This window comes from Mycobacterium heidelbergense, assembly GCF_050205645.1.
Taxonomy (GTDB): Bacteria; Actinomycetota; Actinomycetes; order Mycobacteriales; family Mycobacteriaceae; genus Mycobacterium; species Mycobacterium heidelbergense_A.
In genome coordinates this window covers 1-57,671 of record NZ_JBNMQT010000006.1, presented here as the reverse complement: position 1 = coordinate 57,671, position 57,671 = coordinate 1, and the positions used below count along the sequence as shown (strand labels likewise).

Sequence of the window (57,671 nt, the reverse complement as noted above, 5' to 3'; positions counted from 1 at the left end):
GCACCGACAGCACCGGCAGTCCCAGCGCGTCGGCCAGCTCGATGGAGACCGCGTTGGAAGCCGTGCCGCCGACCGGCGCGATGCGCGCACGCACGGCCGACGCGCCCGCGGCATGCAACGACACTCCCTGCCACGAGAAGGGCAACACCATTTCGCCGGCCCGGCCGGTGATTTGGTGGCCCATCACCAGGGCATGCATCGCCGCGTCGAGCAACGCGGGGTGCACGCCGAACCCGTTGACGCCGCCGGCGGCTTCGGGCAGCCGCACCTCGGCGAACACCTCGTCACCGCGCACCCACGTCGCGGTCAATCCCTTGAACGCCGGGCCGTAGCCGTAACCGAGGGCGGCCAATTGCTCGTAGCCGTCGGCCGGGTCGGCCATGACCGCGTTCGCCGGCGGCCACGCCGAGAGATCCGCGTCCGGCTCGATCGAGCCGGGGCTCAGTGTGCCCTCGGCGTGACAGACCCAGCCGGCGTCCGCATCGGTGCGCGAGAAAATCGAGACACTTCGCCGGCCCGATTCGTCGGCGGCGCCCACCACCACTTGCACGGCGGCCGAGCCGAGTCCAGAATCCTTGGCCGGCAACATCAACGGCGCCTGCAGCGTCAGCTCGTCGACGGTCGAGCAACCGACTTCGTCGCCCGCACGGATCGCCAACTCCACGAACCCGGCGCCGGGGAACACGACCGCGCCGGACACGGCGTGATCGGCGAGCCAGCCCTGCAAACTGGGCGACAACCTGCCCGTCAGCACCACCCCGCCGGACGCAGGCAGCTCGACGACCGCGCTCAGCAGCGGGTGCTCGCTGCTGCCCAGCCCCAGGCCGGTGGCGTCGGCCGCGACGCCCTCACCGGACAGCCAAAACCGGCGGCGGTCAAAGGCGTACGTCGGCAACTCCACGAAGCCGGCACCGTCCAGGGCACCGCGCCAATCCACGCGCACTCCCGCGACGAACGCGGTGGCCGCCGACGTCAAGAACCGCTCGAGTCCACCTTCGTCGCGGCCCAGGGTCGGAACGACAATGGCCTCGCCGTCACCGCCCAGGCAGTCGTTGACGGTGTCCTCGATCCCGGCGACCAGGGCCGGATGGGGACTGGATTCGATGAATGTCCGATACCCGTGCTCACCCGCGCTGCGCACCGCCTGGTCGAACTGCACGGTCTGGCGGATGTTGCGATACCAATAGTCGGCATCCAATCCCGCTGTGTCCAAGCGGGTTCCGGTCACGGTGGAAAAGAACGCGATACGGGAGGAGTACGGCTCGATACCGCCGAGAACCTCCGCGAGCTCACCGCGGATCGCCTCGACCTCAACCGAATGCGACGCGTAGTCCACGTCGATCCGCCGGGTTCGCAGCTCCAGGTCGGCACAGAAACCGACCAGCTCGTCGAGCGCCCCCACCTCACCCGACACCACGACGGCCGACCGGCCGTTGACGGCGGCGATGCTGACCCGATCACCGTAGGGCGCCAACAACTCCCGAGCCCGCTCGGTGCTGCAGGCGATGGACAGCATGCCCCCGGGGCCGGCTAGCGACGTCAGCAGCTTGCTGCGCAGCGTGACCACCCGCGCGGCATCGCGCAACGACAGCGCCCCGGCGACATAGGCCGCGGCGATTTCCCCCTGCGAATGGCCGATCACCGCGTCCGGATTTACCCCGACCGACTTCCACAACTCGGCCAGCGACACCATCACCGCGAAGAGCACTGGCTGCACGACGTCCACGCGATCCATTCCCGGAGCACCGGGCGCGCCGCGCAGCACGTCGATCAGCGACCAGTCGACGAATTCCGCGAAAGCCTCCGCGCACGCCTCGATCTGCCGCGCGAATACCGGTGCGGTGTCGAACAATTCGACGCCCATGCCCTGCCATTGGGAGCCTTGGCCGGGAAAGACGAACACGGTCTTGCCCGCCGGCGTCGCGGTGCCGCGAACAACAGACGCGGCGACGTCATCGTTGGCCAGCTCGTCCAACCCGGCCAGCAGGCGATCCCGGTCGCCGCCCACGACGGCGGCCCGATGGTCAAACGTCGCACGGCCCGCCAGCGTCCACCCGACATCGGCGGCATCCAGCTCGTCGCGAGCGCGCACATGCGCGGCCAACCGCGCCGCCTGCGCCCGCAGCGCCGCCGGCGACTTCGCCGAGATCACCCACGGCACCACCTGCAGCGCAGGGGCAACCTCGCGCGCCGGCTCCACCGGAGCGGCCTCGACGATCACGTGCGCGTTGGTGCCGCTGATCCCGAAGGACGACACCCCGGCCCGACGCTGATGATCCGCCGGCCACGCCCGCGCCTCGGTCAGCAGTGACACCGAGCCCGCGGACCAATCGACGTGCGGGCTCGGCGCATCCACATGCAGCGTCGCCGGCAGCACCCCATGGCGCATGGCCTGCACCATCTTGATCACGCCGGCCACACCGGCGGCGGCCTGCGTATGACCCATGTTGGACTTGATCGACCCCAGCCACAGCGGCTCGTCGCGGTCCTGGCCATAGGTGGCCAGCAAAGCCTGGGCCTCGATCGGGTCACCCAGCGTGGTGCCCGTCCCGTGGCCTTCGACCACATCGACCTCAGCCGCCGAGAGCCCCGCGTTGGCCAGCGCCGCGCGCACCACCCGCTGCTGCGACGGACCATTCGGCGCGGTCAACCCGTTCGACGCGCCATCCTGATTGACCGCCGAACCCCGCACCACGGCCAACACCGGATGACCCAATCGCTGAGCATCCGACAACCGCTCCACGACCAGGATTGCCCCGCCCTCCGACCAGCCGACGCCGTCGGCCGCCCCGGCGTAGGCCTTGCACCGCCCGTCGGGCGCCAATCCGCGGTGCCGGCTGAATTCGACGAAGACCGTCGGCGTGGCGTTCACCGTCGCGCCGCCGGCCAGTGCCAGGTCGCACTCCCCCGAGCGCAGCGACTGCACCGCCATATGTAGCGCCACCAACGACGACGAACACGCCGTGTCAACCGACACCGCCGGGCCCTCCAGGCCCAGCACATACGAGACCCGTCCCGAGGCGACGCTGGACGTCATGCCCGTCAGGCGGTAGCCCTCGATCTCCTCGGCGAGCATGCCGTAGCCCTGGACGATGAGCCCGGCGAACACCCCGGTGGCGCTGCCGCGCAGCCCGCTGGGGTCAATTCCCGCGCGCTCCAACGCTTCCCACGACAGCTCCAGCAACATCCGATGCTGGGGGTCCATCGCCAGGGCTTCGCTGGGCGCGATGCCGAAGAACGCGGGGTCGAAGTCCCCGACGTCGTCGACGAAGCCACCGGTGTGCGCGTACGTCTTGTGGCGAGCGTCGGGGTCGGGGTCGATCAGTGCCGCCAGGTCCCACCCACGGTCGGTGGGAAACTCCGAGATCACGTCGCGGCCGTCGGCAACCATCTGCCACAGGGCCTCGGGACTGTCCACGCCGCCCGGGAAGCGGCAGGACATCCCGACGATCGCGATGGGCTCGCTCGACCGCTCCAGCAGGGCACGGTTGGTGCGCTTCAGGCGTTCGACCTGGACCAGCGCTTTGCGCAGCGCTTCGGTCGCATGCTGGAGTTGGTCCACCATCACTGCCCCTCGCCTACCATTGGCCGTCGTTCACCGCCGGAGGCGGCTCTCGCCGAGTCACGGAAGTTGCGGCACGAAGCGACGTCGTCGTGCTGCGGTCCGACCCAAGAATGTCGCTGGTGAGTATGTCCAACTCCGGCTGGATTTCAAAACGTCCGATGCGGCCCGGCGACGCGCGCGGTGGCCCCGAAGTCCCCGAGATTCGGCGCACCATCCATGGCGCGACTGTACCCGGCTAGGCATCGGCAGTGGTCAGGCGCATGGCGCTGCGAAACTCGATGCGAGCCGGCCAGGCGCCGCGGGGCGTCGCGGTCAGACACCCACTCGGCGCCAGCCGTCGGCGGCGCGGGCGGCGCGGATCAGCACTTCGCACAGGGCGCGCACTTCGGTTGCCTCGGCTCCCTCGTCGAGCGCCGTGGCGACGTCCTCCGCCGCGCATCGCACCTGGTAAACACGATCCGAGAGGTCGGCCGCCTCGTCGGCCGACAGCACCACCGCATCGGCCGGCAGCGCCAGAGCTGCCCCCGCCTCGCCCCGGTGGAGCGAGGCCCGTTGCTCGTAGGCCCGCTGCCGGCACGACTGCCGGCAGTACTGGCGGCGGCGGCCCATGCCGGCATCGGCGACGTCTCGACCACACCAGCGGCAGGGCTGCGGGCGGGCACGGCGGGTCACGCCTGCCGACTTTAGTCGGCCGCGCTCGGCCATCCCGGTATCATTGATGGTCGCGCCGCATAGGCCGCGTGTCGGCCCGGGAACTACGCCGAGCACCGTAACGTTTGCCAAGCGGAGAAAATGCCACAGAACCTAGAGGAGTAGCACCCATGGCGGATCGAGTACTGAGGGGCAGTCGCCTCGGAGCCGTGAGCTACGAAACCGACCGCAACCACGACCTGGCGCCGCGTCAGATCGCGCGCTACCGCACCGAGAACGGCGAGGAATTCGAGGTCCCGTTCGCCGACGACGCCGAGATCCCCGGCACCTGGCTGTGCCGCAACGGCATGGAAGGCACCCTGATCGAGGGTGACCTGCCGGAGCCGAAGAAGGTCAAGCCGCCGCGGACCCACTGGGACATGTTGCTGGAACGCCGCACGGTCGATGAGCTCGAAGAGCTGCTCAAGGAGCGGCTCGACTTGATCAGGTCGAAGCGCCGCGGCTGACGCGGGCTGACGACGTCCCTGCGCCCTACGCCCCGGCCGACTTGGTGCGGTTGTCGGCGCGCGCCGCGCGTGCGCTAGGGGTTCGACCCTGGATGCCCCACCGAGTGACCTTCACCAGGGCCTCGCGGATGTTGGATCCGCTCATTTTCGACACGCCGAGTTCACGCTCGGTGAAGGTGATCGGCACTTCGACGATGGCGAAGCCGTTGCACACCGTCCGCCAGGTCAGATCGATCTGGAAGCAGTAGCCCTTGGAGTCAACGCCGTCGAGGTCGATCGCCTCGAGGACTTCACGACGATAGGCGCGGTAGCCGGCGGTGATGTCGTGGACGTCGATGCCGAGCGCCACCCGCGCATAGGTGTTGGCCGTCCAGGACAGGGCCCAGCGCCGCCACGGCCAGTTGCGTACCGTTCCGCCGTCGACGTAGCGCGAACCGATCGCCAGGTCGGCTCCGGCATCGACGGCGTCGAGTAGGCGGTGCAGCTGTTCGGGCGCGTGGCTGCCGTCCGCGTCCATCTCGACGAGCACCGAGTAGTCCCGGCTCAAACCCCAGGCGAAGCCCGCCAGGTAGGCGGCGCCCAGGCCGTCCTTGGCCGTGCGGTGCATGACGTGGGTGCGGCCCGGATCGGCCGCGGCCAACTCGTCGGCGAGCTCGCCGGTGCCGTCCGGGCTGCTGTCGTCCACGATCAGCAGGTGCACCTCGGGGCACGCGTCCTTCAGCCGCCGGTGGATCACCGGCAGGTTCTCCAGCTCGTTGAAGGTGGGGATGATCACCAGGACGCGCTGGCTGGGCCGATTGCCCGGAACGCGGGGCGCCTGCTGGCCGGTGGTCATGTAGCTCCTCTGTGTCGCCCGAAACTAGGTGGGCCGCCCTCGTCGAGCGGGGTCTCGTCACCGCCTTCTTCCGGCGGAGTGTGGTCGCCGTCCTCATCGGGCGCGGCGTCGTACGTCATGTCCAAGTCGCCCTCGGCCTCGGCCGGGGACTTACCGGAATCGTCCGATTCACCCGAAGGCCTGCGCCAGGAGGGCCGCAACCTCGGCCGAACCGGACGCGGGGACCACCCATTGTGCCGTATCCCGACCAGAATGGCCGCTCCAGCCGCCACGACCAGCAACCATTGCACGATCGGCCCCCAGCGGGTGGCCGGCGTCAGCTGCGTCTTGAGGCGCACCTGGATGTCCAGATAGCCGGGCTCGAAGAATCCGGTGCGGACCAATTCGGCCCCGTCCGGGGCGATCACCGAACTGATCCCGGTGGTGCCGGCGACCACGACATATCGGTCGTGCTCCACGGCTCGGACCTTGGCGAATGCGAGCTGTTGCTCGCTCATGCGCCTGTTGAAGGTGGCGTTGTTGGCGGGCACGGCCAATAACTGGGCGCCGTTGCGGACGGCTTTGCGCGGTTCGCGGTCGAAGATCACTTCCCAGCACGTGGCCACACCGACCGGGACCCCCGCGATCTGCACCACGTCGCTGCTCCTGCCGGGCACCATGTTGCCCGCCCGGTCGGCGTAGGCGGACAGGTGCTTGAAGAGCCACGGCATCGGCAGGTATTCGCCGAACGGCTGCACGATTTCCTTGTCGTGGCGGTCGGCCGCGCCACTGACCGGATTCCAGACGATCATCGTGTTGGTGTATTCGTCGGTTTCCTGGGTGCGGCCGGGCGCGGCGAGGACGGTCCCCACCAGGATCGGCGCCCCGATCGCATGGGCCGCCTGCGCGATCTGCTGCCCGGCGTCGGCATTGAGCAACGGATCGACGTCCGACGAGTCCTCCGGCCAGATGACGAATTGAGGTTGTGGTGCGAGCCCGGCGCGCACGTCCTCGGCCAGCCGCAGCGTCTCCTGGACATGGTTGTCCAGCACCGCTCGGCGTTGCGCGTTGAAGTCGAGACCGAGCCGAGGGACGTTGCCCTGCACGGCCGCGACGGTGACCGTGGGTTCGCCGCCCGCTCCGGCGCCGGCGTGCCGCACCTGCGGCCAGATGATGACGGCGGTGAACAACACCAGGCAAATGCAGATCCCCGGCAGCACCACCGCGGGCGGCTGCTGATCGGCATCCTCGGCGTCCTTCCCCACCGCCTCGGTTCGCCACCATTTCATGATTTCCAGCGCGATCGCGGTCGCGCTGAATCCCACCAACACCACGGCCGTCGACAGCAGCGCAACGCCGCCGAGCTTCACCAACGGCAGCAGCGGACCTTCGGCTTGACCGAACGCCACCGACCCCCAGGGAAAGCCGCCGAACGGAACCATCGACTTCAACCACTCCTGGCCCGCCCACACCAACGCGAACCACACCGGCCAGCCGGGCAGCCCCCGCACCACGACGGCGAACAGGCCGAACAGCGCGGGAAACAGCGCGCAGGCCGTCGCCAACGCGAACCACGGCACGTCGCCCACCAGCAGGCTGATCCACGGCAGCAGCGGCAGATAAAACGCGAGCCCGAACAGAAATCCGTAGCCCAGACCGCCCACCACCGTGGTGGCGGGGTGCTTGAGCACCCAGGCCAACAGCGCGGCGGCGACCACGGCGGCCCACCACCAGCTCAGCGCCGGGAAGCTGGCGCACATCAGCAATCCGGCCACGACGGTGACCAGCAGCCGCGCCAGACGTGGCTGCAGCGCCGCCTGCAGGCCCGGCAGCCGAGCGACCACCGCGGCGACCGCCCCCGCCAGTGCCTGCCGTGCTATCGCCCCCGCGCGCTCGGCCACGCCGGGAGCGTCATGCGTGTCCGTGCGTACCGGCGCGTCGGTGGACTCTTCGTCGCGCTCCGATTCGGCCTCGTCGGGCCGCTCGTGCCGACCGTTAGCCATAGATGACAGCGCCCCGATGTACGGTCCGGCGGCAGCGCGGCAACGCATCGACCGGCCCCAGCCGCGGCAACGCGGGCACCCGCGAGCGCGGGTCGGTGGACCAGCGCTGCACGGCGTCGCGCGGTGCGCTCACGTCCAGGGCTTCGGCGTCCCAGACGGCGTAGGAGGCGGGCGCACCGGGCACCAGGGTCCCCGTCACGCCGTCGTGGACACCGCTCGCGCGCCAGCCGCCGCGGGTCGCGGCGGCGAATGCGGCCCGAGCCGACACGGCACTGCCTGCGGTGTGATGGTTGACCGCCGCACGCACGCTTGCCCACGGGTCAAGACCCGTCACCGGGGCGTCGCTACCGAGCGCGAGGGGCACGCCTTGGGATGCTAACAGCGCCAGCGGGTTGAGCCGGCTGCCTCGTTCGGCGCCGAGCCGGCGGGCGTACATGCCGTCGTCGCCGCCCCACAGCGCATCGAAATTGGGCTGCACGCTGGCGATGACGCCCCACGCGCCGAGTCTGGCGGCCTGATCGGCCGTCACCATCTCGAGGTGCTCCAGGCGATGCCCGCAGCGGGCGACCGCGGCCGTCCCCAGGTCGGCCACGACCCGTTCGATGGCATCGACGACCGCGTCGACCGCGGCATCCCCGATCACGTGGAAACCCGCCGTCACCCCGGCCTGGGTACAGGCCCGCAGGTGCGCCTCGATGCCGTCGGGATCCAGGTGGCAGGTGCCGACGCGGTCCGGCGCGTCGGCGTACGGCTCGTGCAGCCAGGCGGTGCGGGACCCGAGCGCCCCGTCGATGAACAGGTCACCGGCTAGCCCGCGGGCTCCGGTGACGTCCATGAGGGATTGGGCCTGCTTCGGGCTGGTCACCGCCTCACCCCAGTAGCCGATGACCTCGACGCCGTGATCGAGGGCGCGAAGCGCCAGCCAGTCGTCCAGGCCGCCGATCTCGGGCCCGGCGCATTCGTGCACCGCGACGATGCCGGCCGCGCCGGCGGCCCGCAACGCGGCGCCCCGGGCGTCGGCCAGCTGCCCGGCGGTCAGCAGGCTGCGGGCGGTCGTTCGGGCCAGGTGGTGCGCATCGCCGGCGAGCGGGCCCTCGGCGCTGAAGCCGTCCGCCGCCGGCAGCTCCGCAACCATTCGTCGCAGCGCCGACGAGGCCAGGGCGGAGTGGACGTCGACGCGCGCCAGGTAAGCGGGCCGGTCCCCGAGCACGGCGTCGAGGTCGTTGGCGCTCGGCGGGGTGTTGTCGGGCCACGACGACTCGTCCCAGCCGTGCCCCCACACCGGTTGGCCGGGGTGCGCGGCGGCATGCTCGGCGACCATCTGAATGCACTGTGCGCGCGACGTGGCGGGCCGCAGGTCGAGCCCGGTGAGGGCGAGGCCGGTCGCGGTCAGGTGGATGTGGCTGTCGACGAATCCCGGCGCGACGAAGCCACCGTCGAGATCCACGACCTCGGCGTCGGGAAACTGGCTGCGGCCGACGTCATCGCTGCCCAACCACGCGACGACGTCGCCGCGCACCGCCATGGCGGTGGCATCGGGGTGGCTGGGGCTGTGCACCCGGCCGTTCAACAGCAGCGTCGTAGCCCGACGATCGGTTTGCGCCACACGCCAAAACTTAGATCGAGCCCGGCGACGACGGGGGCCGCGGTGGCAGCTCGACGTCGTGCACGTCGATGACCTCGCCGTCGATGTAGTCGCGGCGGTCGCCGGCATAGCCGCGGCGGGGGTCGGCCGTGAAGACCGTCGTCTGGGTGATCAGCGGCGCCCGCCCGCGCAGTCCGCGCAGCGCGATCCCACTCAGGCCGGGGCGCGCGACCGCCCGGATCGGCGGTACCAGCAACAACAGCCCCAACACCGTGGTGACCAGTCCGGGAACCAAGACCAGCGCCATGGCCAGGCCGACCATTGCGCCGTCGTTCACCGCGGCCTGCGGTTCGGTCAGGCCAGATCGCAGTTGCCCGAGCTGGCGAATGAGTTGCGACCCGGCCATCGGCGCCAAGAGGCCCCACCCGAGCAGGAATGTGGCCAGCAGCACCAGCAGGGTCCAGCCCCAGCCGATCGTCGACACCAGCGCGAAGATGACCGCCAGTTCGACGACCGCATAGACGAGCAACAGCCGCGACACCATGTCACGCCAACGTCCGCGGACCGACGCTGAGTTCCCCTGGTGAGGCGCAACCCGGCTGCAGTTAGATGACGCTATGACGACGATTCAGATCGAGGCCCCGGACGGACCCATCGATGCGCTGCTGAGCGTTCCCCAGGGCGACGGCCCCTGGCCTGGCGTGGTGGTCATCCACGACGCGGTCGGCTACGGCCCCGACAATGAACTGATTTCGCGGCGCATCGCGCAGGCGGGCTATCTGGCGCTGACCCCGAATCTGTACGCCCGGGGTGGTCGCGCGCGATGCATCACCAGGGTCATGCGCGAGCTGCTGACCAAGCGTGGTCGCGCGCTTGACGACATCCTGGCCGCGCGCGATCACTTGCAGTCGATGCCGGAATGCACCGGCCGCGTCGGCATCGCCGGCTTCTGCATGGGCGGAGGTTTCTCACTCATTATGTCGCCCAAGGGTTTTGGTGCTTCCGCGCCGTTCTATGGGACGCCACTGCCGCGCAACTTGAGCGAGACGCTGGACGGGGCATGCCCGATTGTCGCAAGCTTCGGCAGTCGTGATCCGCTGGGCGTCGGCGCACCAAAGAAATTTCGCGAAGTGACGGCCGCCAAGGGAATCACCACCGATATCAAGGCCTACCCCGGTGCGGGTCACAGCTTCGCGAACCAGCTCCCCGCCCAGCCGCTGCTTCGCGTCGTCGGATTCGGCTACAACCGGGCGGCGGCCGACGACGCGTGGGACCGGGTCTTCGCGTTCTTCGGCGAGCATCTGGGCGACACGACGTAGCGCCGTCAGAGTTTCCGCGACAAAACGGTGGCGAAGGTGTGCGTGTCGCCGGGCCAGCGCGCCGAGATGTAGTTGCCGTCATCGACGACGAATGCCGGCCGCGAGTCGGTCGCGGTATCCCTTGCCACTCCGGAGGACTTGCGCCGCCAATGCGGTTCTCCGCGGACGACGTCGCAAAAATCTGCCGGATCTTTAAGGGCGCGGGTGACTTCGGACTGCACCGACATGTACCCGTCGGGCTGGCCGGGCCGCTCGGTGTAGGTCCGGTAGTAGTCGGGGTCGCGGAATCGGGTGAGACGGGTGAGCCGCCAGGCGAGCCGTTCCATTGCCCACGTCAACGACGTGGTCCTGCGTCCATAGAGCACGGAGTGACCCGTTGCGGGATCGACGCTGCGCGCGGCGAGCAGCACACCGTGACAGATCGCGGCCACCATCGTCCCGCGGGCGAAGGCGTCCACCACCAGCCGGTGCAGTATGTCGCTGTCGATGTAGCTGCGCATTCCGCGGGCGCGGTGTCCGCCGGGCAGGAGCAGCGCGTCGACGTCGTCGAGGGTGGCCTGAGACCAGCTGAGGGGATGCCGAAATTCGGTCGAATCGACCATCGCGGCGTAGGCATCGCGACCGTCCTTGTTGGCGCGCAGCATCAGCCCGATGACTGGCACCGCGCCCAATATCGGTAGCGCAGACCAGATGTCGAGCCCGCGGCCGGTGACCATGATGTCGTCGGCCACCCCTGCCGAGCCGCTTTCGGTGGCGAACACCACCCTATGACCGTTCCTCGTCAGGACGCGCCAGCTGACGGCGACCTCGGTGGGGTCGAAGTCGCGGTCCGGGATCGGGATCAGGACGGTGCCCATTTGCGTTAGGGCGCGGCCACTTTGAGCTCGAGGCCGACGTTCTTTTCCATGCCGCCGCGCGCCTTGCTGAACAAGTTGAACACCTTGCCCACGATGCCGTAGCGCTTGACGATCGCGTCGTAGACGGCGGCGGTGTGCGACTTGTCGAGGATGGCCGCGGTCCCCTCGACCGGCTCGCTGGTCGGGCGGCCGCGCATGGTGCAGGTGGCTAGCGTCACGCGCGGGGTGTTGCGGATCCGCTTGACCTTCCACGACTTTTCTTCGGTGATCACGAGGAGCCGGTCACCATCGGCAGCGGTCCAGATTGGCACCGGCTTGGGGCGGCCGTCCTTGGTGAAGGTGGTCAGGAGGATGTATTGCGCCTTGGCGAGGTCCGCGAAGCTGGGGGTCACGCTGCCAACCTACTCCGTGAGAAGGCTCCTGACGGCGGCCCTCTCATGCCGAGCGTGCGGCCAGCCGCACGTTCGGCTCCGAGTGTGCGGCTAGCCGCACGTTCGCGATCGGGGCGGCGAATTCGGAGTAGCCCCGATCAGCCCTCCAGGTCACCCTCGGTTTCCAACAGCGCCTGACGCAGCCCGTCGAGGGTTTCCGGTTGCGGCTCCGCCCACATGCCGCGGCCGGCGGCCTCCAGCAGCCGCTCGGCCATGCCGTGCAGCGCCCAGGGGTTGGATTCCGCCATGAACTTCCGGTTCTCGGCGTCCAGCACGTAGCGTTCGGTGAGTTGTTCGTACATCCAGTCGGCCATCACCCCCGCGGTGGCGTCGTAGCCGAACAGGTAGTCGACGGTCGCGGCCATCTCGAAGGCACCCTTGTAGCCGTGCCGGCGCATCGCGGCCATCCAGCGGGGATTGACCACGCGGGCGCGGAATACCCGGGTGGTCTCCTCCGACAGGGTGCGGGTGCGGATCGCGTCGGGCCTGGTGTTGTCGCCGATGTAGGCGGCGGGCGCTTGGCCGGTCAGCGCCCGCACGGTAGCCACCATCCCGCCGTGGTACTGGAAGTAGTCGTCGGAATCGGCAATGTCGTGTTCGCGGGTGTCGGTGTTCTTGGCGGCCACCGCGATTCGCCGGTACTGGCGGTTCATGTCGTCGACAGCCTCGCGTCCGTCCAGGTCTCGACCGTAGGCGAAGCCGCCCCACGCCGTGTACACCTGCGCCAGATCCGCGTCGTCGCGCCAGTTGCGGCTGTCGATCAGCTGCAGTAAGCCGGCGCCGTATGTTCCCGGCTTGGATCCGAAAATCCGTGTGGTGGAGCGGCGCTGATCGCCATGCTGGGCCAGGTCGGCCTGGGCGTGCGCGCGTACGTAGTTGTCTTGCTCCGGCTCGTCGAGGTCGGCGACCAACCGCACCGCGTCGTCGAGCATGGTCACCACATGCGGGAAGGCATCGCGGAAGAACCCCGAGATGCGCACGGTCACATCGATGCGCGGCCGGCCCAGCTCGGCCAGCGGCATCGGGGTCAGACCGACGACCCGCCGCGACGCGTCGTCCCAGACCGGTCGAACGCCCAGCAGCGCAAGGACTTCGGCGATGTCGTCACCGGCGGTGCGCATGGCCGAGGTGCCCCATACCGACAGCCCCACCGATTGCGGCCATCGGCCATGATCGTTCCAATACCGGGTGAGCAGCGAATCCGCCAGCGCCACACCGGCTTCCCATGCCAGCCGGGACGGGATGGCTTTGGGGTCGACGGAGTAGAAGTTGCGTCCGGTGGGCAGCACGTTGATCAGGCCGCGCAGCGGGGAACCCGACGGACCGGCCGGGATGAACCGGCCGTCCAGGGCCCTTAGCACCTGGACGATTTCCGATGCCGTGCCGGCCAGCCGGGGCACCACCTCGGTGGCCGCGAACCGCAGCACTCTTGCCACCTCGGCGTTGTCGGTGAGGCTTTCGGCGGCGTCGGGATCCCATCCGGTGGCCTGCAGCGCGGCGACCAGTTCGCGGGCGGCGGCCTCGGCCTCGTCGACGGTTGCGCGCTCGTCGGTGCCGTCTTCGGCCAGACCCAGCGCCTGGCGCAGGCCGGGCATGGCGTGCTCCCCGCCGAACAGCTGGCGGGCCCGCAAAATCGCCAGGACCAGATCGAGTTCGGCTCCGCCCGTTGGCCTTTGGCCCAGGATGTGCAGTCCGTCGCGGATCTGGACGTCCTTGATCTCGCACAGCCAGCCATCGATGTGCAGGATCATGTCGTCGAACGAGTCCTCGGCGGGTCGCTCGGTCAGGCCCAAGTCGTGATCCATCCTGGCGGCCCGGATGAGCGTCCAGATCTGCTGGCGGATGGCGGGCAGCTTGCCGGGGTCGAGCGCGGCGACGGTGGCGTGCTCGTCGAGCAACTGCTCCAAACGCGCGATGTCGCCGTAGGTTTCGGCGCGCGCCATCGGCGGGATGAGGTGGTCGACGAGCACCGCGTGCGCTCGCCGCTTGGCCTGGGTGCCCTCCCCGGGATCGTTGACGAGGAAGGGATAGATCAGCGGCAGGTTGCCCAGCACGGCGTCGGATCCACACGCGGCCGACATGCCCAGCGTCTTTCCGGGCAGCCATTCCAGGTTGCCGTGCTTGCCCAGATGGATTACGGCATCGGCGTGAAAACCGGCGTCGAGCCAGTGGTAGGCCGCCAGGTAGTGGTGGCTTGGCGGCAGGTCCGGGTCGTGATAGATGGCAACGGGGTTTTCGCCGAAACCGCGGGGCGGCTGCACCATCAGCACGAGGTTGCCCGCTTGCATTGCGGCGATGACGATCTCGCCATCGGGATCGTTGCTGCGATCGACGAAGAGGTCGCCCGGCGGCGGGCCCCAGTGTTGTTGCACGGCGTCGGTGAGTCCGGGCGGTAGGGTCGCAAACCAGTCGCGATAATCCTTGGCGGACACTCGGATCGGATTGCCGGCCAGTTGCCCTTCGGTGAGCCAGTCGGGGTCTTGTCCGCCGCGTTCGATCAGCGCGTGAATCAGGGCGTCGCCGTCATTAGACTCCACCCCGGGAAGGTCCCCCACCCGATACCCGCGCTCGCGCATCGCGCGCAGCAGCGCGACCGCGCTGGCCGGGGTGTCCAGTCCGACCGCGTTGCCGATCCTGGCGTGCTTGGTCGGATACGCCGAAAACACCAGGGCCACGCGCTTGTTCGCGGGCGCGACGTGCCGCAGCCGTGCGTGGCGGACCGCCAGGCCCGCGACGCGCGAGCAGCGTTCCGGGTCAGCGACATAGGAGATCAGGCCGTCGTCGTCAATCTCCTTGAACGAGAACGGAACCGTGATGATGCGCCCGTCGAACTCCGGGACCGCCACCTGACTGGCCACGTCCAGCGGGCTGAGCCCGTCGTCGTTATCGCGCCATTCGTCCCGCGGGCTGGTGAGGCAGAGGCCCTGCAGGATCGGGATATCCAGGGCCGCAAGGTGTTCGACGTTCCAGCTGTCGTCGTCGCCGCCGGCGGACACCACGGCCGGCTTCAGTCCCCCAGCCGCCAGCACGGTGACCACCATGGCGTCGGCTTCGGCGAGGCGTTGCAGCAGTTCCGGTTCGGCGGTGCGCAACGACGCGCAGTAGACGGGTAGCGGGCGCCCGCCCGCGTCCTCGACGGCCCGGCACAGCGACTCGACGTAGGCCGTGTTGCCGGCCAGGTGCTGGGCGCGGTAGTAGAGGATCGCAATCGTCGGGCCTTCGGTGTTGGCGTTTTGGCGCTGCAGCTCGCCCCACGTCGGCGTCACCACCGGCGGGGCGAACCCGTACCCCGTCATGAGCACGGTGTCCGAAAGGAAGGCGTGCAGCTGGCTCAGGTTCTCCACGCCGCCGTGGGCCAGGTAGATGTGCGCCTGCACCGCGATGCCGGCCGCCAGGGTGGACAGGCCGGTCAATTCGGCGTCGGCGGCCTGCTCACCGCTGACCAGCACCGTCGGGACACCGCTGGCGATCACGGCGTCGATGCCGCTTTGCCACGCGCGATAGCCGCCGAGGATCCGGACCACCGCGATCGCCGCGTCGGCCAGCAGGCCGGGCAGTTCTGAGTCGGTTAGGGGGTCGGACAGCCGCGACGGGTTGGCCCACCGATAGTTTTTGCCGCTGGACCGGGCGCTGATCAGGTCCGTGTCGGACGTCGACAGCAGCAGGATGGTCGGCTCGGCCACCCACCATTCGTACCGCAGTGGGGCTCGGCAGCCGGCGGCGGTACGGCTAGCGTGGGGTGATGAAGGCTGCAGTTGCGGACAAAGTCATTGCCATCACCGGCGGGGCGCGCGGAATCGGTCTGGCCATTGCCACGGTTCTGCGGGACCTCGGCGGCAAGGTCGCGGTCGGCGATATCGATCCGGTCGACGGTGACGTGTGCCGTCGGCTGGATGTGACGGATCGGCAATCCTTCATCGATTTCCTCGACGGCGTCGAAAACGACCTGGGACCGCTCGACATATTGGTGAACAACGCGGGCGTCATCGCGGTGGGTGGCGCCGTCGACGAGGCCGATGCGGTCACGCGGCAACTGCTTGACGTCAACGTTTTCGGCGTGATCCTGGGCACCAAGTTGGCCGCCCAGCGGATGCTGCCGCGCCGTCGCGGTCACATCGTGAACGTCGCCTCCTTGGGCGGCGTGCTGCCAACCGAGGGCATCGCAACCTACTGCGCCACCAAGCACGCCGTCCTCGGCTACACCGACACCGTTCGCATGGAGAACCGTGGCAGCGGTGTCCACTTCTCGGCGATCATGCCGACGCTGACGAACACCGAGATGGTCGCCGGCATCGGACACGCTCGGGGTTTCAAGAACGTCGAGCCAGCGGACGTCGCCCGGGCGGTCGCGGATGTCATCGCCAAACCGAAATCACGTGTCGTCGTTCCCCGTTCGATAGGCGTGGTCGCGTCCGCTCAGCGTTTGATGCCGCAAGGCGTATCGGAGGCCCTGGGCCGCCTGTTGGGCACCGGGCGCGTCTTCACCAGCGACGTCGAGGCGGCGAAGCGCGCTTCCTACGCCCGCCGGACCGGGACGTCCTAGGTCTCGCGACCGACTACTAGAGGCTAGACCATACACTTCCCTATTGTGTATGGTCGACGTCTAGCGTGTCGGATAGCCAATGGAGGCGACGGTGGATACCTGTACCGCGGACTACGAACGACTCGCTCGAGGACTAGGCGGGTTGCGATGCGACGGCAATCCACTGATCACCCTGACCAATCCCTTCGGGTTGCAACACTGGTCGATGCCGGTGATCGAAGCCCTCCTTGTCGTCGGCGCGGTCGCTTGCCTCATCCACGCCCTCCGATGGCGGCGCGAGCATGGCGATTCATCGAACCTCGTCGTCTGGATCGCCTCGATATTCGTGCTGTTGATGGTCGAACCCATCGCCTATTTCCCGCAATGGTTTGGCCTAGAGCGTTCGCTGGGTTTGACCTTCGTCCACAACCAGTTCTCGGTCCAGTTCCTCTATGACCGCCTTCCGCTGTACATCGTGGCGATGTACCCCGTCTACACCTACATTTCGTACGTCCTGATCCAGCGCACTGGAATCTTCAAGCGGCACAATGTCATCGTCGGTGCGACGTGTGTGGCCTTCACCTTCCATTGCCTCTATGAGGTCGTTGACACCGTAGGGGTTCAATTCCGTTGGTGGGTCTGGAACGAGGAGCTTTCAACCTCGGTGCCGGCGTTGGGTGTCGTTCCCTACCTCAACATTCAGGCGTTTTCGCTGGGAGTGCCGTTCGGCATCGCGTTGCTTACCCTGCTGGTGTCCAAGCGGCCCGCACCTAGCGGATGGCGGGTCGCGCGAAACGTCTTGGTGGTCTGCTTGTTTACGTGGCCGGTCATGTTTCTGTCGTCGCTTCCTGCGACGCTGCTCAACCTGGTCGGTGTACCGATCATCAGTGCACGCCTCGTCGGAACCTGGCTGCTGATAGCCGCCGCCGCAGCGCTATCGGCCGTGGTGTTGGCGCGTGAGTACGCCGCACGTCGCAGCGACTCGTCTCGAGTGCCAGCTGGCGTGGAGAGGGACTACTTCGCACTGGTCTGCGTCGTCGTATATCTCGTTGCGTGTGTCGCATTCTGGGGAGCGGCGCTGCCCGACTATCTGCGGGCGGACCATGGCATCACACCGAGCGGAGCACCGACCGGCTCGCTTGCCTATGGCGTTGTGACCTTCGTTCTTTCGGTTGCCTTGACCGCCGCCTGCTATCTGGCGACGACGAGCCGCGCGCGGCAAGGCGCGTTGGCAACAGTTGCGGCTTACGACGACCCCGCGCCCTGATGCGCACCCACGGATGGTCGGGCGCGGCGCCAGCCTCGGACGCCGAAGCGATAGACCGAATCCTCGCTGCCGCGAAACGAGCGATTGACAAGCGCGGCAACGAGATACGAATCACCGACATAGCGCGTCAGCTTGGCATCACCCGCCAAACTGTCTACCGCTACTTTCCCAGCACCGATGCGCTGTTGATCGCGACCGCGATCTCCGAGGCCGCGCCCTATCTTGATGCGCTTACCAAGCATCTAGCCAAACTCCACGACCCGGCACAGGCCGTGGTGGAGGCTATCGCCCACACGCTTGAACGCCTGCCAGAAGAACGCTACCTTGGCCTGCTCCTCTTACCGGGCCAGCGCGGCGCATTCGCCGCCGGGGTCACATCCGATACCGCGTTGACGTTCGGACGGACGATGCTGGAACGCTTCGCGATCGATTGGAATGCGGTCGGAATCACCGCAGACAAACTTGATGTCCTTACCGAATACATGTTGCGCATCCTGCAGTCGCTCGTTATCGATCCCGGCCGGCCACCGCGGCGTGGACCAGTACTGCGGCACTACTTGGAGACGTGGGTGACGCCTGTCGTGTTGGCGCTAGAGAGCAGCAACGGGCCGAAGCGAAAGTCAGGCAAAAGCACTCATGACTGAATTGACCGTGCGTCGGATACGGTTCGATTTCGCGGAGCCCGTGCCTGTGGTGTGGCAACCCCACAACCCGTTGTTCTCGCATGCCGTCAACCTGATGTCATTCATCGCCATTTGCTTCGAAAAAATGATCGTCGAGGCGGTGCGAGAGGCGACACCGCATTTCACGGATTCCGGCGTGGCCGCAGAAGCTAGCGCCTTCCTTCGCCAAGAAGCTCAGCACGCCAACGCACACCGCCAGCACATCACCGCCCTCATCCGGCGGTATCCAGGCTTACAAGAGACCCTCGACGCGATCATGGCCTCATACGACGACATGACCAAAACGAAGTCCCTCGAATACAGATTGGCCTACATCGCAAATTTGGAGGCGACGTTCACGCCCTCATTCAGGTTTCTACTGGACAACGAGCACATCATGTTTCGTCCCGGTGATGACCGCGTGGCGTCGTTGCTGTTGTGGCACATGGTCGAAGAAGTCGAGCACCGCAGTTCGGCCCTCATCATCTACAACGCTGTCGTCGGCAAGCGACTCTACCGTCTACAAACGCTTCCCAGCGTCGTCCGCCACATCATGGGCACCCTGGTGCCGATCTATGTCAACGGCGTCAATTCTCATGTACCCGAACGCGACCGAGTGCTCGACCTCCGGGTGATGTCTCCATCATGGCGCGTTCGAGCACAACTACGCAGCCTCCTGACGAAGCGAACGCGCAGACCTTGCCTCACACCACCGCCGATGCTCAAACACGTTGCCCGCAGGGACAAGCGCCAAGCGCTGCAAGGGCTTATCCGAAGTCAGAACCCGTTCTTCGATCCAGCCGACGAGATTCTTCCCGCCTTTGCCGAGCAATGGTTCGCCCGCTACGAACGCGGTGACGATGTCACACATTGGTACGGCAGCCGCCGTACCAACTAGCCGACCAGGGTTGGCCACAGCACCTCATCGGTCCGTCGGCGCAGGGGCCTGCGCGGTGGGATGCCCACCGTGGCGACGGTAAGGCCCCGGGAACGTCCTGACGCTCAGGCGGTGCGCACCTCGAAGTGCGTCGGCTCGGGTCGTCGCAACAGCTCGCGGTGGGTCTCGGGCGTCCACGGGAAGAGCTCCGGCAGACCATCCTTGCCAAGGTACCAACTGTTGCAGCCGGTAACCCAAATCGTCTGCGGCATCGCCGCTTTCATGCGCTCGTTGTATTCCTTGGTTGCCGCCTCGGTCGGAGCGGCTGTGCGCACCGCTCCGTCACGCAGCTGCTCGATCCACCACATCACGTAGCCGGCCTGGTCCTCGGCGATCGGAACGAGCGACTGGTTGCCGATCGGCGAATGCGGCCCCATCAGCATGAACAGATTGGGAAATCCCGGCACCGCGATAGACCGATACGCCATGGGACCGTCCTCCCAGACCTCGTCCAGGGTGATTCCGCCCTCCCCGATCACCTCGAGTGGGCGCACGTAGGCGCGCGCGTCGAATCCGGTGGCATAAACCAGCATGTCGAGTTCATGTAGCGTGCCGTCGGCGGTGACGATGCCCCGCGGCTCGATGTGGTCGATCGAGTCGGTGATGATCTCGACTCCGGGCTTTTGTACGGACCGGTAGAAATGCCCGGCCATCACCTGCCGCTTGCACATCGGTTGGTAGCTGGGAGTCAGCTTGGCCCGAAGCTGCGGGTCGCGCACCGACAGCCGCAGGTTCCATCGACACCAGGCCTGGATCTGACGGCGCTGCCAGCCCGGGCGGATCGGTGCCACGCCGAACCAGTGCCGCATCAGCCACCCCCAGAAGCGATAGGGCAGACCGTTCAGCGCCGGCCACCGTGACAGCGCCGCCTGAGCCAACTTCGAATAGCGCGGGTTAGGGAATGGATATACCCACTGCGCGGTGCGCTGAAAGACTTTCAGCTGGCGCACCTTGCCGCCGAGCTCCGCGGTAATCTGCACACCGGTCGAACCGGTGCCGATCAGGCCGATCCTCTTGTCCGGCAACGAAACCGAGTGGTCCCAGCGCGACGAGTGAAAGGCAGGGCCAGCGAACGTGTCCCGTCCGGGGATGTCCGGATAGCGGGGCACCCGCAGGACCCCCGTCGCGGTGACGAGCACGTCGAAAGTCTCCTCACCGTCGGGGGTGGTGAGCCGCCACGTCCCGTCGTCATATCGGGCCGCGGTGACGACGGTGCCGAACCGGATGTGCGGACGGATGCCCCGTTCGTCGGCCACCCGCTGGAAATACGCCTGGATCTCCGGACCCGGCGGCAGCCAGTGCGACCAGTTGGGATTCGGCCGGAACGAATAGGAGTAGTAGCGCGACGGGACATCGCAGGTAAGTCCGGGATATGTGTTGTCGCGCCACGTGCCGCCCACCTCGTCGGCCTTCTCGAAAATGGTGAACGAGTCGATGCCGGCGTCCTGCAGCTTGGCGGCCATGCAGATGCCGGACATCCCGGCGCCGATAATCGCGACCTTCACTGGGCGCTTATCTGGCATGGCAATCACCCGACCTCTCGCTGGCCTGCACGTTACGCCGGAAAGTCGCCGGGTCGTACCGTAAACGGATGGCCAGATCGCGCGACACGGACGGTTGCCCGGGCGCACTGCAGGCGCACCAGGCGGCCGATGGCGCGCTGGTGCGCGTCCGGCTACCCGGCGGCATGATCACGGCGGCCCAGCTGGCGACGCTCGCCGGTACCTCGAGGCGGTTCGGCTCGGGAACGCTGGAGCTGACCTCCCGCGGCAACGTGCAGTTGCGCGGGATCACCGACGTGACGCCGGCGGCCGAGGCGATTGCCGGCGCAGGACTGTTGCCGTCGACAACCCACGAGCGGGTCCGCAACATCGTCGCGTCGCCGCTGTCGGGCCGGGCCGGCGGGCACGCGGACCTGCGCTCCTGGGTCGGTGAGCTGGACGCGGGGATCTGCGCCGAACCCCGCCTCGCGGAGCTCGGGGGCCGGTTCTGGTTCAGCCTCGACGATGGCCGCGCCGACGTGTCCGGGCTGGGGGCCGACATCGGCGTGCACATCCTGGGCGACGACTGCGCGCTGCTGTTGACGGGGCGGGACACCGGGATCCGGCTGGCCCCGCGCGACGCGATCGAGACACTCATCGACCTGGCGCGCCGGTTCGTGGACATACGCGGAAAGGCGTGGCGCATCAACGAATTAGACGATGTCGCGGAACTGCTCCCCGGCGCCGCGCTCGGTGACGCCACCTTCTCGCCCGTCACCCGGGCACCAGTGGGTTGGATCAACCAGGACGACGGCCGGGTCGCGCTCGGTGCGGCCGTGCCGCTGGGGGCCCTGCCCGCAAGCGTCGCGGAGTATCTCGCCGCGATCGAGGCGCCGCTGGTGGTCACGCCGTGGCGGTCCGTACTGGTGTGCGACGTGGAGGAGGCCGTCGCCGACACCGCGCTGCGGGTCCTCGCCCCGTTGGGGTTGGTGTTCGACGAGAACTCCCCCTGGCTCAACGTCAGCGCGTGCATCGGCAGCCCCGGCTGCGAACACTCGGCGGCCGACGTGCGGGCCGACGCGGCGCTGGCGCTCGACGCGGATTCGGCCGTGCATCGTCACTTCGTCGGCTGCGAACGCGCGTGCGGCAGCCCACCGGCCGGCCAGGTGCTGGTCGCCAGCGGACAGGGCTACCGGCTGCTGCGGGGCTAGCGCTTAGGGTGAGCACGTGCTCGACTACATCCGCGACGCGGCGGAGATCTATCGCCAGTCGTTCGCGGCCATCCGCGCCGAGGCCGACCTTTCGCGATTTCCGGACGACGTGGCGCGCGTCGTGGTTCGGCTGATCCACACCTGCGGACAGGTCGATGTCGCCGAACACGTCGCCTTCACCGACGACGTCGTCGCGCGGACCAGCGCCGCCCTGCAAGGCGGCGCCCCGGTCCTGTGCGATTCGTCGATGGTGGCCGCCGGGATCACAACGGCGCGGCTGCCCGCCGACAACCGGGTCGTGTCGCTGGTGGCCGACCCGGGCGCGGCCGACCTGGCGGCGCGCCGGCAGACCACCCGCTCGGCGGCCGGCGTGGAGCTGTGGGCCGACAGGCTGGCTGGGGCGGTGCTGGCTATCGGCAATGCACCGACCGCCCTGTTCCGGCTGCTCGAACTCGTCGACGAGGGCGTGCAGCCGCCGGTCGCGGTGCTGGGCGGGCCGGTCGGCTTCGTCGGGTCGGCGCAGTCCAAGCAGGAGCTGATCGAGCGTCCGCGCGGCATTTCGTATCTGGTGGTCCAGGGTCGCCGGGGCGGCAGCGCCATGGCGGCCGCGGCCGTCAACGCGATCGCGAGCAATAGCGAATGACGTCCCGGGGCAGGCTGTGGGGCGTCGGGCTTGGCCCCGGCGACCCGGAGTTGGTCACCGTCAAGGCCGCCCGGGTGATCGGCGAAGCGGACGTGGTGGCCTATCACAGCGCCCGGCACGGCCGCAGCATCGCGCGCGGCATCGCCGAACCGTATCTGCGGCCCGGCCAGATCGAGGAGCACCTGGTCTATCCGGTGACCACCGAGGCGACGGATCATCCCGGCGGGTACGCCGGCGCGATGGAGGACTTCTACGCCGATGCCACCCGGCGGATCGCCGCGCACCTCGACGCGGGACGCAATGTGGCGCTGCTCGCCGAGGGCGACCCGCTGTTCTACAGCTCGTACATGCACCTGCACACCCGGCTGACGCAGCGGTTCGATGCCGTCATCGTGCCGGGTGTGACGTCGGTGAGCGCGGCATCGGCGGCCATCGCGACACCGCTGGTGGCAGGCGACGAGGTGCTGTCGGTGCTGCCGGGCACGCTGCCGGTCGCCGAGCTGACCCGCCGGCTCGCCGACGCCGACGCCGCCGTGGTCCTCAAACTGGGCCGGTCGTATCACGCTGTGCGAGAAGCGCTTTCGGCGTCCGGGCAGCTCGACGGCGCGTTCTATGTGGAGCGTGCCAGCAGCGCCGGGGAACGCATCCTGCCCGCCGCCGACGTCGACGAGAACAGCGTGCCGTACTTCTCGCTGGCCATGCTGCCGGGCGGACGCCGTGAGCGGCAGTCGGCGCGTGAGGGCACCGTCGCGGTGGTGGGCCTGGGCCCCGGTGACCTCGACTGGATGACGCCGCAGAGCCGACGCGAGCTGGCCGCGGCGACCGATCTGATCGGCTACGGCGGCTACCTGGATCGCGTCCCGGTCCGCGACGGCCAGCGACGCCACCCCAGCGACAACACCGACGAACCGGCGCGCGCGCGGCTGGCGTGCACGTTGGCCGAGCAGGGACGCACCGTCGCGGTGGTGTCGTCGGGCGATCCGGGAGTCTTCGCCATGGCCACCGCCGTGTTGGAAGAGGCCAAACAATGGCCGGGGGTGCAGATCCGGGTGATTCCCGCGATGACCGCCGCGCAGGCCGTCGCCAGCCGGGTGGGCGCGCCGTTGGGTCACGACTACGCGGTGATCTCGCTGTCGGACCGGCTCAAGCCGTGGGATGTCATTTCGTCCCGGCTGGCCACCGCGGCCGCCGCCGATCTGGTGCTAGCCATCTACAACCCGGCCTCGAAGTCGCGGACCTGGCAAGTCGCCGCGATGCGCGACGTGCTGCTCGCACACCGCGAACCCGGCACGCCGGTGGTGATCGGCCGCAGCGTTTCTGGTCCCGACGAAGACGTGCGCGTCGTGCGGCTGGCCGATCTCGACCCCGCCGAGATCGATATGCGCTGCCTGCTGATCGTCGGATCCTCGCAAACCCAGTGGTACTCAGACGATTTCGGAGACCGAGTGTTCACGCCGCGTCGCTACCCGGCCTGACGGAAGGAGAAATCGATGATCGAACTGCTGTCGGACGTGCCCGAGGGTGTGATTGGCATCCGCGTGTCGGGCCGGCTGAGCGGTGACGAACTGCGCGACGTCAGGCCCGCTATCGAGGAGCTGGTGAAGGCCGGCGAGATCCGGATCGTGGAGGTCATCGAGCCGGATTACGAGGGCTTTGGGCCCGGCGGGTTGGTCGAGGACATCAAGCTGGGCTTGGGCACTGTGCTGCCGCATCATTCGGCGTTCAAGCGAATCGCCGTCGTGTCCGACAAGGAATGGGTCGCCCATACCCTGCACGCGCTGGCGTGGCTGGTCCCCGGGGAGCTCGCCCTGTTCGGCCTCGACGAACTCGAGCGCGCCAAACAGTGGGCCGCGGGCTGATTAATCCTGGTCCCAGCTGCTGGGCATCATGGGCACGGTTGGGCCGTCGCTCAACCCTTCGCCGGTCACGGTGATCAGCCCCGCGGGTTGGGGTCCATCGGATTTGGCTGCGGCCCCGGCAAATCCGAGCGGTCCAGCGCTCTGCGCGGAGGCCCAGGCGGCCTCCGGATCCATGAATTCGTACCGGTACCCGAGGTCCTTGGCCGTTGCCCCGCGCCGTCGGCGGGACCGGGCTTGCTTGTCCGCTGCCGCGGCGGCCGGTACGTCGACGTCGTCGGGCGCCGGTTCCTCGGACTTGCGGCGTGCCCGGCTTTGGGCGCTACTGCGTCCCGACAGTCCGGACAGTCCCACGGCATACAGCGAGTCGGAGATGCCCGCGCCGATTCCGTCGGTTGCCGTAGGGCCGAAGCCAACTCCGGGTCCGCCGCCGACCGGACCGCCACCCATCGGGCTAGCGATGCTCGGCGCGGTAGTCGGAGTCGTCGCAATGTTATTCACCGTCGTGGGCGCGCTTGCGGTACCGATTGCCGGAGCCGGCGTGGTGGCCATCGGCGCCGGCGGTGCCGTTGCCAACGGCACGCTCACCGCCGGCGCAGCAGCGGCGGCGGCACTCACCGCACCGGCGACAGCCGCGGCCACGCCTGCGGCAGCGGCGGCGGAAACAGCCGCGATCATGACCGGAGCAAGCATTACTCCCAGCTGAGCCGCCTGTACTAACGGCCAGACGAGCATCAGCGAGTGAAAGATGAACCAACCCAACGCTGTGGCCAGTGCGGGGCTCATGCCGGGAATTTGCATGAAGAAGGAGGACACCGCGTTGGCAAATGGAACCGCGTCAATGGGCCAGCCGTCGGGGTATATCTCCTTCCCGAGCGGCCAGAGGACGTTTTGGGTGAAGTCCGAAAGTGCCTTCGCTAGCTCGTCCTGCCACGAGGTGGCGGTAGGAGTCTCGGAACCGGTATTCGCTGCCGCTGCCTGGACCTCGCCGCCCGGAGTGACTATCTGCGGCGCGGGCGTCGTCGCGGGAACCGCGGCCATGGCGGATTCGCTGACGGCCTGGTAGGTGGTCATCGTCGTGGCTGCCTGCACCCACATGCGCGCGTAATCCGCTTCGTTCACCGCGATCGGGATGGTGTTCACGCCGAAGAAGTTGGTGGCGACCAGGACGGCGTGGGTGGCGTGGTTTGCCGCGAGCTCGGCCAGCGTCGGCATGGTGGCCAGCGCGGTGGTGTAAGCGGTGCCCGCCGTCGTGTGCAATGTTGCCGCCGTCGTGCTCTTGGTGGCGCTGTCGATCAGCCAGCTCAGGTAGGGGGCGTGTGCCGCCACGTATTGTTCGGCGCTGGGGCCATCCCATGCGCCACCCTGCACGGCGCCGAGTAACGCAACGAGTTCGTCTGCTGCCATGACATATTCGCTGCCCAGGGAAGTCCATGCTGCCGCCGCGGCAAACAGCGGCCCAGGTCCCGGGCCGCTGCTGAGCAATGTCGAATGCACCTCCGGCGGAAAGGCGATCCAGATCGGGGCGGTCATCGTCGGCGGCCTTCGAGCGGAAACACGGATACCTCTTCGATGAGTGGGGCTGCTTGCCTCCAGTGGTCGGTTTGCCGAGCGGTTTGGTTCCCCGCCATTTTTCGCGCGCCCTTTGCGCGCGGACCGGGCATGCGCAACGATGCAGGGATGCGGTGTGACGTTGCCCGTGAGGCGCTTTCCGCGCGATTGGACGGCGAACGTCCCCAAGTACTCGCGCAGCAGGTCGACGCGCACCTGGAATCGTGCCGAAGTTGCCGCGCCTGGTTGATCGGCGCGGCGGTGCAGACCCGCCGGCTGGCCTCGATGGAGCCCGGCGACGCACCGGACCTCGTCGACAAGATTCTGGCGAGCGCCGCCGCCGAGTCCACCGCGTATCAGCGCGCGATGCGCTGGCTGCGATCGCACTATCGGCGCTGGGGCCTGATCGGTGTCGGCGCGTTCCAGGTCGCGATCGCCGCAGCCCAAATCAGCGGAACCAATTTCGGCATGGTGTCAATGCACATGCACGGCGCGATGTCCGGAGAGCATCTGATGCACGAGTCCACCGCGTGGCTGCTGGCGTTGGGCCTGGCGATGATAGCCGCCGGAATCTGGCCCGTCACCGCGATCGGCGTCGCGGCGATCACCGGCGTGTATTCGGTCGCGCTGTTGAGCTACGTGATCGTCGACGCGTTCAACGGCGAGGTCACCGTGGCACGCATCGCCAGTCACGTGCCGGTGCTGCTGGGCCTCGTATTCACGTTGCTGGTGGCGCGGGAGCGCGCCGGGTCGAATCGGCCGCGCAGGCGCGACAGCGATGCCGACATTGAGCACCCCAGCCCACCCGCAGCATCGGGTCACGCTCGGCGCCGTGGACACCTATGGCCGATCAATCGGTCGTCTCCAGACCCCCTTGCCGCCTCTACGACAACCCGTCGTAGACTCGCCGTGCCCGCGCAACTAAGGTGGTTGGCCATGACCGCGTCAAGCGACGACGAGGCCGTTACCGAACTCGCATTGGCGGCTGCACGCGGGAATGCTCGAGCGCTCGAGGCGTTCATCAAGGCCACCCAGCAAGACGTGTGGCGCTTCGTCACCTATCTGTCGGACGCGGGCGTCGCGGACGACCTGACGCAGGAGACGTACCTGCGGGCAATCGGTGCCATCGAACGGTTTTCCGGACGCTCCACCGCCCGAACCTGGTTGCTGGCCATCGCCCGTCGTGTCGTCGCCGATCACATCCGCCACGCCCAATCGCGGCCGCGCACCGCGCCCGGTGCCGATCCCGAGCAGGTGCTCAACGGCGACCGCCACGCCCGCGGCTTCGAAGACCTCGTCGAAGTGACGACGATGATCGCCGGCCTCACCGCCGAACAACGCGAGGCCCTGCTGCTCACCCAGCTGCTGGGGCTGCCCTACGCCGACGCCGCGGCGGTGTGCGGTTGCCCGGTGGGCACCATCCGGTCGCGGGTCGCCCGCGCCCGCGACGCGCTGCTCGCCGATGCCGAGCGCGACGACCTGACCGGCTAGTACAGCCGGGCCACCCAGTCGGCCGCCTCTTGCACGGTGCCCACCGCTGTCACCCCGGCCGGCAGCGGCGGGCGCGCCACCATCACCACCGGAATACCCAGCGCGGCAGCGGCATCCAGCTTCGCGCGGGTCATGTCGCCGCCGCTGTTCTTGGTGACCAACGCGTCGATGCGGTACTCGCGCATGATGGCCAACTCGTCGTCGTAGCGATACGGGCCGCGGGACAGCAGCAGCTCGTGGTGGCGCGGCAGCGCGGTGGCGTCGGGTTGGGTCACCGCGCGGATCAAGAACCAGGCGGCGCTCCCGGCGAATGCGTTGACGCCGGAGCGACCGGTGGTGAGAAAGATGCGTGAATAGCGTTGCTGTGCAACGACTTCAGCCGCCTTGGTGTCATCCGACACGATGATGGCGTTGTTGAGATCCCACGGCGGGCGGGCCAGCACGAGGTGGGGTATCCGTAACTCGGCGCACGCTTCGGCGGCGTGGGCGGTCATGGTCGCCGCGAACGGGTGGGTGGCGTCGACGACGGCGTCGATGCGCTCCTTCTGTAGCCATCGCCGTAGGCCGTGCACGCCGCCGAATCCGCCGATGCGTACCGGCCCCACCGGTAGCGCCGGGTCCGGTACCCGGCCGGCCAGCGAGCTGATGACGTCGGCCTTTGGGTGCAACGTTTTCGCCAGCGCACGGGCCTCGGCGGTGCCGCCGAGCAGCAGCACCCGCATCAGTGTGGGCCTTGGGCGCGGCGTGCGGCCGAATACAGGTAGCTGTCGGTAAATCCCTCGGCGGCCAGCACGTCGCCGACGATGATGACCGCGGTCTTGGTGATGTCTGCGTCACGCATTTGCGTGGCGATGTCGGCGAGCGTGCCTTTCAGCACGGCCTGGCGCGGCCAGCTGGCGAAAGCCACTACCGCGGTGGGCGTTTCGGGTCGGTAGCCGCTCGCTAGTAGCTGCTCGACGATGGCGTCGATCTGCGCTGCGGCTAGGTGCAGTACGAGGGTGCCGCCGGATTGGGCGAGGGTGTGTAGGTCTTCGCCGGGCGGCATGGCCGTCGACAGCGTTGACACGCGGGTCAGCGTCACGGTTTGCGCCACCCCGGGAACGGTGAGTTCGCGTTTGAGCGCAGCCGCGGCCGCAGCGAAAGCCGGCACGCCCGGAACGATTTCGTAGTCGATGCCCAGCGCGTCGAGTCGGCGGCATTGTTCGGCGAGGGCGCTGTAGAGCGACGGGTCACCGGAGTGCAACCGGGCAACGTCGTGGCCCGCTTTGTGCGCGAGTGCCAGTTCGGCGATGATCTGGTCGAGTGTCAACGGCCCGGTGTCAATGATTTTCGCGTCGGGCGGGCACAGGACCAGTAGCTCGTCGGGCATGATCGAACCGGCGTAGAGGCATGTTTGGCAGCGCTCGAGCAGGCGCTGGCCGCGGACGGTGACCAGGTCGGCCGCCCCGGGGCCGGCGCCGATGAAGTACACCGTCATGGTTTGGTCACCGTCCACTGCGTGACCGGGTGCTGCGGGCGCCACCCGGTGAAGCCGCCCAGCGGCTCGCCCCTGTAGTGCTGGAAGCGCCGCAGCTGGCCGCCGAGGCGTGAATACGCCTGCAAGAGAATGGCTTCGGACTCGGTGGTGACGGTGTTGGCGACCAGCCTGCCGCCGGCGGGCAGGTTGTCGAGGCACGCGTCGAGCAGCCCCGGCTGGGTCAGGCCGCCGCCGATGAAGATCACCGACGGCGGTGGGGCACCGTCGAACGTGTCGGGGGCTTCGCCGCGCACGTCGATTTCTACGCCGGAGGCGGCGGCGTTGGATTCGATGTTGAGGCGCCGTTGCTCGGCGCGTTCGAAAGCCACCGCGCTGCAGCCCTTCCAGCGCAGGCACCACTCGACCGCGATGCTGCCGGAGCCCGCGCCGACGTCCCAGAGCCGCTCGCCCGGCCGCGGCTGCAGTGCGGCCAAAGTCACCGCGCGGATTCCGTGTTTGGTGATCTGCCCGTCGTGGGCGAACGCGTCGTCGGGCAGCGGCGATGTGCGTTCGTCGGGCAGGTAGCGGACGGCGACGACGTTGAGATCGTCGATGTCCGTGGGTGCGTCCTCGGCCCACTGGCGGGCGGTGCCGTCGCGGCGGCGTTCGGCTGGGCCGCCGAGCTGTTCGAGCACGCTGTATTCGGAATCGCCCCTGCCGTGTGAGTTCAGTTGTACCGCAAGCGCTTTCGGCGTGGACGCGTTTTTGGACAACACGATCGCCTGGCCGCCGCGGCGCACCGCGGTGTGCGGCTGCGCGGTGACCAGGCTGATCACCTCGGTGTCGTGAACGTTCCAGCCCATGCGCGCGCACGCCAGCGTCACCGCTGAGATGTGCGGGAGCACCCGCACGTTCTCGGTGCCGTACAAGCGGATCAGGGTCCCGCCGATGCCGTGTGTCAGCGGATCGCCGCTGGCGACGATGTGGATGTCGTCGTCAAGCGGCAGCGCCTGCAGAGCAGGCAGCAGCGGCGAGGGCCACTCCCGGCGGGCGGCGGCGACGGTGTCGTCAAGCAGGGCGAGTTGTCGTTTTGCGCCGTAAATTGTTGTCGCCCTTTGTAATTCGGCGCGCGATGCCGGCGCCAGCCCGGCCATGCCATCGGCGCCGATGCCCACCACGGTGATCATCGCGGCATCCTGCGCCACACGAATTGCGGCAGCATCCGCATCACGACGGACGCGGGCCCCAGCGCCCACGGGATCCACACCGTGCGCCGGCCCTTGGCGAGCGCACGCGCGGTCGCGGCGGCCACCTTTTCCGGGGTGGTCGGGAGCGGCGCGGGGGCCATGCCCTGGGTCATGCGTCCGATGACGAACCCCGGGCGCGCGATGAGCAGGTGCACCCCGGTGCCGTGCAGCGCGTCGGCCAGGCCGCTGGCGAAGCCGTCCAGGCCCGCCTTCGCCGAGCCGTAGACGTAGTTGGCGCGGCGCACGCGTGCGCCGGCGATCGAGGAGAAGACCACCAGCGATCCTGCGCCGGCCGTCCGCATTGCGGCGGCCAGATGCGTGAGCACGCTGACCTGGGCGACGTAGTCGGTCTGCACGATGGCGATCGCGTGGGTGGCGTCGGCCTCGGCGCGGGCCTGGTCGCCGAGGATCCCGAAGGCCAGCACCGCGGTGCCGATGGGGCCATGGTCAGCGATGATCGAGGCGACCAGCGGGCCGTGCGAGGCGAGGTCGTCGGCGTCGAATTCTCTGGTGTGCACCGCCGCGGCCCCGGCTTCGGTTAGCGTCGCCACCTGCTCGTCGAGCTGGTCTGCTCGGCGCGCGGCCAGGATCACCGTCTTTTCCGGAGCCAGGCGCCGCGCGAGTTCGATGCCGATCTCGCTGCGGCCGCCCAGAATTAGTACCGGACCTGCGCCCGTGTCATCCACGGCTGCGATTATGACCTGCGCTAGCGTGGGCGTTGATGGCGAACACCACTACGCGGCTCACGGACGACGCTTTGGCGTTTCTGTCCGAACGTCATCTGGCGATGCTGACCACGCTTCGCGCTGACAATTCGCCGCATGTGGTGGCCGTAGGCTTCACCTTCGATCCCAAGACGCATATCGCGCGGGTCATCACCACCGGCGGATCCCAGAAGGCCGTCAATGCCGACCGCGGCGGGATGGCCGTGCTCAGCCAAGTCGATGGGGCTCGGTGGCTGTCGCTGGAGGGCCGGTCCAAGGTCAACAGCGAAGTCGACGCCGTCCGCGACGCCGAGCTGCGCTATGCCCAGCGCTACCGCACCCCCCGGGCCAACCCGCGACGGGTGGTCATCGAGGTGCAGGTGGAGCGGGTGCTCGGGTCGTCGGATCTCCTCGACCGAAGCGAGTAGTTCGAGGGTCGGCGGGTCGGCCGTCCCTCGTGGCGGCGCGGGGCCAAGTGAATTGACCGGCGTCAAAGCCGTCGTTAGCCTCACAATCAGCGGACACGGGGCACAATATAGGTCGGACCTGCAGTATTCGGGTACCGAAAATGCTGATAGCTGAGGAAGGGTAGCGATGGTGATCGGCACTGGTTTGGCTGCGCCTGGCAGTGAACCGGTCGCGCTGGGCGAGCAGCCATCCCTGCGTAATTCGGCTGATCATCCTTTTAACCGGTTCCACGCCACAGTGCCCAGGAGGGCGTGATGGGTGGGGGCGACGGCCGGATACAAATAATTCTCGATCAGCTCGCACAGCTGAGTGATTCGCCGCCCCCGCCGGGCATCCCGCCCGATCCGCTTGCTGCCGGTCGCTCGTACATCAGCCAACTGCTGAAAATCCTTGGCATGGCGTCAAATAGCGGCGATCCCGGTGACATGACCGCCGCGCAGGCCGGTTATGACGAGCGTGGCATGAAAACCGGTGACGCCCTTGCCAAATTCCCTGCCAACGAAGCAGATTCATCGGCGAAGCTGGCCGCCTCTGGCGGTCAAAACGAGATGTCGCAGATGCTCCAGCAGATCCCGCAGATGGCGTCCGGCCTTGCCGGCAGCCTCTCGGGTGCTCTCGGCGGCTTGCTGCAACCGCTGGGTCAGATGACGCAGCAGGTCGCACAAATCGGGCAGCAGGCGATGCAAGCAGGTATGAGCGGGCTGCAGCATGGCACGGGAGCTGCGGCGACTGGTGAGGCCATTCCGGGTGAATTGCTCGGGGCCAAAGGGGGTGCCGGTGAGCTTGGCGGTGGCGGCGGTGGCGGTGTAGGCGGCGGCCTGGGCACCACGCCTACTGCAATGCTTGGGCCGCTTCCCGCCCCGTCCGCCGGTACCGAGCCCGCCTCGGCGCACAGCGCTACGCCGCCGCCAGCCAACGCGTCGGCGCAGCCCGCGGTGCAAAGGGGCGCGATGGGCGCGATGCCGATGATGCCGCCGGGCGCCATGCACGGCGCAGGCGGGACGGGCAGCGATGCAAAGGCCGACACCAAACGGGTCGTTGCCCCGTCCGTAAAGAACGGTGCCCCCGTGCAGGGCCGTATCACCACGCCCCCGCCGACACCCGAGGTGACCAAACGCGGTGAGGGCAAACCGATTGCGAGTCGGCGGATCCTGCTGCCCGACCACAAGCGCGAAGACGACGGGGAATCAGGTCGCTAAGGCAGTCGATGCCTGGGCGTTGGTTACGGCAGTCGGAATCAGACAGACTTTCCAGGAAAGTGGGACTTCCGGTCATTCGCCAGCTGCCGCTTTGACGTCGACCGTGCCCGAACAGTGACTATTTATATAGTCCACAGACGATACGATCAGGACGTGTCGGAAGTCCCCCCGCCTCCAGCCGTTTCGGCTTTCCCGCCCCCGTGGCCGCCCACGTCGCCGGCCCGGCGAACGCGGCAGTGGCCGATGTTCGCATTGCTGACGGTAGCTCTCTTTATAACGCTCGGTGTAGCAATCGTTGGCTGGTTTCGACCTGTACCAGCCAAACCCGAGGCTGCGTCTGCGCCTACGTACTCCAGCCAACAGGTCGCTGGCGCCAAGTCAAAGGTATGCGCGGCTTTTGAGAAGGCGGATAGCGCAGTCAAGGCGACCAGTGCTCGCGATAAGGGTTCGGAATATGCCACACAGCTGGCCACCGCAGTGAATGTACGCCAATCGTTGATCGCAGGTAGCCAATATCTACTAACGACACTCAACAACGAGCCAGCGACCCCGTCTGATCTTGCATCGAATATCCGTAGCCTCGCGAATGCGTACCAGTTGCTCGCGATCGAATTGCAGTCCGATGCCCCCGATTCTGAAAAAGACCCAACGGTGCGTTCAGGCGATGAAACGACTGCCACGCTCCGGAATATGTGTAAATGAATTGTGAACTCGGTGACGGTGACTACCGTGATCGCGGATGGACGATACGATCAAATCGTGCCAGATCTGCCCCATCCGCCCTCGTTGGGCGCTCCTTCGCTACCTCCTTGGTCACATGCAGGAGCGAGTGTGACTGCACGCCGTACGCCGTGGGCTGGATTTGTCGCGTTGCTGGTCGCGCTGCTGGCACTGGGCGTCGCGATAGCTTCTTTGTTTCGTCCGTTCCCAGCCAACAACCAGTCCTCGCCACCACCGACGACGAGCTATAACGATCAACAGATCGCCGCCGCGAAATCCAACGTATGCGCCACCTATCAACAACTACGCCGAGCGCTTGATGTGGCTGGTGGCCGGAACGGCAGCAGCGACTCGACTGCGAGTCTGGCTGTCGCTACAGCTTCGCGACAAGCCCTCGATGCCGGCAGCCGGTACCTTCTGACCGAACTTGCTGAGCAACCAGCGACAACTCCTGAACTTGCGACGGCAGTTCGGAAGCTAGCTGATCTGTACCAGGAAATAACAGTTAGTTACCTCGCCGACGCTAGTGATTCCGAACTAAACCCATTGCGTCAGGCCGCCGAACAGCCAACAGCAACAATCGACAGGTTTTGCAAATGATTTTTCCTCCCGGCGAATGGTCGTTCTTGCTCGTTGGTGATCAATGGCCTGATGACCAAGATCTGATGGCGCTTTCACACGGCAAGATGAATCGCGGACAGATCAAAGCTGGATTTATGCACTTCGCTGACATGCTTCATAATGCGCAAACCGGTCCGCTCGCCGAACAGCACGGCTATACGGCTGATGATCTCCGCAATGCTTTCCGCCAAGGTGAGGATCAAGCGCGGCGGATTGCCGAAAAGAACGGCACCAAGGAGGGCGCGTACAGCACTGCCTACGACAGCATGGAGAGTCTCCAACACGATCTGACCAATTTGGCTAACGAGGGTAATCAACGGATCAAAGAGATCCAGGACTCCAAAGAGCCCGTGGCAGCTAAGGTGCCGCAGATTGTGGCCGCAATAAACCAGTATCGAGCCCTGGCCGGCCTTGCTGCCGCGAAATATAGTGGCAATGTCTTTGATGCGATGCAGCGGATCCTTGACGACGAGAGCACGGGGCAGTCAGCTCGTCAGTTCGCGCAATCCCACGGCCTTGATGTCGGGCAGATGTTTCGACCGCCAGGGAACCAAGAGGAGTTGGCAGGACAGGTCCGGGGAATGCTCGACAAATCGGGTTCGCTGGGTTCGGCTGCAACCACCGGGGACCCTGCACCACCAGGAGCGCCCCCGCAACCAGTTCCCGACTCGCTGATGGCCACAAATCAAACCGGTTACGTCCCGCCAGGACCGAAGCCCACGGCGCCCGGAGTCCCCGCACCCCCGCCCGCACCCCAGTCACTACGTAACGTCGCTCAAGCTGGGGTGACCCCAAATCCGCCTCCGCTTCCCGGTACGACGCAAGCCGGATCCTCTTCATTCTCAGGAACATCTGTTGCTTCTGCTTCATCGATGCCAAATCCGTCGCTACCGGGTGCACCGCACGTTTCGGCACAGCCTGTAGCCGCCACACCCTTGACCGGCGGCACGCCAATGGCGCCGACGGGCCCTGTGCAAGGCACGACGCCTGCGCAATTGCTGCACAGCTTCGACCAGGGGCTGCAGACAGGCGCGCCGTTCTCGAATGCGGCCGCGGCGATGCCGCCGCCCCAAATGGCGCCGACAGACCCCACGGCCGCGACGACGCCGTCGGCCGGCGCCAGCGTGGGTGTCCCGGCAACCGCGCAGGGGTTCGATGCACCAGCTCCCGTCGCGCACACGCCAACGGCCGACGCGACGCCCGCGCCGCAGGTGGTGGCCGGGCCCGCCGCCACGGGAGGATCGATCGCGGCCACACCCCCGCCGTCGGGTCCGCTCCCCGCGTACGCCTCCGACATCAGGCCCTCGATCTCGGCGGCCACAGCACCCTCCGCGCCGCCGAGCGCGCCTTCGACGATGCCGGCTTCGGCGCCGGTCCAACCCGCAGCCGGGCAGGGCACCCCAGCCCAGCCCACCGTGGTCCGTCGAGAAGCCGTGCCGATGCCGCAATCCTCACCGTCGAGCCTTGGCTCCCAGGCCGTCGCGGCGACGGCAACCGGCGCGGTTGCGGGCGCGGCATCGGCCAACGCCACCGCACGGGCCCGCTTGCAGCGACTGGTCTTCGCCGTCGCCCGCCAACAGCCCCGGCTCGCATGGGCAGCCGGTGACCGCCCCGACAACACCACCGTGTTGGCAACCGATCTGGCAAGCGGCTGGATCCCCCCTGGCATCGATCTCCCATCCGCGGTCAAGCTGCTGCCACCCGAACGACGCCGAGGCGATCTCGAGGCTCTCCTCGGCGAAGTCAGCGTCGCCGCCGGCTACACACCCATCCACCACATCCCCGAGGACGACGAACCAGTCGTTACGTCGCCGCGAGCTCGGCGGCTACCGGACATCGACGAACTCGGCTGGGAGCTCAACCAAGCGACCCAATGGCGAGACGGCTTGCCGCGGCTTGCCCACACGCTGGCCAAAGCGGCATCCGCGGGTACTGGCGTGTTGGACAAGGAGGTCGACCAGCTCCACGAGCACCTGGCCACGATCAGCGCCCGTGTCCTCGACAACTATCCCGAGCACGTCGATCCCAACGACATTGGCAACTGGCAGCTGCTGGCCGCCATCGATGCACTCATCGCCGGCGACAAGACATCCGCCAACTATCACCTCGCGTGGTTCAAGGCCTGCAGCACAACGACAATCGGCCAAGCCCTCCGCTGAGCATCGGTGGCCAGCAAGGTGAATTGACGCGCAAATCCTGCGCATTAGAGTTACACCTGTTCGGAAGGGATTCGCGATGGAAATCGACACGGGATTGCTGCATTCGGGCGGCAACGAGTCGCACCGCGCGGGCGGGCATGCCCAAGAGGCGGCGGGCCACCTGTCGCGGGGGCCGCTGACGCCCGGGATGTTCGGTCAGTTCGCCGCGGCCGAATCGTTTCACGAGGCGGTCACGTCGGCGCATGCCCAGCATGTGAAAACCCTGCAGACACACCAGGAAACGCTGACGACGGTCGGCAAGAACGCACACGCGGCCGCCAGCGGGTTCACGGAAATGGAGGAGCACAACGCCGCGCAGCTGCGAGCGGTGCGGCCCGGCTCCGCCACATCCCGTTAGCGAGCCGGCTCCCCCAACGTGATTCGGTGCCGTCCCGGTGAGACGGCCACCGTCGGCCCCGCCGGCTCACCGTCGAGTCGCACCTGAACCCCGGCGGGGAGTTTGCCGAGCGTGATCCGCGCTGCGGAATCGGTGGCGACCGTGATCGTCGACGACGGCAACGACGCCAACCCGGCACGCCGCAGATCGACTGTGAGGCTGGCGACCCCGGTGAGCCGCAGCGTCAGATACGGCAGCGGGTCGACGGGCAATCCCACGCGCCAATCCAGCTCGCTGTACACGCCGGGCGACGGCTCGAAGTTGAGGATGACGCCGCGGTGATGCCGAACGGTGTGCGTGGGGTCGGGCCGGGCATACGACCGCGCGTCGACTTCCGCGATGGCCCCGCGCCGCGCCGCCACCGCAGGATCAGCAGCCAGCTCCGAGAGCCACCACGCCCGATCGGGCCCGATACCCAGGTCGGCCCGCACTAGCTGCGGGTACCACGCGAACGTGATATGCCCCGGATCAGCTTGGCGCTCACCGGTTCCCATGTGGGCGACCGGATCCTCGAACTTGTCCTGAAACACCCAGGCGATGTGATCCTCGAACGGATACACCGTGAACCGGTGGCGGTAGCCGAGGCGGTCGAGTTCGAGCACCTGCTCGGCGGCCGAGGCGAACGGCACCAGTTCGTCGACCAGCCCGTGGGCAATGACATACGGCAGCCAGCGGGCGTTCACCAGTAACTTCCACGTGTCGCCCTCGCGGGCGCACGGCGAATTCAGGTCCAGGTCGGCGGGAATGTCGACGTCGGGCAGCAGGCGCACGCCGCATGTCGGCGGACCGGCCAGCACCACCGCCTGCGCGAACACCTCTGGATAGGTCAATCCGAACTTGTACGCCGCATAGCCGCCCATCGAATAACCCGACACCACAGTGCGATTGGGGTCGGTGCCCAGCTGTTCGGCCACCCGCGCCCACACTTCCCACACGTCGAGCTCGCCGGTGTCGAAGTACCAGGTCGACGGACCACGGGCCAGTGGCGTGACCACAACCGAGTTACGCCCCTCGCACACCTCGTGCAGCAGGCGCGGATCAATAGCGGCAAACTGGCTCTGCCCCAACGCAAGCGAGTGCAGCAGCAGGGTCAACGGCAGACCCGGCGCGTACGTCGACGGCAGGCATACGGCATACGGCTGGACCCGGCCCAAGAATTGCGGCTTGGTGCTCAAGATATTGTTGGCCGCCCAGCCTTGCTCCACGCCCTGCCCGAGCTCGACCGAGGACACGTACCACAGCGTCGACGGTCCGGTGATTACCGCTTCGGGCGTGTTTTCACCGGCGGCCAGCTGGTCCCACTTCACCGTCACCGAAAACTCCGATACGTCGCCACGGGTCAGGGCCGCGGCCTGGGCGGCATCGGACCAGAAGTTCAGGTGCGGCGGCTCCTGCTCGTTGGTGCGAAACGCCACGTTGTAGACGTTGGGCTGTCCGGGCAGCGCGCCATGCCCGGCCGGCACATCGGCGAACCCGTCCCCCGCGGCATTGGCCAAACCCGCGACCAGCCGCACAGTCCAGCTGCCGGCCGGGTCCACCAATGCCCGCGGAACCTGCGCCACGAACGAACGCGACGCCATGTCGACGCTCTGCTGCACCGGCGTCCTAACACCAGTGGTCAGGTCGATCAGCGTGGCGCTGCGGCCCGAGACGAGCAGGGCCCGGTCGATGCCCGCCGAGCGGACACCCGCCCCCGCCGGCCACTGCTCCGGCGCCGCCCGGCTGGGGTCGGTGTCGAAGGCGAACATCGCGATCGGCACCGAGCCGTCCACCAGCGTGTTCCAGTCGATCCGCCACCACGTGTCGGTCTCGGTGAGCCCGATGGCCACGCGAAAGATGTCGGCGCCGTTGCCTGCGGCGGGGCCGTCGGGATAGACGTAGGTGCCGCGCGGCGGCGTCTGGATTTTCAGGTCGCCGACCGGCAGGCCCGTCGCGCCGTGGTCGTCGTAGAGGAAGTCGGTCCAGAACAGGGCGCCGCCGGCGACGCGGCCGCTACCGCAGGTGCGCGGGAAGTCCTCGCCGAATGGCCATCCGGCCGGCGCCGGAAGTTGCGGCTCGGGCCGACGCGCCGCGGGCGGCGCCCCCTCGGGCATGCCGTCGATCACGATGAGCTCGGCGGGCGGCGCCGGCTGGGGCGAGACGGGGTGCAACACCGCGTCGGTGACGTGTCGTGCAATGCGGATCGGAAGCAGGGCTAGGTCCAGGATTGACACCACGCCCAACCTACGCGCCCGGCCGTTATGGCACCGGTACCACGACCAGCTCGTGCGGCCGGTTGTTGACGGCCAGCGCGCCGTCCTCGGTCACCACGACGATGTCTTCGATGCGCGCGCCCCAGCGGCCGGGGAAATAGATGCCCGGCTCGATGGAAAACGCCATGCCCGCGGCCAGCGGCAGGTCGTTTCCCGCGACGATGTAGGGCTCTTCGTGGACCGAGAGCCCAATGCCGTGCCCGGTGCGGTGCACGAAGAACTCCGCGAGCCCGGCGTCGGCCAGCACGTCGCGCGCGGCGGCGTCGACCTGCTCGGCCATCACCCCCGGACGCACCGCGTCGAACGCCGCGCGCTGGGCCCGCTGCAACACCGAATACTGTTGGGCCACATCGTGTTTGGGTTCACCGATGCTGTACGTACGGGTGGAGTCCGAGTGATAGCCGGGCTCGTAGGCTCCCCCGATGTCGACGACGACGATGTCGCCGATCTCCAGTTCACGATCCGAATAACCGTGGTGCGGGTCGGCGCCGTGCGGCCCGGAGCCGACGATGATGAACGCCACATCCGAATGCCCTTCGGCCACAATGGCTTCGGCGATGTCGGCGGCGACGTCGGCCTCGGTGCGGCCTGGGCGCAGAAACTCCGGCACCCGCGCATGCACCCGGTCGATGGCCGAGCCGGCCTTGCGCAGCGCGTCGATCTCACACTCCTCCTTGACCATCCGCATCCCGCGCAGCACACCGGTGGCCAGCACCGGCAGCACGCCGAGCACACCGGCCAGCGGCAACAAATGCCCCGCCGGCATGGAATCGGTGACGGCCGTCGCGACGGGGCCGCCACCCAGCGCGGCGCCCACCAACCGGTACGGATCGTCGCCGTCGACCCAATCACGCACCGCCAGGCCGAGTTCCGGAATGGCCGATCCACGCAGCGATGCCAACTCCAGCCGCGGCACCACCACCGTCGGCTCACCGGAGGCCGGCAGCACCAGCGCGGTGAGCCGCTCGAACGTCTGCGCCCGCGACCCGACGAGGTAGCGCAGGTCGTAGCCCGGCGTGATCACCAGGCCGGCCAACCCGGCGTCGGCGGTCACCGCGGCCGCGGCGGCCAGCCGGCGGGCATACACCGCGGCGTCGAATCGGTCAGAATCCATGGCAGCCAGGCTAACCCGCGACGGCGTTGGGCGGCGTGAGACCATAGCCGGCATGCCCGCACCCGTGTTGCTGCTCGACGGCGCCAGCATGTGGTTCCGCTCGTATTTCGGAGTGCCGTCGTCGATCACCGCTCCCGACGGCCGGCCGGTCAACGCCGTGCGCGGCTTCATCGACTCGATGGCCGTGGTGATCACCCAGCAGCGGCCCGCGCGGCTCGCGGTCTGCCTCGACCTGGATTGGCGCCCGCAATTCCGGGTGGACCTCATCCCGTCGTACAAGGCGCATAGGGTCGCCGAGCCGGAGCCGGCGGGCGAGCCCGACATCGAGGAAGTGCCCGACGACCTGACACCCCAGATCGACATGATCATGGAGCTGCTGGACGCGTTCGGGATTCCCACGGCGGGCGCGGAAGGTTTCGAGGCCGACGACGTGCTGGGCACGCTGGCGGCGCGGGAACGCCGCGACCCCGTCGTCGTCGTCAGCGGAGACCGCGACCTGCTGCAGGTGGTCGCCGACGATCCCGTCCCGGTCCGGGTGCTCTACCTGGGCCGCGGGCTTTCGAAGGCGACGCTGTTCGGGCCCGCCGAGGTGGCCGAACAATACGGCGTGCCGGCGGATCGGGCCGGGGCGGCCTACGCCGAACTGGCGCTGATGCGCGGCGATCCGTCCGACGGCCTGCCCGGTGTGCCCGGCGTCGGCGAGAAGACGGCCGCCACGCTGCTGGCCCAGCACGGCTCGCTGGAGCGGATCCTCGCCGCCGCTCACGATCCAAAATGCAAGATGGCCAAAGGCCTACGGGCGAAGTTGCTTGCTGCCACCGACTACATCGAGGCCGCGGGCCAGGTGGTGCGGGTGGCAACCGACGCGCCGGTCAACCTCTCGACGCCCACCGACCAATTGCCGCTGGCCGCCGCTCACCCTAAGCGGACCGCCGAACTGGCGACCGAGCTGGGCGTCGGGTCGTCGATAGGCCGTTTGCAGAAAGCGCTGGACGCGCTGCCCGGCTGACGGACCCAGCTACTGGGGCCGGCCCACCTCGTAGGTGCCCTTGTTGTCCTGGAAGGTCACCGTCACGTGCTTCGTGGCGCCGTCGATGCTGACGCTGCAGTCGAACGTGCCGCCCTTCTTCACGGTTGGGTCCTGGCCCTTGTTGCACTTGACGTCCTTGACGTTCTTCGCGCCGTAGCCGTTGGTCTCGTCGGTAAGGACCTGCTGCACGCCCTGCTGCGCCTTGTTGACGTCCAATTTGGTGGTGACGAAGAACCCTGGCTCCCAGAAGCCGAGCACCAGCACGACGGCGATGAGCAGAAATGCGATCACGCCGGCGATGCCGCCGATCAGCGCGACGGAACGCTTCTTACCCGGTTGCTCGTAGGGTGGGTACTGCTGCGGGTACTGCCCGGGCTGACCCGGTTGACCGTATTGACCCGGCTGACCGTACTGGCCGGGTTGCCCGTACTGGGGCTGGCCGTACTGGGTCGGTTGGCCGTACTGGCCGGGCTGACCGTACTGGCCCGGTTGCCCGTACTGGGGCTGCCCGTACTGACCGGGCTGGCCATACTGGCCCGGCTGCCCGTACTGGCCCGGCTGTTGCGGGTAGGCCTGCTCCGTCGGCTGCTGATACTGCGGGTATTCCGAGGGCGGCGTGTACGCCGGGGCCTGCCACGTCGGCTCCTGGGCGGGCTGCTGCTGTTGCCACGGCGATCCCACCTGGGTCGGTTCCTGGGACCGATCGACACCCTCGCCGGGCGGTTGCCACTGCTGGCCCGGGTCCGATCCGTGGGGTCCGCTCATCGTGTCTCCTCGCCTCGCCTCTTGGTCTTTGGCTGCCACCGTAGCTCGGGCTCAGCCTACCCGGCGTCAACTGCGACGACGCCGCGCCGAACCTCATTGATAGCGCGCTTGGCGGTTGCTCGCAGCTCGGCATCAGGGGCGGCGTTGCGGACCTGGTCCAAAAGGTCGAGCACCTGCCGGCACCACCGTACAAAATCGCCCGCCAACAACGGCGAACCGGCGCCCGTCGGATCGGCGGCGGCCAGCGCCGCGGCCAGATCACCGGTCCGCGCCCAGCGATAAACGACGGTGACAAAGCCGTCGGCGGGTTCGCGGCTCGGGCCGATCCGGTGGGTTTGCTCGTCCGCGCGCAGCGCAAGCGACAGCTTCGACGTCTGATTCAGCGCCTGCCGCAACCGCGGTGTGGGCGCCTCGGCGGCAAACGGGCCGCCGGGGCCGTCGCCGCCGCGGCTCTCGTAGAGCACCGCCGAGACCACCGCCGCCAACTCGGCCGGTTTCAACTCCGCCCACGCGCCGGTGCGCAGGCATTCGGCGACCAGCAGATCACTCTCGCTGTAGATCCGGGCAAGCAACCGGCCGTCGTCGGTGACGCGCGGATCGGTGGCCGGGCCTTGGATGAACGCGCGCTCCGTGAGCAGCCCGACGATCCGGTCGAAGGTACGGGCCAGCGAATTGGTCGCTGCGGCAACCTTTTTCTCCAACTGGGCGTTGTCACGTTCGATGCGCAGGTAGCGCTCGGCCTGACGCATCCGCTCCTCCAGGCCGGGGCCGTTGTGGGCGGGGTGCCGACGCAGTTGCTCCCGCAACGACGCGAGTTCCGGATCGTGAAACGCGCCGTCGTCCGCGTCGCGACGGCGCTTTGTCGGGATATCCAGTCCGGCGGCGGCGGATCGCAGCGCCGAGGCCAGGTCGCGCCTGACCCTGGGCTGCCGGTGTTCGACGCGCTTGGGCAGCGACATCGAGCCGACCGGCGCCGAGGCACCCGAATAGTCCGCCGACGAAATGCGTCCCGCCCACCGGTGTTCGGTGAGCACCAACGGCCGCGGGTCGGAGCTGTCGCGGGCCGACTCCAGCACGACCGCCAGTCCCCCGCGCCGGCCGTGCGTGATGCTGATGATGTCCCCGCGACGCAGCGCGGCCAGCGCGTCGCTGGCGGCCTGCCGTCGTTGCAACCTCGACGCGCGCGACTGCGCGCGCTCCAGCTCGGAAATCCGGGCACGCAGCCGGGCATATTCGAAGATCGGCGCCTCCGCCCCGCCCAGCTCGGCGGCGATCTCGTCGAGCAGCTGGCGCCCGCGTTCGATACCGCGCACCACGCCGACGACGGACCGGTCGGCCTGATATTGGGCGAAGGACTGCTCCAGCAGCTGATGCGCCTGCTCGGGGCCCATGTGCTGAACCAGGTTGATCGTCATGTTGTACGACGGCGCGAACGAGCTGCGCAGCGGGAACGTGCGGGTCGACGCCAGGCCGGCCACCGCGGATGGCTCGGTGGTTTCTTCGGCGGGATGCCACAGCACCACCGCGTGACCCTCGACGTCGATGCCACGCCTGCCCGCGCGCCCGGTCAGCTGCGTGTACTCCCCCGGCGTCAGCGGCACGTGCTGCTCGCCGTTGAACTTCACCAGCCGCTCGAGAACCACCGTGCGGGCGGGCATGTTGATGCCGAGCGCCAGCGTTTCGGTGGCGAAGACCGCCTTGACCAAGCCGGCGGTGAACAGCTCCTCGACCGTATGCCGGAACGCCGGCAACATCCCGGCGTGGTGGGCCGCCAGCCCGCGCAGCAACCCTTCGCGCCATTCGTAGTAGCCCAGCACGGCGAGGTCGGAGTCGGCGAGATCGCCGCACCGGTGCTCGATCACCTCCGCGATCTGCGCGCGCTCGTCCTCGGTGGTCAGCCGCAGTGGCGAGCGGAGGCATTGCTGGACGGCGGCGTCACAACCCGCCCGGGAGAACACAAAGGTGATCGCCGGCAACAAGCCCTCGGAATCCAGCGTTGCGATCACGTCCGGCCGCGACGGCGGTCGGTAGAACCGCGGGCGGCCCGCGCCCCCGCGTCCCGACCGTCCCGATCCCCGGCGCGGCTGCCAGTCCGACATCCGGTCGGCCTCGCGGCGATGCGCGATGTGCCGCAGCAGTTCGGGATTGACCCGCGGTTGACGATCGGCGGCCGGTTTCTCGTTCTCGTAGTCGAACAGGTCCAGCAGGCGCTTGCCCACCAGGACGTGCTGCCACAGCGGAACCGGCCGGTGCTCGTCGACCACGACGGTCGTGTCGCCGCGTACCGTCTGGATCCAGCCGCCGAACTCCTCGGCGTTGCTCACCGTCGCCGAGAGGCTGACCACCCGCACCTCGTCGGGCAGGTGCAGGATCACCTCCTCCCACACCGGGCCCCGCATCCGGTCGGCGAGAAAATGCACCTCGTCCATCACTACGTACGAAAGCCCTTGCAGGGCGGGCGAATCGGCGTACAGCATGTTGCGCAGCACTTCGGTCGTCATGACCACCACGGGCGCGTCGGCGTTCACCGACATGTCGCCGGTGAGCAACCCGATCCGGTCGCGGCCGTAGCGCAGCGTCAGGTCGGTGTGCTTCTGGTTGCTCAGCGCCTTCAGCGGCGTGGTGTAGAAACACTTGCCGCCGGCCGCCAGTGCCAGGTGCACGGCGAATTCGCCGACGACCGTCTTGCCGGCGCCGGTCGGCGCGCAGACCAGCACGCCGTGACCCCGTTCCAGCGCCGCACACGCCCGCTGCTGAAAGTCGTCGAGCGGAAAGGGCAGCTCCGCGCTGAACCGGGCCAGCTCGGCCAGCTCGGTCACGCGAGCGCCGGATCGCGCGAACGTGCGCAGATGTACACGCACATCGGCGTGTCGGCGTACAAACACGCACGGTCGCGCATAACGGGACGCCGGTCGCTAAGTGACGTCGTCATGCTGCCCGGCGGTGAACGACGGCTCGGGTATGGGCTCGGGCTCCTCGACGACAGACGCTTCGTCGTCGGGGATCGCCGCCTGCGCTTCGCGCTTGGCCTTCCGCTTGTCGTGCAGGCGAGCGATCTGGATTGCGAACTCCAGCAACACCGACAGCGCGACCCCCAGCGCCGTCATCGAAAACGGATCGGAACCGGGCGTGAACACCGCCGCGAACACGAACATCGCGAAGATCAGGCCGCGCCGCCACGACTTGAGCCGCTCATACGTCAGCATCCCCACCATGTTCAGCATCACGATCAGCAACGGGAATTCGAAGCTGACGCCGAACACGATCAGCAGGTTGATCAGGAAGCCGAAATAACGGTCTCCGGACAACGCGGTCACCTGCACGTCGCTGCCCACGGTCAACAGGAAGCCCAGCGCCTTGGACAGCACGAAGTAGGCCAGCACCGCACCGCCGATGAACAGCACCGCGGCCGGGATCACGAACGCGATCGCGAAGCGTCGCTCCCGCTGGTAGAGGCCCGGCGTGATGAACGCCCAGAGCTCGTACAACCACACCGGGCAGGCCAGCACGATCCCGGCCGTCATCCCGACCTTCAGCCGCAGCATGAATTGGTCGAACGGCGCGGTGGCCAGCAGGCGGCACTGACCGTTGGGGCTGATCTCGGCGCGCGCCGACTGCGGCAGCGAACAGTAGGGATGGCGCAACCACTCGCCGAGGCTCTCCAGCCCAAAGATCGAATGCGAATACCAGACGAACCCGAAAATCGTGGTGATCAGGATCGCGGCCAAGGCGATCAACAATCGGGCACGCAGCTCGGTCAGGTGATCGACCAGCGACATGGTCGCGTCGGGGTTGGTACGGCTGCGCCGGTAACGAGGGTTGAGCCGCTTCAGCAAGGCAGCGGTGCGCGCTGAAGTCTTGAAAAGTTTCACGACGCTCGGTCAGTGGCGCTCGGGAACCGCGACGGCTAACCGCGAGTACGCCGGGCTACGCGGGCCGCGCTTCGTGGTGGCCCTGCTCGCTCGCCTTGGGCGGGTCGACCCGCTCCGACTGCACGGGCTGGGGATTCACCGCGGGGGACTCCGACGGGGTCTGCAGGGACGGCGTTTGGTCTTTGTTCTCCGTCTGCATTTCCCGCATCTCGGACTTGAAGATGCGCATCGACTTACCCAGCGAGCGCGCCGCATCGGGGAGCTTCTTGGCACCGAAGAGCAGAACCACTACGACAGCGAGGATCGCCCAGTGCCACGGACTAAGACTGCCCACTTTGATTACCTCCAGACGTCCACCCGATGCTACCGCAGTAGCGAGTACTGCCGGTTTCCCCGCGCCGCGCCGGCCAGGTCCCGCGCTGCTTCACCCCTGGGCCGCGACCTGATACGACTCGAGCGCCGCCGCCGCGGAATCCCGTACCCGCTGCGCGAGCGACGCGGGAGCGAGCACCCGCACGGCCGAGCCGAAGCCCATCACCAGGCGCGTCATCCAGTCCTCGGAGGCGTAGGTCATGACCGCCTCGCATGACCCGTCGGGCAACTCGCGCACGTCGCGCATCGGGTAGTACTCGAGCATCCACGACGCCGAGGGCGCGACCCGCAGCGTGGCCGACGGCAGCGACGGATCTCCGTCGAACAGGGACGTGTCCGGCGGCGCGTGCAGCGCCGATTCGGGCGCGGCGGCGGGCTCGCCCAGCTCGGTGGCCTCCACGATCCGGTCGAAGCGGAACAGCCGAACCCCCTCGGCGTCCCGCGACCAGGCCTCCAGGTAGCTCTGGCCGCCGATCAGCAGCACCCGGATGGGGTCGACGATGCGGCTGGTCAAGGTGTCGTGCGACGCGGCGTAGTAGTCGATGGAAAGCGCGTGTTTGTACTGCACCGCCGTGCGTACCGCGGCCGCGGCCCGGCTCTCGACCGGTGCCTGCTCATCGACGGCCGCCGCGATACCCGTGGCGTCGTGCCCGACCGCGCCCGCGGCGGCCTCGATCTTCGCGATCGCGCTGCGCGCGGCTTCCGGATCGACCACGCCGGGAATGTCGGCCAGCGCCCGCAGCGCCACCAGCAGGCCGGTGGCCTCGGGCGAGGTGAGCTTCAGCGGCCGGTCGATGCCCGCCGAGAACGTCACCTCGATCTTGTCTCCGGAGAATTCGAAGTCGATGAGATCACCCGGGTAGTAGCCAGGAAGACCGCACATCCACAGCTGATTGAGGTCCTCTTCGAGCTGCTTGGCCGACACCCCGAGATCGGCGGCGGCCTTGGCGCGCGTGACCCGTGGGTTGGCCTGGAAATACGGCACCATGTTGAGCAGCCGAACCAGGCGGGTGGACACCGGGGTCATGGGCGCCGCTCCTCTCCCCCGCAAGCGGGAGGTGCCCCCACATCGCTCTTTTGCTCTGCATCGTCGCCGGCGCGGGTCATGAGGCCTCAACCCCCGCCTGCGCGCGCAACCGGTCTAGCACATCGTCGCGCAGCGACTGCGGCTCGAGCACAACGGCGTCGGCCCCGTAGCCGGCGATGTCCCGCGCCAGCCGATCGCTCCAGCCGATGTCGAATTCGAGCACCTCGCCGTCGCGGCCACCCAGTTGTCGCTCACCGGTGGACCGTCCGGTCCGGCGCAGTGCCGTGGCCCGTCCGTCGGCGACCCACACGAGTGCCTGCCCGCCCGTCGGCGTTTCCGCGACGATCCGGGCCACGATCTTGCGCAGGTCGACGTCGTCGGGCACGGTGACCGCGCCGGCCGAACCGATCGGAACGACCTCCGCGCCGATCCGCGAGAGCCGGAAAGTCCGGGTGGCGTCGCGGTCGCGGTCGTGGCCCACGAGATACCAGCGGCCCTTCTCGGTGACCACACCCCACGGCTCGACGGTGCGTGTGGTGAACGGCTCGGCCCGTGACGGCCGGTGCGGAAATTGCACCGCCTGGCGAGAATCGATGGCCGACAACAGGATTCCGAGAACATCCTCCGACCCGCGCAGGCCCGGCACCCCGGGCGGGGAGGCGATGGCCACCGGGGCGCCTTCATCCGAGGGGTCGACGTCCACACCGGCGGCGCGCAGCTTGAGCAACGCGCCCTGGGTCGCGGTAATCAGCTCGGGCGACTCCCATAGCTGGGTGGCGACGGCGACCGCGGCCGCCTCGTCCGACGTGAGCTCGACGGGCGGCAGCGCGTAGGCGTCGCGGTTGATGCGATAGCCCTCGGTGGGGTCCAGCGCCGAAACCCTGCCGACTTCGAGGGGGATGCCGAGGTCGCGCAACTCGTTCTTGTCGCGCTCGAACATCCGCGAGAACGCCTCCGCGCTGGGGCTATCCGAGTAGCCCGCCACGCTGGACCGGATCTTGTCGGCGGTGATGTAGCCGCGGGTGGACAGCAAGGCGATGACGAGGTTCACCAGCCGTTCGACTTTCGAGGTCGCCATTTGCACCAGCCTAAAGGGGTTGGTTGCCCAGCGTTTCCGCGCCTACATGCTGGCGATCAGCCGCTTGACCCGCTCGTCGACGGCCCGGAACGGGTCTTTGCACAGCACGGTGCGCTGGGCCTGGTCGTTCAGTTTGAGGTGTACCCAGTCGACTGTGAAGTCGCGGCCCGCGGCCTGGGCGGCGCTGATGAATTCGCCGCGCAGCCGTGCGCGGGTGGTCTGCGGCGGCTGGTCGACGGCTTCCGCGATGTCCTCGTCGGTGGTGACGCGCGAGGCCAGGCCCTTACGCTGCAGCAGGTCGAAGACGCCGCGGCCGCGCTTGATGTCGTGGTAGGCCAGATCCAGCTGGGCGATCTTCGGGTCGGACAGCTCCATGTCGTAGCGGTCCTGGTACCGCTGGAACAGCTTGCGCTTGATGACCCAGTCGATCTCGGTGTCCACCTTCGCGAAGTCCTGGCTCTCGACGGCGTCGAGCTGCCGGCCCCACAGGTCGACGACCTGTTCGATCTGCGCGTTGGGCTCTCGAACCTGCAGATGCTCGACGGCGCGGCTGTAGTACTCCCGCTGGATGTCCAGCGCGCTGGCCTGACGCCCGCCCGCCAGCCGCACCGGCCGCCGGCCGGTGATGTCGTGGCTGACCTCGCGGATGGCGCGGATGGGATTGTCCAGCGAGAAGTCGCGGAACGGGACACCGGCTTCGATCATCTCCAGCACGAGCGCCGCGGTGCCCACCTTGAGCATGGTTGTGGTCTCACACATGTTGGAGTCGCCGACGATGACGTGCAGCCGGCGGTACTTCTCCGCGTCCGCGTGCGGCTCGTCGCGGGTGTTGATGATCGGGCGGCTGCGGGTGGTGGCCGACGAGACTCCCTCCCAGATGTGCTCGGCGCGCTGGCTCAAGCAGAAGGTGGCGGCCTTGGGCGTCTGCAGGACCTTGCCCGCCCCGCAGATCAGCTGGCGGGTGACCAGGAACGGCAGCAGCACGTCGGAGATCCGGGAGAACTCGCCGGCCCGCACGATCAGGTAGTTCTCGTGGCAGCCGTAGGAGTTGCCCGCCGAATCGGTGTTGTTCTTGAACAGATAGATGTCGCCGCCGATGCCCTCATCGGCAAGCCGCTGCTCGGCGTCGACCAGCAGATCTTCCAGCACCCATTCGCCGGCCCGGTCGTGCGTGACCAGCTGGACCAGGCTGTCGCATTCGGCGGTGGCGTACTCGGGATGGCTGCCGACATCGAGGTACAGGCGCGCGCCGTTCCGCAGGAAAACGTTGGAGCTGCGGCCCCAGGACACGACGCGGCGGAACAAATAACGCGCGACCTCGTCCGGGCTCAGGCGCCGGTGGCCGTGAAACGTGCAGGTGACACCGAACTCGGTCTCGATGCCCATAATTCGACGCTGCACACAATTGAGGGTACTGGTTGTCAGACCGCGACCGTGAGCGTGCCGCGCCCACGGATGTTATCGGGCATCAGTACAACGCGTCCGCCTTAGGAATCGTCGTCGGATTCGTCGTCGGACTTGGGGCCCTTCGAACCGGTCTGGCCGAGCAGGCGTTCCAGGGTGGAACGGCCAAGCCGGCGAAATGCGCGACGCGGCCGGTTGGCATCCAGGATGGCGGCCTCCAGGCTGGCCACTTCGAGGGAGGCCTGATCGCCGTTCGAGCCGTCGGGGCTGCCGGCCCGCAGCGCGTCGACCGCGATGTGCAACGCGTCGTGCAGATCAGCGTTCTCGGCGTAGGACTCCTTGAGCGCGTTGGCGATCGGCTCGGTGGTGCCGCCCATCACCACGAAATGCGGCTCGTCGGCGATCGACCCGTCGTAGGTAATCCGATACAGCTCAGGTGGTTTCGTCTCGCCGTAGTGCGCGACCTCGGCGACGCACAGCTCGACCTCATACGGCTTGGCCTGCTCGGTGAAGATGGTGCCCAGCGTTTGCGCGTAGACATTCGCCAGCTGCCGGCCGGTGACGTCGCGGCGGTCGTAGGCGTAACCCCGGGTGTCGGCGAACTGGATGCCGCCGCGGCGCAGGTTGTCGAACTCGTTGAACTTGCCCGCCGCCGCAAAGCCGACGCGGTCGTAAAGCTCGCTGATCTTCTGCAGGGACCGCGACGGGTTCTCCGCGACGAACAGCACACCGTCCGAGTAGGCAAGCGCCACCACGCTTTTGCCCCGCGCGATGCCCTTGCGCGCGAGCTCGCTGCGCTCGCGCATCGCCTGCTCGGGGGAAATGAAATACGGGAAACTCACTTGTCACCCCGCGGCTCGGCGTCGGGACCGAAAGTGTCAGCGCGCGAACGGCTTTCGATGACCTCACGAGCCAACTCGGAGATGCGGCTCTCCGGCACGTCGACCGCCCCGTCGGCGCCGATGGTGACCGCCGTCGGGTAGATGCCGCGGACCAGGTCCGGGCCGCCGGTGGCCGAATCGTCGTCGGCGGCGTCGTAGAGCGCCTCGATGGCGACCCGCAACCCCGAATCGGCATCGGTGACCTGCGAATACAGCTTCTTCATCGAAGACTTGGCGAAGATCGATCCCGACCCCACCGACTGATACCCCTCTTCTTCGATGTTCCAGCCGCCGGCGGCGTCGAAAGTGACGATGCGGCCGGCGCTTTCCGGATCCGCCGCGTGGATGTCGTAGCCCACCAGCAGCGGCAGGGCCACCAGCCCCTGCATGGCGGCCGCCAGGTTACCGCGCACCATGATCGCCAGCCGGTTGACCTTGCCGGCAAAGGTGAGCGGTACGCCTTCGAGCTTCTCGTAGTGCTCGAGTTCCACCGCGTAAAGGCGGGCGAACTCGACGGCGATCGCGGCCACGCCGGCGATGCCGGTGGCGGTGTAGTCGTCGGTGATGTACACCTTCCGCACGTCGCGGCCGGAGATCATGTTGCCCTGCGTGGAACGCCGGTCGCCGGCGATCAGGACACCGCCGGGGTATTTCAGCGCGACGATCGTGGTGCCATGCGGAAATTGCCCACCGGGTTGACCGCTCCCGGATTGGCCACTCCCCGACTGACCGCTCCCCGATTGACCCCCGCCGAGGACCGCGGGCAGCAGCTCGGGCGCGTGGTGGCGCAATAGATCAGCGAACGAGGACTGGTTTATCCCTGAGGTTCCGGAAAATGCCGAGTTGATTGGCAGACGATCAGAAAACGGCCAGGTCACTGTCCGCCCTTTTGGACGTACGCACGGACGAAGTCCTCCGCGTTCTCCTCAAGGACGTCGTCAATCTCGTCGAGCAGATCGTCGGTCTCCTCGGCTAGCTTCTCGCGGCGCTCTTGGCCCGCGGCTGTGGTACCGGTGACATCGTCATCGTCACCGCCGCCACCGCCACGCTTGGTCTGCTCCTGAGCCATCGCCGCCTCCTGCTTGGTTATCGACTCATTTTAGAGCCAAGTCACACGCCCGCTGGTCTTTCCTACAGTACCGGTCAACGCCGACGTTTCCCCGTTTAACGGGCCTAGCTGGTGAGTTGTTCCACCAGTTCGGCCGCGCTGTCCACGGAGTCCAATAGCGCCCCGACGTGTGCCTTGCTGCCCCGCAGCGGCTCCAGCGTCGGGATGCGCACCAGCGAATCGCCGCCCAGGTCGAAGATCACCGAGTCCCAACTGGCCGCGGCGATATCGGCGCCGAACCTGCGCAGGCACTCGCCGCGGAAGTACGCGCGGGTGTCCGTCGGCGGGTTGTCGACCGCGTCGAGGACCTGGTGTTCGTTGACCAGACGCTTCATCGAGCCCCGCGCCACCAGCCGGTTGTAGAGGCCTTTGTCCAGCCGGACGTCCGAATATTGCAGGTCGACGAGGTGCAGCCGGGGCGCCGACCAGCTCAGGTTCTCCCGCTGGCGGAAACCCTCGAGCAGCCGCAGCTTGGCCGGCCAGTCCAGCAGCTCGGCGCAGTCCATCGGGTCGCGCTCGAGCTGATCGAGCACGTGCGCCCACGTCTCGACGATGTCGGCCGCACGCGCGTCGGGGTCGCGGCTGTCGACCAGCTTGGCCACCCGATCGAGGTAGATGCGTTGCAGCGCAAGGCCGGTCAGCTCGCGCCCGTCGACCAGGGCCACGGCGGCCCGCAGGGACGGGTCGCGGCTGATCGCGTGGACGGCGTGCACCGGCCGGGCCAACGCCAGGTCGGTCAGGTCGATCCCGTGTTCCGGGCCCTCTTCGATCAGGTCGAGCACCAGCGCCGTGGTGCCCAGTTTCAGATAGGTCGACGTCTCGGCGAGGTTGGCGTCTCCGATGATGACGTGCAGCCTGCGGTACCGGTCCGCGTCGGCGTGGGGTTCATCGCGGGTGTTGATGATGCCGCGTTTGAGCGTGGTCTCCAGCCCGACCTCGACCTCGATGTAGTCGGAGCGCTGCGACAGCTGGAACCCGGGCTCGTCACCGGAGGGCCCGATGCCGACGCGGCCGGATCCGGTGATGACCTGCCGCGACACCAGGAACGGGGTGAGCCCGGCGATGATGGCCGAGAACGGCGTCTGCCGGGACATCAGGTAGTTCTCGTGCGACCCGTAGGACGCGCCCTTGCCGTCGACGTTGTTCTTGTAGAGCTGCAGCTTCGCCGCCCCGGGCACGCTCGCGACGTGCCGGGCGGCGGCCTCCATCACCCGCTCGCCCGCCTTGTCCCAGATCACCGCGTCCAGCGGGTCGGTGCACTCCGGTGCCGAGTACTCCGGGTGGGCGTGGTCGACGTACAGCCGCGCCCCGTTGGTCAAGATCATGTTGGCCGCACCGACCTCGTCGGCGTCGACCACCGGCGGCGGCCCGGCCGACCGGCTCAGGTCGAAGCCACGGGCGTCACGCAGCGGCGATTCCACCTCGTAGTCCCAGCGGGTGCGTTTGGCGCGCTGGATACCGGCGGCAGCGGCATAGGCCAGCACCGCCTGCGTCGAGGTCAGGATCGGGTTGGCGGTCGGGTCCGACGGCGACGAAATGCCGTACTCAACCTCCGTCCCGATAATCCGTTGCATTACTTCAAGATAGGCCCGGCGACGACGCGGCCCCCGAAGCGGGGGTGAGCCGGGCGCATCGCCGGTCTTATTGCCGGGCTCCGAATTGAGCCTGGCAACAGCCTCCGCGCGGGCCGTTTCGACACTAGGGTGAGCCGGCATGGACCTCTCGCTGGGCCAGAGTTCGGGCCACGGGACGGACAGCCGGGAGACGGCGGGCTCCGCGGCCGAAAGCTGGTTCTTGGAGCGCGGCCTGCCCTCGGTGCTCACCAGGCGGGCGCGGTGGCGACGGCTCTGGCCGCGGTCGGCTCCCATGCTGGCCGCCTACGCGACGTTGCAAGCCTGCGTCCTGCCGGTCTACTTGATCACCGGCGGCCACGACGTCGAGATCACCGGGGAGCCGACAACTTCCGAATGGATCGTGCTCGCGATCATCGGGCTGGCGCTTCCACTGATGGCCATCGTCGGCTGGATGGTGTCCCGGTCACGCAGCGGACGCACCCGCGCCGGCGTCGCGACGATCGCGGTCGTCGTCGTGGCGTGCGTCGCGGCGACGGTGGGCGGGCCCTCGCAGCTGGTGCAGGAAGCCGTCGTCGTGGCCGCGGTGCTGATCCTGACCGGCGGCGGCGCGGGTTCGGTGGTGGGCTGGGCGGTGCGGATGATGCTGTCGCACCTTGCCACCGTCGGCGCCTTGGCCGTGCGGGCGCTGCCGGTGGTGCTGCTGACCGCGTTGGTGTTCTTCAACACCTACGTCTGGCTGATGGCCGCGACGATCAGCGGTCAGCGGCTGGTCCTGGCGATGGCGTTCCTGGTTTCGATCGCCGCGGCATTCGTCGTGTCGGCCACCCTCGAACGAGTGCGGCCGATGCTGCGCTCGACGACGGTCCGGCCCAATGACACGCAGCCCGATGACACCGGGCCGGACGACACCGACAAGCTTGCCGGCACGCCCTTCGCGACGATGCTCGATACGCATGACTGCGCCCCGCTGAAAAGGACCGAACGCGCCAATGTCGTGTTCGTGCTCGCCGCCTCGCAGCTGGCGCAGATCCTGGTGGTGGCGGTGGTCACCACCGCCATCTACTTCATCCTGGGGCTGATCATCCTCAGCCCGGAGCTGCTCAACGAGTGGACCCACACCTACAAAAGCACCTCGACGGTGTTGGGATTGACGCTCCAGGTGCCGGATTCGCTGATCCATATGACGCTTTTCCTCGGCGCGCTGACGTTCATGTACATCAGCGCCCGCGCGGCCGGCGACGGCGAGTACCGCTCGACGTTCCTCGACCCGCTGATCGACGACCTGCGCACCACGCTGATCGCGCGCAACCGCTACCGCGGCGCCGTCGCGCTGACAGGGTGCGCTGTTGACGGGCGCGCTGTTGACGGCGCTCACGCCAATGATTAATTTCGCCTGATGGCCGAGGACCTGTCCGGGAAGCGTTACGGCGAGGTACTTCTCGTGGAGGTCGGTGAATCGGGTCCGCAGGCCACCGTCTACAACAGCTTCCCGCTCAACGATTGTCCCGCCGAGCTGTGGTCGAAACTCGACGCGCAGGCCATCGCCGCCGAAAACGGTGCGGCCGCGGCTCTGCTCAACGGTCCGCGCTACTGGCTGATGAACGCCATCGAAAAGGAGCCGCAGGGCCCGCAGGAGCGAAAGACGTTCGGCGGAATCGAAATGATCAAGCAGGCCACCGTCGCGATGTCGTCGATGAACCCCGCGCCCTACAGCGCCAACGAGGTGAGCCGCAATACGGTCTTCGTCTTCGACGCCGGTGCTGAGGTGTATGAACTCGTCGAGCCCGACGGGCGGCGCTGGGTCATGCAGACCTGGAGCCAGGTCGTCGACCCCAACCTCTCGAGAGCCGACCTGCCCGGCCTGGCCGGCCGCCTGAACCTGCCCGACGGGTGGCGGTATGAGCCGCGCGTGCTCACCGAAACACTGCGGGTGGACACCAGGACTCGTCCCGCCCAGGTCACGCAGGACGACCTGACGAACAGCTACACGCTCGAATTCGAGTAACCCGGTAGCAATTCGGGCCCCGGCGCGTCCGCCGAGACATGCCCAGACATCGAGACATAAAGCATTGCGACCGTGCTCGGCGTGTCGTCGCAACTGGTTATGTGTCGCGCGACGGCGAGGGCCGGCCGAAGCCGGACGAAGCTAGCGCTACAGGTACTGGCCCAGGTTCGATTCGGTGTCGATGGCGCGCGACGCGCTCGACGACTTGCCGGTGACCAGGGTGCGGATGTAGACGATCCGCTCGCCCTTCTTGCCCGAAATCCGTGCCCAGTCATCGGGATTGGTGGTGTTGGGCAGGTCCTCGTTCTCGGCGAACTCGTCGACGATCGAATCGAGCAGGTGCTGAATGCGCAGACCCGGTTGACCGGTCTCCAGCACCGACTTGATGGCGTTCTTCTTCGCCCGGTCGACGACGTTCTGGATCATCGCCCCGGAGTTGAAGTCCTTGAAGTACATGACTTCCTTGTCACCGTTGGCGTAGGTGACCTCCAGGAACCGGTTGTCGTCGATCTCGGCGTACATCCGGTCGACGACCTTTTCGATCATCGCCTTGATGCAGGCCGTACGGTCACCGCCGAACTCGGCGAGATCGTCGGCGTGCACCGGCAGGGCCTCGGTCAAGTACTTCGAGTAGATGTCTTGTGCCGCTTCGGCATCGGGCCGCTCGATTTTGATCTTCACGTCCAGACGCCCCGGTCGCAGGATCGCGGGATCGATCATGTCCTCGCGGTTGGACGCACCGATCACGATGACGTTCTCGAGTCCCTCGACGCCGTCGATCTCGCTGAGCAGCTGCGGCACCACGGTGGTCTCGACGTCCGAGGAGACCCCGGTGCCGCGGGTCCGGAAGATCGAGTCCATCTCGTCGAAGAACACGATCACCGGCGTTCCTTCGGACGCCTTCTCCCGCGCCCGCTGGAAGATCAGCCGGATGTGTCGCTCGGTCTCACCGACGAACTTGTTCAGCAGCTCGGGGCCCTTGATGTTCAGGAAGTACGACTTCGCCTCGCGGGAGTCGTCGCCGCGCACCTCGGCCATCTTCTTGGCCAACGAGTTGGCGACCGCCTTGGCGATCAGCGTCTTGCCGCAGCCGGGAGGTCCGTAGAGCAGCACACCTTTGGGCGGGCGCAGCGCGTACTCGCGGTAAAGCTCCTTGTGCAGGAACGGCAGCTCGACGGCGTCGCGGATCTGCTCGATCTGGCGGGTGAGGCCGCCGATGTCCTGGTAGCTGACGTCTGGCACCTCTTCCAGCACCAGGTCTTCGACCTCGGCCTTGGGGATGCGCTCGAAGGCGTAGCCGGCCTTGGTGTCGACCAGCAGCGAGTCGCCGGGGCGCAGCTTGCGGGGCTTGGTGTCGTCGTTGAGGGCGTCGGGAACGCCGTCGGGCAGGTCCTCGGCAACCAGCGGCTCGGCCAGCCAGACGATGCGTTCCTCGTCGGCGTGTCCGACGACGAGCGCGCGGTGGCCGTCGGCGAGCACCTCGCGCAGAGTGGAGATCTCGCCGACCGATTCGAACGTGCCGGCCTCGACGACGGTCAGGGCCTCGTTGAGCCGGACGGTCTGGCCCTTACGCAGCACCGTGACGTCGATGTTGGGCGAGCAGGTCAGGCGCATCTTGCGGCCCGAGGTGAACACGTCGACGGTTTCGTCGTCGTGCGCGGAGAGGAGAACTCCGTAGCCGCTGGGCGGCTGCCCGAGCCGGTCGACTTCCTCGCGCAATGCAAGCAGTTGTTGGCGGGCCTCTTTAAGAGTTTCCATTAATTTGGAATTGCGGGCGGCCAACGAGTCGATGCGGGCTTCGAGCTGATGCACGTCGCGGGCGGAGCGGGCGGCGCCGTGCGGCCCCACCGCGTGGTCCAGTTGCTCGCGCAGCATCGCTGCCTCACGGCGTAACTGTTCCAATTCGGCAGCATCGTCGCTGGACATGTCGGTTTCGCTAGCTGTGCCGAATGCTTCAGAACGCTCTGAGTCACCCATGTTGCGCTCCTTTCCCGCCCCGAATAACGCGGTGGATAGTTCAACGCTACCGGCGATTGCCGCCAGATGTGCGGAGTCAAATGCCGTCAAAATTCGCGTCATTGCTCCCGCTGGTAACCTCAGCGTCGATTCGGGACCACCGAAAGGACACCTGTGATCCCAAAAGCCCTCGCCACAGGCGTGGCGGCCGTCGCGGACATCGCCGCGACGACGGCAGGTGTGACTTGCATTGCATCCGTTGGCCCGACACCCGCCGCCACCCCGCTGCAAGAATCAGGCGTGCGCTAATAGCACGCGACTGAGTCGATCGGATGCACCGAAACCTGCCCGTTGCGTTAAGTGCCGCCATCGCCCTGGCGGTCATCGGGCTCTCGGGATGCTCGCACAAGGAACCCAAGGTTGCGTCGTCGAGTCCGTCGGCGCCGGTGCCCGCCGCGTCGAGTCCCGTCATCGTGGCTCCGCCGACCGCGCCGCTGCCCCCGCCCGAAGCGCTCACCGAGGTGCTGAACCGGCTCGCCGACCCGAGCGTTCCGGGCGTCAACAAGGTCAGCCTGGTCGAGGGGGCAACCCCCGAGAGTGCGGCCACTCTGGACAAGTTCACCAACGCGCTGCGGGATAACGGCTATTTGCCGATGACCTTCGCGGCGAACAACCTCGCGTGGTCCGACAAGAATCCGTCCGACGTGATGGCGACGGTCAGTGTCAACACCCCGCGGGCGAACCACGGCAAGTTCACGTTCCCGATGGAGTTCACGCCCTTCCAGGGTGGCTGGCAGCTATCCCAACGCACCGCGGAAATGCTGCTGGCCCTGGGCAATTCGCCGTCTGCGACCGCGCCGCCCCCCGGTCC

49 protein-coding genes and 2 pseudogenes (1 of these 51 running past the window's edge) are annotated in these 57,671 nt (G+C 67.8%); 22 read left to right on the top strand and 29 right to left on the bottom strand.

Annotation, left to right across the window (positions count from 1 at the left end):
• Together ACQI5H_RS08285 and ACQI5H_RS08280 are read right to left on the bottom strand one after the other, a co-directional pair.
• Positions 1-3,565, bottom strand: partial view of a type I polyketide synthase gene (locus ACQI5H_RS08285; RefSeq protein ID WP_427078919.1) — the beginning only. The gene continues 8,957 nt to the left of window position 1, outside the view; the window shows 3,565 of its 12,522 coding nt (coding positions 1-3,565); the start codon lies at positions 3,563-3,565; its stop codon lies beyond the left edge, outside the window.
• Between the two features lie 312 nt (positions 3,566-3,877).
• Positions 3,878-4,237 (bottom strand): hypothetical protein, encoded by a 360-nt coding sequence (locus ACQI5H_RS08280; protein WP_427078918.1) that lies wholly within the window; start codon positions 4,235-4,237, stop codon positions 3,878-3,880.
• A 149-nt stretch (positions 4,238-4,386) separates the two neighbouring features.
• Between ACQI5H_RS08280 and rbpA the strand changes: the two genes are divergently transcribed.
• Entirely contained in the window at positions 4,387-4,722 is a 336-nt protein-coding gene (gene rbpA / locus ACQI5H_RS08275; protein ID WP_427078917.1) for an RNA polymerase-binding protein RbpA, read from the top strand.
• A 25-nt stretch (positions 4,723-4,747) separates the two neighbouring features.
• Here the strand turns inward: rbpA and lnt are convergent.
• From lnt to ACQI5H_RS08260, 3 genes and pseudogenes are all read right to left on the bottom strand, one after another.
• Positions 4,748-7,539 (bottom strand): annotated as a pseudogene (gene lnt, locus ACQI5H_RS08270) (apolipoprotein N-acyltransferase).
• A complete protein-coding gene (locus tag ACQI5H_RS08265; protein ID WP_427079111.1) occupies positions 7,532-9,064 on the bottom strand; it encodes an amidohydrolase in 1,533 nt (510 codons plus the stop codon). Before ACQI5H_RS08265 ends, lnt begins: the two are co-directional and overlap by 8 nt.
• Positions 9,065-9,155: 91 nt before the next feature.
• Positions 9,156-9,668: an FxsA family protein gene (locus ACQI5H_RS08260; RefSeq protein WP_427078916.1), complete on the bottom strand. Its 513-nt coding sequence runs from the start codon at positions 9,666-9,668 to the stop codon at positions 9,156-9,158.
• Positions 9,669-9,741: 73 nt separating this feature from the next.
• On the opposite strand from ACQI5H_RS08260, the gene ACQI5H_RS08255 reads away from it, so the two are divergent.
• The gene (locus ACQI5H_RS08255; RefSeq protein WP_427078915.1) at positions 9,742-10,443 is read left to right on the top strand and encodes a dienelactone hydrolase family protein; all 702 of its coding nucleotides are present in this window, start codon (positions 9,742-9,744) and stop codon (positions 10,441-10,443) included.
• A 5-nt stretch (positions 10,444-10,448) separates the two neighbouring features.
• Here ACQI5H_RS08255 and ACQI5H_RS08250 read toward each other — a convergent pair whose 3' ends face one another.
• From ACQI5H_RS08250 to cobN, 3 genes are all read right to left on the bottom strand, one after another.
• Complete coding sequence (locus ACQI5H_RS08250) at positions 10,449-11,300, bottom strand: type 1 glutamine amidotransferase domain-containing protein (RefSeq protein ID WP_427078914.1); 852 nt, start codon at positions 11,298-11,300, stop codon at positions 10,449-10,451.
• A gap of 5 nt (positions 11,301-11,305) precedes the next feature.
• On the bottom strand, positions 11,306-11,692 hold the full coding sequence (locus ACQI5H_RS08245; protein ID WP_427078913.1) for a PPOX class F420-dependent oxidoreductase: 387 nt from the start codon (positions 11,690-11,692) through the stop codon (positions 11,306-11,308).
• A 137-nt stretch (positions 11,693-11,829) separates the two neighbouring features.
• On the bottom strand, positions 11,830-15,414 hold the full coding sequence (gene cobN / locus ACQI5H_RS08240; protein WP_427078912.1) for a cobaltochelatase subunit CobN: 3,585 nt from the start codon (positions 15,412-15,414) through the stop codon (positions 11,830-11,832).
• A 59-nt stretch (positions 15,415-15,473) separates the two neighbouring features.
• Here cobN and ACQI5H_RS08235 point away from each other — a divergent pair, with 59 nt between their 5' ends.
• The 4 genes from ACQI5H_RS08235 to ACQI5H_RS08220 all read left to right on the top strand — a co-directional run bounded on the left by ACQI5H_RS08235 (position 15,474) and on the right by ACQI5H_RS08220 (position 19,080).
• A complete protein-coding gene (locus ACQI5H_RS08235; protein WP_427078911.1) occupies positions 15,474-16,274 on the top strand; it encodes an SDR family oxidoreductase in 801 nt (266 codons plus the stop codon).
• A gap of 91 nt (positions 16,275-16,365) precedes the next feature.
• On the top strand, positions 16,366-17,520 hold the full coding sequence (locus ACQI5H_RS08230; RefSeq protein ID WP_427078910.1) for a hypothetical protein: 1,155 nt from the start codon (positions 16,366-16,368) through the stop codon (positions 17,518-17,520).
• Positions 17,520-18,164, top strand: a complete 645-nt coding sequence (locus ACQI5H_RS08225; RefSeq protein WP_427078909.1) for a TetR/AcrR family transcriptional regulator — start codon at positions 17,520-17,522, stop codon at positions 18,162-18,164. The genes ACQI5H_RS08230 and ACQI5H_RS08225 overlap by 1 nt, the downstream gene beginning before the upstream one ends.
• Positions 18,157-19,080 (top strand): metal-dependent hydrolase, encoded by a 924-nt coding sequence (locus ACQI5H_RS08220; RefSeq protein WP_427078908.1) that lies wholly within the window; start codon positions 18,157-18,159, stop codon positions 19,078-19,080. The genes ACQI5H_RS08225 and ACQI5H_RS08220 overlap by 8 nt, the downstream gene beginning before the upstream one ends.
• Positions 19,081-19,184: 104 nt before the next feature.
• Here ACQI5H_RS08220 and ACQI5H_RS08215 read toward each other — a convergent pair whose 3' ends face one another.
• Positions 19,185-20,642 carry a flavin-containing monooxygenase gene (locus ACQI5H_RS08215; protein WP_427078907.1) on the bottom strand — a complete coding sequence of 486 codons (1,458 nt, stop codon included), beginning with the start codon at positions 20,640-20,642 and terminating at the stop codon, positions 19,185-19,187.
• Between the two features lie 68 nt (positions 20,643-20,710).
• Between ACQI5H_RS08215 and cobG the strand changes: the two genes are divergently transcribed.
• Genes cobG through ACQI5H_RS08195 form a run of 4 tightly spaced genes read left to right on the top strand, consistent with a single transcriptional unit; the run spans position 20,711 to position 24,313 of the window.
• Entirely contained in the window at positions 20,711-21,811 is a 1,101-nt protein-coding gene (gene cobG, locus ACQI5H_RS08210; protein WP_427078906.1) for a precorrin-3B synthase, read from the top strand.
• A gap of 16 nt (positions 21,812-21,827) precedes the next feature.
• Positions 21,828-22,454 (top strand): precorrin-8X methylmutase, encoded by a 627-nt coding sequence (locus ACQI5H_RS08205; protein ID WP_427078905.1) that lies wholly within the window; start codon positions 21,828-21,830, stop codon positions 22,452-22,454.
• Entirely contained in the window at positions 22,451-23,929 is a 1,479-nt protein-coding gene (locus tag ACQI5H_RS08200) for a precorrin-2 C(20)-methyltransferase (protein WP_427078904.1), read from the top strand. Before ACQI5H_RS08205 ends, ACQI5H_RS08200 begins: the two co-directional genes overlap by 4 nt.
• A gap of 15 nt (positions 23,930-23,944) precedes the next feature.
• A complete protein-coding gene (locus tag ACQI5H_RS08195) occupies positions 23,945-24,313 on the top strand; it encodes an STAS/SEC14 domain-containing protein (RefSeq protein ID WP_427078903.1) in 369 nt (122 codons plus the stop codon).
• On the opposite strand, the gene ACQI5H_RS08190 is transcribed toward ACQI5H_RS08195, so the two are convergent.
• Complete coding sequence (locus ACQI5H_RS08190; RefSeq protein WP_427078902.1) at positions 24,314-25,843, bottom strand: PPE family protein; 1,530 nt, start codon at positions 25,841-25,843, stop codon at positions 24,314-24,316. It abuts the gene before it with no gap.
• Between ACQI5H_RS08190 and ACQI5H_RS08185 the strand changes: the two are divergent.
• Positions 25,802-26,662, top strand: a pseudogene (locus tag ACQI5H_RS08185) (DUF2275 domain-containing protein); the annotation flags it as partial. The gene ACQI5H_RS08190 and the pseudogene ACQI5H_RS08185 sit on opposite strands and share 42 nt — an antisense overlap.
• 135 nt (positions 26,663-26,797) lie before the next feature.
• Complete coding sequence (gene sigC / locus ACQI5H_RS08180; RefSeq protein ID WP_233148105.1) at positions 26,798-27,352, top strand: RNA polymerase sigma factor SigC; 555 nt, start codon at positions 26,798-26,800, stop codon at positions 27,350-27,352.
• On the opposite strand, the gene ACQI5H_RS08175 is transcribed toward sigC, so the two are convergent.
• The 4 genes from ACQI5H_RS08175 to ACQI5H_RS08160 are packed head-to-tail and all read right to left on the bottom strand — an operon-like array spanning position 27,349 to position 30,741.
• Positions 27,349-28,074, bottom strand: coding sequence for a cobalt-precorrin-6A reductase (locus ACQI5H_RS08175; protein WP_427078901.1), 726 nt, complete (start codon positions 28,072-28,074; stop codon positions 27,349-27,351). The two genes, sigC and ACQI5H_RS08175, sit on opposite strands and share 4 nt — an antisense overlap.
• Positions 28,074-28,829 carry a precorrin-4 C(11)-methyltransferase gene (cobM, locus tag ACQI5H_RS08170; RefSeq protein ID WP_427078900.1) on the bottom strand — a complete coding sequence of 252 codons (756 nt, stop codon included), beginning with the start codon at positions 28,827-28,829 and terminating at the stop codon, positions 28,074-28,076. The genes ACQI5H_RS08175 and cobM overlap by 1 nt, the downstream gene beginning before the upstream one ends.
• Positions 28,826-29,995, bottom strand: coding sequence for a precorrin-6y C5,15-methyltransferase (decarboxylating) subunit CbiE (cbiE, locus tag ACQI5H_RS08165; RefSeq protein ID WP_427078899.1), 1,170 nt, complete (start codon positions 29,993-29,995; stop codon positions 28,826-28,828). Before cbiE ends, cobM begins: the two co-directional genes overlap by 4 nt.
• A complete protein-coding gene (locus tag ACQI5H_RS08160; protein WP_427078898.1) occupies positions 29,992-30,741 on the bottom strand; it encodes an SDR family NAD(P)-dependent oxidoreductase in 750 nt (249 codons plus the stop codon). Before ACQI5H_RS08160 ends, cbiE begins: the two co-directional genes overlap by 4 nt.
• 35 nt (positions 30,742-30,776) lie before the next feature.
• On the opposite strand from ACQI5H_RS08160, the gene ACQI5H_RS08155 reads away from it, so the two are divergent.
• From ACQI5H_RS08155 to ACQI5H_RS08140, 4 genes are all read left to right on the top strand, one after another.
• Positions 30,777-31,187 (top strand): F420-dependent biliverdin reductase, encoded by a 411-nt coding sequence (locus tag ACQI5H_RS08155; protein ID WP_427078897.1) that lies wholly within the window; start codon positions 30,777-30,779, stop codon positions 31,185-31,187.
• Positions 31,188-31,652: 465 nt separating this feature from the next.
• On the top strand, positions 31,653-32,426 hold the full coding sequence (locus ACQI5H_RS08150) for a hypothetical protein (RefSeq protein ID WP_427078896.1): 774 nt from the start codon (positions 31,653-31,655) through the stop codon (positions 32,424-32,426).
• Positions 32,427-32,669: 243 nt separating this feature from the next.
• Complete coding sequence (locus ACQI5H_RS08145) at positions 32,670-33,128, top strand: hypothetical protein (protein WP_427078895.1); 459 nt, start codon at positions 32,670-32,672, stop codon at positions 33,126-33,128.
• 129 nt (positions 33,129-33,257) lie between these two features.
• On the top strand, positions 33,258-33,746 hold the full coding sequence (locus ACQI5H_RS08140) for a hypothetical protein (protein ID WP_427078894.1): 489 nt from the start codon (positions 33,258-33,260) through the stop codon (positions 33,744-33,746).
• 74 nt (positions 33,747-33,820) lie between these two features.
• Here the strand turns inward: ACQI5H_RS08140 and ACQI5H_RS08135 are convergent, their stop codons facing one another.
• A complete protein-coding gene (locus ACQI5H_RS08135; RefSeq protein ID WP_427078893.1) occupies positions 33,821-34,084 on the bottom strand; it encodes a hypothetical protein in 264 nt (87 codons plus the stop codon).
• A gap of 654 nt (positions 34,085-34,738) precedes the next feature.
• Between ACQI5H_RS08135 and ACQI5H_RS08130 the strand changes: the two genes are divergently transcribed.
• Positions 34,739-35,926, top strand: coding sequence for a DUF5631 domain-containing protein (locus ACQI5H_RS08130; protein ID WP_427078892.1), 1,188 nt, complete (start codon positions 34,739-34,741; stop codon positions 35,924-35,926).
• A 76-nt stretch (positions 35,927-36,002) separates the two neighbouring features.
• Positions 36,003-36,323, top strand: coding sequence for a DUF2563 family protein (locus ACQI5H_RS08125; protein ID WP_427078891.1), 321 nt, complete (start codon positions 36,003-36,005; stop codon positions 36,321-36,323).
• Here ACQI5H_RS08125 and ACQI5H_RS08120 read toward each other — a convergent pair.
• Positions 36,320-38,575 (bottom strand): prolyl oligopeptidase family serine peptidase, encoded by a 2,256-nt coding sequence (locus ACQI5H_RS08120; RefSeq protein WP_427078890.1) that lies wholly within the window; start codon positions 38,573-38,575, stop codon positions 36,320-36,322. The genes ACQI5H_RS08125 and ACQI5H_RS08120 overlap by 4 nt on opposite strands.
• A gap of 25 nt (positions 38,576-38,600) precedes the next feature.
• Positions 38,601-39,728: a M24 family metallopeptidase gene (locus ACQI5H_RS08115; RefSeq protein ID WP_427078889.1), complete on the bottom strand. Its 1,128-nt coding sequence runs from the start codon at positions 39,726-39,728 to the stop codon at positions 38,601-38,603.
• A gap of 52 nt (positions 39,729-39,780) precedes the next feature.
• Between ACQI5H_RS08115 and ACQI5H_RS08110 the strand changes: the two genes are divergently transcribed.
• Positions 39,781-40,737, top strand: coding sequence for a 5'-3' exonuclease (locus tag ACQI5H_RS08110; protein WP_427078888.1), 957 nt, complete (start codon positions 39,781-39,783; stop codon positions 40,735-40,737).
• A gap of 9 nt (positions 40,738-40,746) precedes the next feature.
• Here the strand turns inward: ACQI5H_RS08110 and ACQI5H_RS08105 are convergent, their stop codons facing one another.
• The 11 genes from ACQI5H_RS08105 to dop form a co-directional block, all read right to left on the bottom strand.
• Positions 40,747-41,523, bottom strand: a complete 777-nt coding sequence (locus ACQI5H_RS08105; protein WP_427078887.1) for a DUF4333 domain-containing protein — start codon at positions 41,521-41,523, stop codon at positions 40,747-40,749.
• A gap of 56 nt (positions 41,524-41,579) precedes the next feature.
• Entirely contained in the window at positions 41,580-44,342 is a 2,763-nt protein-coding gene (locus ACQI5H_RS08100) for a DEAD/DEAH box helicase (protein ID WP_427078886.1), read from the bottom strand.
• Positions 44,343-44,438: 96 nt separating this feature from the next.
• Positions 44,439-45,395 carry a twin-arginine translocase subunit TatC gene (gene tatC, locus ACQI5H_RS08095; protein ID WP_427078885.1) on the bottom strand — a complete coding sequence of 319 codons (957 nt, stop codon included), beginning with the start codon at positions 45,393-45,395 and terminating at the stop codon, positions 44,439-44,441.
• A gap of 55 nt (positions 45,396-45,450) precedes the next feature.
• A complete protein-coding gene (gene tatA, locus ACQI5H_RS08090; RefSeq protein WP_427078884.1) occupies positions 45,451-45,729 on the bottom strand; it encodes a Sec-independent protein translocase subunit TatA in 279 nt (92 codons plus the stop codon).
• Between the two features lie 90 nt (positions 45,730-45,819).
• On the bottom strand, positions 45,820-46,794 hold the full coding sequence (locus ACQI5H_RS08085; protein WP_427078883.1) for a helix-turn-helix transcriptional regulator: 975 nt from the start codon (positions 46,792-46,794) through the stop codon (positions 45,820-45,822).
• A 76-nt stretch (positions 46,795-46,870) separates the two neighbouring features.
• The gene (locus ACQI5H_RS08080; RefSeq protein ID WP_427078882.1) at positions 46,871-47,872 is read right to left on the bottom strand and encodes a helix-turn-helix transcriptional regulator; all 1,002 of its coding nucleotides are present in this window, start codon (positions 47,870-47,872) and stop codon (positions 46,871-46,873) included.
• Positions 47,873-47,914: 42 nt separating this feature from the next.
• Complete coding sequence (gene pafA / locus ACQI5H_RS08075; protein ID WP_427078881.1) at positions 47,915-49,273, bottom strand: Pup--protein ligase; 1,359 nt, start codon at positions 49,271-49,273, stop codon at positions 47,915-47,917.
• An 86-nt stretch (positions 49,274-49,359) separates the two neighbouring features.
• A complete protein-coding gene (gene prcA / locus ACQI5H_RS08070) occupies positions 49,360-50,118 on the bottom strand; it encodes a proteasome subunit alpha (protein WP_427078880.1) in 759 nt (252 codons plus the stop codon).
• Entirely contained in the window at positions 50,115-51,035 is a 921-nt protein-coding gene (gene prcB / locus ACQI5H_RS08065) for a proteasome subunit beta (protein ID WP_427078879.1), read from the bottom strand. Before prcB ends, prcA begins: the two co-directional genes overlap by 4 nt.
• The gene (locus tag ACQI5H_RS08060) at positions 51,032-51,226 is read right to left on the bottom strand and encodes a ubiquitin-like protein Pup (RefSeq protein ID WP_076058487.1); all 195 of its coding nucleotides are present in this window, start codon (positions 51,224-51,226) and stop codon (positions 51,032-51,034) included. Before ACQI5H_RS08060 ends, prcB begins: the two co-directional genes overlap by 4 nt.
• Positions 51,227-51,330: 104 nt before the next feature.
• Positions 51,331-52,839 carry a pup deamidase/depupylase gene (gene dop, locus ACQI5H_RS08055; protein ID WP_076115347.1) on the bottom strand — a complete coding sequence of 503 codons (1,509 nt, stop codon included), beginning with the start codon at positions 52,837-52,839 and terminating at the stop codon, positions 51,331-51,333.
• A gap of 139 nt (positions 52,840-52,978) precedes the next feature.
• On the opposite strand from dop, the gene ACQI5H_RS08050 reads away from it, so the two are divergent.
• Entirely contained in the window at positions 52,979-54,226 is a 1,248-nt protein-coding gene (locus ACQI5H_RS08050; RefSeq protein WP_427078878.1) for a hypothetical protein, read from the top strand.
• 9 nt (positions 54,227-54,235) lie between these two features.
• Positions 54,236-54,844: a hypothetical protein gene (locus ACQI5H_RS08045; RefSeq protein ID WP_427078877.1), complete on the top strand. Its 609-nt coding sequence runs from the start codon at positions 54,236-54,238 to the stop codon at positions 54,842-54,844.
• 147 nt (positions 54,845-54,991) lie between these two features.
• Here the strand turns inward: ACQI5H_RS08045 and arc are convergent, their stop codons facing one another.
• The gene (gene arc, locus ACQI5H_RS08040) at positions 54,992-56,821 is read right to left on the bottom strand and encodes a proteasome ATPase (RefSeq protein WP_427078876.1); all 1,830 of its coding nucleotides are present in this window, start codon (positions 56,819-56,821) and stop codon (positions 54,992-54,994) included.
• A gap of 311 nt (positions 56,822-57,132) precedes the next feature.
• Here arc and ACQI5H_RS08035 point away from each other — a divergent pair.
• Positions 57,133-57,671, top strand: a 539-nt coding sequence (locus ACQI5H_RS08035; RefSeq protein WP_427078875.1) for a hypothetical protein, incomplete at its 3' end; no start/stop codon positions are given.

Excerpts from the sequence above, each read along its gene's own strand:
- ACQI5H_RS08250 (WP_427078914.1), bottom strand. The coding sequence starts at position 11,300 with ATGGGCACCGTCCTGATCCCGATCCCGGACCGCGACTTCGACCCCACC.
- ACQI5H_RS08150 (WP_427078896.1), top strand. The coding sequence starts at position 31,653 with ATGACCGCCGCGCAGGCCGGTTATGACGAGCGTGGCATGAAAACCGGT.
- ACQI5H_RS08155 (WP_427078897.1), top strand. The coding sequence starts at position 30,777 with ATGGCGAACACCACTACGCGGCTCACGGACGACGCTTTGGCGTTTCTG.
- ACQI5H_RS08085 (WP_427078883.1), bottom strand. The coding sequence starts at position 46,794 with ATGACCCCGGTGTCCACCCGCCTGGTTCGGCTGCTCAACATGGTGCCG.
- ACQI5H_RS08175 (WP_427078901.1), bottom strand. The coding sequence starts at position 28,074 with ATGCGGGTGCTGCTGCTCGGCGGCACCGCCGAGGCCCGTGCGCTGGCG.
- ACQI5H_RS08145 (WP_427078895.1), top strand. The coding sequence starts at position 32,670 with ATGTTCGCATTGCTGACGGTAGCTCTCTTTATAACGCTCGGTGTAGCA.
- ACQI5H_RS08050 (WP_427078878.1), top strand. The coding sequence starts at position 52,979 with ATGGACCTCTCGCTGGGCCAGAGTTCGGGCCACGGGACGGACAGCCGG.
- ACQI5H_RS08235 (WP_427078911.1), top strand. The coding sequence starts at position 15,474 with ATGAAGGCTGCAGTTGCGGACAAAGTCATTGCCATCACCGGCGGGGCG.
- cobM (WP_427078900.1), bottom strand. The coding sequence starts at position 28,829 with ATGACGGTGTACTTCATCGGCGCCGGCCCCGGGGCGGCCGACCTGGTC.
- ACQI5H_RS08260 (WP_427078916.1), bottom strand. The coding sequence starts at position 9,668 with ATGGTGTCGCGGCTGTTGCTCGTCTATGCGGTCGTCGAACTGGCGGTC.
- ACQI5H_RS08220 (WP_427078908.1), top strand. The coding sequence starts at position 18,157 with ATGACTGAATTGACCGTGCGTCGGATACGGTTCGATTTCGCGGAGCCC.
- ACQI5H_RS08255 (WP_427078915.1), top strand. The coding sequence starts at position 9,742 with ATGACGACGATTCAGATCGAGGCCCCGGACGGACCCATCGATGCGCTG.
- ACQI5H_RS08105 (WP_427078887.1), bottom strand. The coding sequence starts at position 41,523 with ATGAGCGGACCCCACGGATCGGACCCGGGCCAGCAGTGGCAACCGCCC.
- ACQI5H_RS08080 (WP_427078882.1), bottom strand. The coding sequence starts at position 47,872 with ATGGCGACCTCGAAAGTCGAACGGCTGGTGAACCTCGTCATCGCCTTG.
- sigC (WP_233148105.1), top strand. The coding sequence starts at position 26,798 with ATGACCGCGTCAAGCGACGACGAGGCCGTTACCGAACTCGCATTGGCG.
- ACQI5H_RS08110 (WP_427078888.1), top strand. The coding sequence starts at position 39,781 with ATGCCCGCACCCGTGTTGCTGCTCGACGGCGCCAGCATGTGGTTCCGC.
- ACQI5H_RS08060 (WP_076058487.1), bottom strand. The coding sequence starts at position 51,226 with ATGGCTCAGGAGCAGACCAAGCGTGGCGGTGGCGGCGGTGACGATGAC.
- ACQI5H_RS08215 (WP_427078907.1), bottom strand. The coding sequence starts at position 20,642 with ATGCCAGATAAGCGCCCAGTGAAGGTCGCGATTATCGGCGCCGGGATG.
- dop (WP_076115347.1), bottom strand. The coding sequence starts at position 52,839 with ATGCAACGGATTATCGGGACGGAGGTTGAGTACGGCATTTCGTCGCCG.
- ACQI5H_RS08115 (WP_427078889.1), bottom strand. The coding sequence starts at position 39,728 with ATGGATTCTGACCGATTCGACGCCGCGGTGTATGCCCGCCGGCTGGCC.
- ACQI5H_RS08195 (WP_427078903.1), top strand. The coding sequence starts at position 23,945 with ATGATCGAACTGCTGTCGGACGTGCCCGAGGGTGTGATTGGCATCCGC.
- ACQI5H_RS08125 (WP_427078891.1), top strand. The coding sequence starts at position 36,003 with ATGGAAATCGACACGGGATTGCTGCATTCGGGCGGCAACGAGTCGCAC.
- rbpA (WP_427078917.1), top strand. The coding sequence starts at position 4,387 with ATGGCGGATCGAGTACTGAGGGGCAGTCGCCTCGGAGCCGTGAGCTAC.
- ACQI5H_RS08045 (WP_427078877.1), top strand. The coding sequence starts at position 54,236 with ATGGCCGAGGACCTGTCCGGGAAGCGTTACGGCGAGGTACTTCTCGTG.
- cbiE (WP_427078899.1), bottom strand. The coding sequence starts at position 29,995 with ATGATCACCGTGGTGGGCATCGGCGCCGATGGCATGGCCGGGCTGGCG.
- ACQI5H_RS08265 (WP_427079111.1), bottom strand. The coding sequence starts at position 9,064 with ATGGCGGTGCGCGGCGACGTCGTCGCGTGGTTGGGCAGCGATGACGTC.
- cobG (WP_427078906.1), top strand. The coding sequence starts at position 20,711 with ATGGCCAGATCGCGCGACACGGACGGTTGCCCGGGCGCACTGCAGGCG.
- ACQI5H_RS08225 (WP_427078909.1), top strand. The coding sequence starts at position 17,520 with ATGCGCACCCACGGATGGTCGGGCGCGGCGCCAGCCTCGGACGCCGAA.
- arc (WP_427078876.1), bottom strand. The coding sequence starts at position 56,821 with ATGGGTGACTCAGAGCGTTCTGAAGCATTCGGCACAGCTAGCGAAACC.
- ACQI5H_RS08200 (WP_427078904.1), top strand. The coding sequence starts at position 22,451 with ATGACGTCCCGGGGCAGGCTGTGGGGCGTCGGGCTTGGCCCCGGCGAC.
- ACQI5H_RS08190 (WP_427078902.1), bottom strand. The coding sequence starts at position 25,843 with ATGACCGCCCCGATCTGGATCGCCTTTCCGCCGGAGGTGCATTCGACA.